Origin of the sequence: Chitinimonas taiwanensis DSM 18899, assembly GCF_900119825.1 — a bacterium.
GTDB classification, from domain to species: domain Bacteria; phylum Pseudomonadota; class Gammaproteobacteria; order Burkholderiales; family Chitinimonadaceae; genus Chitinimonas; species Chitinimonas taiwanensis.
Map to the genome: position 1 here is coordinate 1 of NZ_FPKR01000006.1, position 56730 is coordinate 56730.

At 63.7% G+C, this 56730-nt stretch carries 56 protein-coding genes and 1 tRNA gene; 22 read left to right on the top strand and 35 right to left on the bottom strand.

Going from position 1 to position 56730, the window contains the following annotated elements; translation table 11 throughout:
* From BT173_RS08255 to BT173_RS08265, 3 genes are all read right to left on the bottom strand, one after another.
* Nucleotides 1–755, bottom strand: a 755-nt coding sequence (locus BT173_RS08255; RefSeq protein WP_139256102.1) for a tyrosine-type recombinase/integrase, incomplete at its 3' end; no start/stop codon positions are given.
* Nucleotides 756–933: 178 nt separating this feature from the next.
* Nucleotides 934–1009, bottom strand: a tRNA-Thr gene (locus tag BT173_RS08260).
* Nucleotides 1010–1031: 22 nt separating this feature from the next.
* Nucleotides 1032–2060, bottom strand: a complete 1029-nt coding sequence (locus BT173_RS08265; RefSeq protein ID WP_072428180.1) for a CDP-6-deoxy-delta-3,4-glucoseen reductase — start codon at nt 2058–2060, stop codon at nt 1032–1034.
* On the opposite strand from BT173_RS08265, the gene BT173_RS08270 reads away from it, so the two are divergent.
* On the top strand, nt 2059–2982 hold the full coding sequence (locus BT173_RS08270; protein ID WP_245794151.1) for an SDR family oxidoreductase: 924 nt from the start codon (nt 2059–2061) through the stop codon (nt 2980–2982). The genes BT173_RS08265 and BT173_RS08270 overlap by 2 nt on opposite strands.
* On the opposite strand, the gene BT173_RS08275 is transcribed toward BT173_RS08270, so the two are convergent.
* From BT173_RS08275 to BT173_RS08300, 6 genes are all read right to left on the bottom strand, one after another.
* Complete coding sequence (locus tag BT173_RS08275) at nt 2964–3716, bottom strand: flagellar brake protein (protein WP_072428181.1); 753 nt, start codon at nt 3714–3716, stop codon at nt 2964–2966. The two genes, BT173_RS08270 and BT173_RS08275, sit on opposite strands and share 19 nt — an antisense overlap.
* A gap of 138 nt (nt 3717–3854) precedes the next feature.
* Nucleotides 3855–4442 carry an SCO family protein gene (locus BT173_RS08280; RefSeq protein ID WP_072428182.1) on the bottom strand — a complete coding sequence of 196 codons (588 nt, stop codon included), beginning with the start codon at nt 4440–4442 and terminating at the stop codon, nt 3855–3857.
* 4 nt (nt 4443–4446) lie between these two features.
* Nucleotides 4447–5361, bottom strand: coding sequence for a heme o synthase (gene cyoE, locus BT173_RS08285; RefSeq protein WP_072428183.1), 915 nt, complete (start codon nt 5359–5361; stop codon nt 4447–4449).
* A gap of 13 nt (nt 5362–5374) precedes the next feature.
* A complete protein-coding gene (locus tag BT173_RS08290) occupies nt 5375–6349 on the bottom strand; it encodes a COX15/CtaA family protein (RefSeq protein ID WP_072428184.1) in 975 nt (324 codons plus the stop codon).
* A 184-nt stretch (nt 6350–6533) separates the two neighbouring features.
* Entirely contained in the window at nt 6534–7109 is a 576-nt protein-coding gene (locus BT173_RS08295; RefSeq protein WP_072428185.1) for an SCO family protein, read from the bottom strand.
* Entirely contained in the window at nt 7106–7816 is a 711-nt protein-coding gene (locus BT173_RS08300; protein WP_084658350.1) for an SURF1 family protein, read from the bottom strand. Before BT173_RS08300 ends, BT173_RS08295 begins: the two co-directional genes overlap by 4 nt.
* Nucleotides 7817–7859: 43 nt before the next feature.
* Here BT173_RS08300 and BT173_RS08305 point away from each other — a divergent pair, with 43 nt between their 5' ends.
* The gene (locus BT173_RS08305) at nt 7860–8060 is read left to right on the top strand and encodes a twin transmembrane helix small protein (RefSeq protein ID WP_072428186.1); all 201 of its coding nucleotides are present in this window, start codon (nt 7860–7862) and stop codon (nt 8058–8060) included.
* Nucleotides 8061–8134: 74 nt separating this feature from the next.
* Here BT173_RS08305 and BT173_RS08310 read toward each other — a convergent pair whose 3' ends face one another.
* The 15 genes from BT173_RS08310 to queA form a co-directional block, all read right to left on the bottom strand.
* Nucleotides 8135–8986 carry a cytochrome c oxidase subunit 3 gene (locus tag BT173_RS08310; protein ID WP_072428187.1) on the bottom strand — a complete coding sequence of 284 codons (852 nt, stop codon included), beginning with the start codon at nt 8984–8986 and terminating at the stop codon, nt 8135–8137.
* 74 nt (nt 8987–9060) lie between these two features.
* Nucleotides 9061–9270: a DUF2970 domain-containing protein gene (locus BT173_RS08315; RefSeq protein ID WP_072428188.1), complete on the bottom strand. Its 210-nt coding sequence runs from the start codon at nt 9268–9270 to the stop codon at nt 9061–9063.
* A 7-nt stretch (nt 9271–9277) separates the two neighbouring features.
* The gene (locus BT173_RS08320; protein ID WP_072428189.1) at nt 9278–9847 is read right to left on the bottom strand and encodes a cytochrome c oxidase assembly protein; all 570 of its coding nucleotides are present in this window, start codon (nt 9845–9847) and stop codon (nt 9278–9280) included.
* A gap of 1 nt (nt 9848) precedes the next feature.
* Complete coding sequence (locus tag BT173_RS19750; RefSeq protein ID WP_217651430.1) at nt 9849–9947, bottom strand: cytochrome oxidase small assembly protein; 99 nt, start codon at nt 9945–9947, stop codon at nt 9849–9851.
* Nucleotides 9948–9956: 9 nt separating this feature from the next.
* Nucleotides 9957–11585, bottom strand: coding sequence for a cytochrome c oxidase subunit I (gene ctaD, locus BT173_RS08325; RefSeq protein ID WP_072428190.1), 1629 nt, complete (start codon nt 11583–11585; stop codon nt 9957–9959).
* Between the two features lie 24 nt (nt 11586–11609).
* The gene (coxB, locus tag BT173_RS08330) at nt 11610–12728 is read right to left on the bottom strand and encodes a cytochrome c oxidase subunit II (RefSeq protein ID WP_072428191.1); all 1119 of its coding nucleotides are present in this window, start codon (nt 12726–12728) and stop codon (nt 11610–11612) included.
* Nucleotides 12729–12904: 176 nt separating this feature from the next.
* The gene (bioD, locus tag BT173_RS08335; RefSeq protein ID WP_072428192.1) at nt 12905–13597 is read right to left on the bottom strand and encodes a dethiobiotin synthase; all 693 of its coding nucleotides are present in this window, start codon (nt 13595–13597) and stop codon (nt 12905–12907) included.
* The gene (bioC, locus tag BT173_RS08340; protein WP_072428193.1) at nt 13594–14469 is read right to left on the bottom strand and encodes a malonyl-ACP O-methyltransferase BioC; all 876 of its coding nucleotides are present in this window, start codon (nt 14467–14469) and stop codon (nt 13594–13596) included. Before bioC ends, bioD begins: the two co-directional genes overlap by 4 nt.
* A 7-nt stretch (nt 14470–14476) precedes the next feature.
* The gene (locus BT173_RS08345) at nt 14477–15121 is read right to left on the bottom strand and encodes a DedA family protein (protein ID WP_072428194.1); all 645 of its coding nucleotides are present in this window, start codon (nt 15119–15121) and stop codon (nt 14477–14479) included.
* 142 nt (nt 15122–15263) lie between these two features.
* Nucleotides 15264–16211 carry a protein translocase subunit SecF gene (gene secF, locus BT173_RS08350; RefSeq protein WP_072428415.1) on the bottom strand — a complete coding sequence of 316 codons (948 nt, stop codon included), beginning with the start codon at nt 16209–16211 and terminating at the stop codon, nt 15264–15266.
* An 18-nt stretch (nt 16212–16229) separates the two neighbouring features.
* The gene (gene secD, locus BT173_RS08355) at nt 16230–18053 is read right to left on the bottom strand and encodes a protein translocase subunit SecD (protein ID WP_072428195.1); all 1824 of its coding nucleotides are present in this window, start codon (nt 18051–18053) and stop codon (nt 16230–16232) included.
* 71 nt (nt 18054–18124) lie between these two features.
* Entirely contained in the window at nt 18125–18451 is a 327-nt protein-coding gene (yajC, locus tag BT173_RS08360) for a preprotein translocase subunit YajC (protein WP_072428196.1), read from the bottom strand.
* A gap of 237 nt (nt 18452–18688) precedes the next feature.
* Nucleotides 18689–19816, bottom strand: a complete 1128-nt coding sequence (tgt, locus tag BT173_RS08365; protein ID WP_072428197.1) for a tRNA guanosine(34) transglycosylase Tgt — start codon at nt 19814–19816, stop codon at nt 18689–18691.
* Between the two features lie 61 nt (nt 19817–19877).
* Nucleotides 19878–20684 carry a metallophosphoesterase gene (locus BT173_RS08370; RefSeq protein ID WP_072428198.1) on the bottom strand — a complete coding sequence of 269 codons (807 nt, stop codon included), beginning with the start codon at nt 20682–20684 and terminating at the stop codon, nt 19878–19880.
* 35 nt (nt 20685–20719) lie between these two features.
* Nucleotides 20720–21733: a tRNA preQ1(34) S-adenosylmethionine ribosyltransferase-isomerase QueA gene (gene queA, locus BT173_RS08375; RefSeq protein ID WP_072428199.1), complete on the bottom strand. Its 1014-nt coding sequence runs from the start codon at nt 21731–21733 to the stop codon at nt 20720–20722.
* A gap of 212 nt (nt 21734–21945) precedes the next feature.
* On the opposite strand from queA, the gene aroQ reads away from it, so the two are divergent.
* The 7 genes from aroQ to tpx (BT173_RS08410) all read left to right on the top strand — a co-directional run bounded on the left by aroQ (nt 21946) and on the right by tpx (BT173_RS08410) (nt 27865).
* Complete coding sequence (gene aroQ / locus BT173_RS08380; RefSeq protein ID WP_072428200.1) at nt 21946–22434, top strand: type II 3-dehydroquinate dehydratase; 489 nt, start codon at nt 21946–21948, stop codon at nt 22432–22434.
* Nucleotides 22435–22487: 53 nt separating this feature from the next.
* Nucleotides 22488–22949, top strand: a complete 462-nt coding sequence (gene accB, locus BT173_RS08385; RefSeq protein ID WP_072428201.1) for an acetyl-CoA carboxylase biotin carboxyl carrier protein — start codon at nt 22488–22490, stop codon at nt 22947–22949.
* 84 nt (nt 22950–23033) lie between these two features.
* Complete coding sequence (gene accC, locus BT173_RS08390; protein WP_072428202.1) at nt 23034–24383, top strand: acetyl-CoA carboxylase biotin carboxylase subunit; 1350 nt, start codon at nt 23034–23036, stop codon at nt 24381–24383.
* Between the two features lie 99 nt (nt 24384–24482).
* Entirely contained in the window at nt 24483–25367 is an 885-nt protein-coding gene (gene prmA / locus BT173_RS08395) for a 50S ribosomal protein L11 methyltransferase (protein WP_072428203.1), read from the top strand.
* A gap of 39 nt (nt 25368–25406) precedes the next feature.
* On the top strand, nt 25407–26684 hold the full coding sequence (locus BT173_RS08400) for a DUF3426 domain-containing protein (RefSeq protein ID WP_072428204.1): 1278 nt from the start codon (nt 25407–25409) through the stop codon (nt 26682–26684).
* Between the two features lie 74 nt (nt 26685–26758).
* Nucleotides 26759–27271: a thiol peroxidase gene (gene tpx / locus BT173_RS08405; RefSeq protein WP_072428205.1), complete on the top strand. Its 513-nt coding sequence runs from the start codon at nt 26759–26761 to the stop codon at nt 27269–27271.
* Nucleotides 27272–27364: 93 nt separating this feature from the next.
* Complete coding sequence (gene tpx / locus BT173_RS08410) at nt 27365–27865, top strand: thiol peroxidase (protein ID WP_072428206.1); 501 nt, start codon at nt 27365–27367, stop codon at nt 27863–27865.
* Nucleotides 27866–27907: 42 nt separating this feature from the next.
* Here tpx (BT173_RS08410) and BT173_RS08415 read toward each other — a convergent pair whose 3' ends face one another.
* Nucleotides 27908–28855: a LysR family transcriptional regulator gene (locus BT173_RS08415; RefSeq protein WP_072428207.1), complete on the bottom strand. Its 948-nt coding sequence runs from the start codon at nt 28853–28855 to the stop codon at nt 27908–27910.
* Nucleotides 28856–28940: 85 nt separating this feature from the next.
* Here BT173_RS08415 and BT173_RS08420 point away from each other — a divergent pair, with 85 nt between their 5' ends.
* The 4 genes from BT173_RS08420 to BT173_RS08435 all read left to right on the top strand — a co-directional run bounded on the left by BT173_RS08420 (nt 28941) and on the right by BT173_RS08435 (nt 32895).
* The gene (locus tag BT173_RS08420; RefSeq protein WP_072428208.1) at nt 28941–29951 is read left to right on the top strand and encodes a zinc-binding alcohol dehydrogenase family protein; all 1011 of its coding nucleotides are present in this window, start codon (nt 28941–28943) and stop codon (nt 29949–29951) included.
* A 64-nt stretch (nt 29952–30015) separates the two neighbouring features.
* Complete coding sequence (locus BT173_RS08425) at nt 30016–30816, top strand: DUF3025 domain-containing protein (protein WP_072428209.1); 801 nt, start codon at nt 30016–30018, stop codon at nt 30814–30816.
* A 252-nt stretch (nt 30817–31068) separates the two neighbouring features.
* Entirely contained in the window at nt 31069–32130 is a 1062-nt protein-coding gene (locus tag BT173_RS08430; protein ID WP_072428210.1) for a sensor histidine kinase, read from the top strand.
* Entirely contained in the window at nt 32131–32895 is a 765-nt protein-coding gene (locus BT173_RS08435; RefSeq protein WP_072428211.1) for a LytR/AlgR family response regulator transcription factor, read from the top strand.
* Between the two features lie 65 nt (nt 32896–32960).
* Here the strand turns inward: BT173_RS08435 and yihG are convergent, their stop codons facing one another.
* On the bottom strand, nt 32961–33866 hold the full coding sequence (gene yihG / locus BT173_RS08440; RefSeq protein ID WP_072428212.1) for a 1-acylglycerol-3-phosphate O-acyltransferase, YihG family: 906 nt from the start codon (nt 33864–33866) through the stop codon (nt 32961–32963).
* Between the two features lie 84 nt (nt 33867–33950).
* Nucleotides 33951–34490 carry a gamma carbonic anhydrase family protein gene (locus BT173_RS08445; protein ID WP_072428213.1) on the bottom strand — a complete coding sequence of 180 codons (540 nt, stop codon included), beginning with the start codon at nt 34488–34490 and terminating at the stop codon, nt 33951–33953.
* A gap of 144 nt (nt 34491–34634) precedes the next feature.
* Here BT173_RS08445 and BT173_RS08450 point away from each other — a divergent pair, with 144 nt between their 5' ends.
* A complete protein-coding gene (locus BT173_RS08450) occupies nt 34635–36659 on the top strand; it encodes a M3 family metallopeptidase (protein WP_072428214.1) in 2025 nt (674 codons plus the stop codon).
* Between the two features lie 118 nt (nt 36660–36777).
* Here the strand turns inward: BT173_RS08450 and BT173_RS08455 are convergent, their stop codons facing one another.
* Nucleotides 36778–39486, bottom strand: a complete 2709-nt coding sequence (locus BT173_RS08455; protein ID WP_175545583.1) for an autotransporter domain-containing protein — start codon at nt 39484–39486, stop codon at nt 36778–36780.
* Between the two features lie 226 nt (nt 39487–39712).
* Between BT173_RS08455 and BT173_RS08460 the strand changes: the two genes are divergently transcribed.
* On the top strand, nt 39713–40888 hold the full coding sequence (locus BT173_RS08460) for a BaiN/RdsA family NAD(P)/FAD-dependent oxidoreductase (protein WP_072428216.1): 1176 nt from the start codon (nt 39713–39715) through the stop codon (nt 40886–40888).
* Nucleotides 40889–40895: 7 nt separating this feature from the next.
* On the opposite strand, the gene BT173_RS08465 is transcribed toward BT173_RS08460, so the two are convergent.
* The 5 genes from BT173_RS08465 to BT173_RS08485 all read right to left on the bottom strand — a co-directional run bounded on the left by BT173_RS08465 (nt 40896) and on the right by BT173_RS08485 (nt 47065).
* Nucleotides 40896–42503, bottom strand: coding sequence for a response regulator (locus BT173_RS08465; protein ID WP_072428217.1), 1608 nt, complete (start codon nt 42501–42503; stop codon nt 40896–40898).
* A gap of 99 nt (nt 42504–42602) precedes the next feature.
* Nucleotides 42603–45263 (bottom strand): IPT/TIG domain-containing protein, encoded by a 2661-nt coding sequence (locus BT173_RS08470; protein ID WP_084658355.1) that lies wholly within the window; start codon nt 45261–45263, stop codon nt 42603–42605.
* A 33-nt stretch (nt 45264–45296) separates the two neighbouring features.
* Nucleotides 45297–45776, bottom strand: coding sequence for a ribonuclease E activity regulator RraA (gene rraA, locus BT173_RS08475; protein WP_072428416.1), 480 nt, complete (start codon nt 45774–45776; stop codon nt 45297–45299).
* Nucleotides 45777–45893: 117 nt separating this feature from the next.
* Nucleotides 45894–46703, bottom strand: a complete 810-nt coding sequence (gene dapB / locus BT173_RS08480; protein ID WP_072428219.1) for a 4-hydroxy-tetrahydrodipicolinate reductase — start codon at nt 46701–46703, stop codon at nt 45894–45896.
* Nucleotides 46700–47065, bottom strand: coding sequence for an outer membrane protein assembly factor BamE (locus BT173_RS08485; protein WP_072428220.1), 366 nt, complete (start codon nt 47063–47065; stop codon nt 46700–46702). The genes dapB and BT173_RS08485 overlap by 4 nt, the downstream gene beginning before the upstream one ends.
* Before the next feature lie 145 nt (nt 47066–47210).
* On the opposite strand from BT173_RS08485, the gene fur reads away from it, so the two are divergent.
* The 3 genes from fur to BT173_RS08500 are packed head-to-tail and all read left to right on the top strand — an operon-like array spanning nt 47211 to nt 49087.
* Nucleotides 47211–47651: a ferric iron uptake transcriptional regulator gene (gene fur / locus BT173_RS08490; RefSeq protein WP_072428221.1), complete on the top strand. Its 441-nt coding sequence runs from the start codon at nt 47211–47213 to the stop codon at nt 47649–47651.
* A complete protein-coding gene (gene aat / locus BT173_RS08495) occupies nt 47648–48355 on the top strand; it encodes a leucyl/phenylalanyl-tRNA--protein transferase (protein WP_072428222.1) in 708 nt (235 codons plus the stop codon). The genes fur and aat overlap by 4 nt, the downstream gene beginning before the upstream one ends.
* Nucleotides 48356–49087 carry an arginyltransferase gene (locus tag BT173_RS08500; RefSeq protein ID WP_072428223.1) on the top strand — a complete coding sequence of 244 codons (732 nt, stop codon included), beginning with the start codon at nt 48356–48358 and terminating at the stop codon, nt 49085–49087.
* Between the two features lie 46 nt (nt 49088–49133).
* Here BT173_RS08500 and BT173_RS08505 read toward each other — a convergent pair whose 3' ends face one another.
* Together BT173_RS08505 and BT173_RS08510 are read right to left on the bottom strand one after the other, a co-directional pair.
* Nucleotides 49134–50012, bottom strand: a complete 879-nt coding sequence (locus BT173_RS08505; RefSeq protein WP_217651432.1) for a DUF4394 domain-containing protein — start codon at nt 50010–50012, stop codon at nt 49134–49136.
* A 40-nt stretch (nt 50013–50052) separates the two neighbouring features.
* Nucleotides 50053–51687 carry a methyl-accepting chemotaxis protein gene (locus BT173_RS08510; RefSeq protein WP_072428225.1) on the bottom strand — a complete coding sequence of 545 codons (1635 nt, stop codon included), beginning with the start codon at nt 51685–51687 and terminating at the stop codon, nt 50053–50055.
* 107 nt (nt 51688–51794) lie between these two features.
* Here BT173_RS08510 and BT173_RS08515 point away from each other — a divergent pair, with 107 nt between their 5' ends.
* The 4 genes from BT173_RS08515 to BT173_RS08530 all read left to right on the top strand — a co-directional run bounded on the left by BT173_RS08515 (nt 51795) and on the right by BT173_RS08530 (nt 56715).
* Nucleotides 51795–52640, top strand: a complete 846-nt coding sequence (locus tag BT173_RS08515) for a hypothetical protein (protein ID WP_072428226.1) — start codon at nt 51795–51797, stop codon at nt 52638–52640.
* 102 nt (nt 52641–52742) lie between these two features.
* Entirely contained in the window at nt 52743–53885 is a 1143-nt protein-coding gene (locus BT173_RS08520; RefSeq protein ID WP_072428227.1) for an imelysin family protein, read from the top strand.
* Nucleotides 53886–53996: 111 nt separating this feature from the next.
* Nucleotides 53997–55391: a di-heme oxidoreductase family protein gene (locus BT173_RS08525; protein WP_072428228.1), complete on the top strand. Its 1395-nt coding sequence runs from the start codon at nt 53997–53999 to the stop codon at nt 55389–55391.
* A 166-nt stretch (nt 55392–55557) separates the two neighbouring features.
* On the top strand, nt 55558–56715 hold the full coding sequence (locus tag BT173_RS08530) for an imelysin family protein (protein ID WP_072428229.1): 1158 nt from the start codon (nt 55558–55560) through the stop codon (nt 56713–56715).
* The last annotated feature ends 15 nt before the right edge of the window (nt 56716–56730 follow it).

A 56730-nucleotide genomic window follows, 5' to 3' on the forward strand; every position in this document is an offset into this window, starting at 1 on the left:
TCCTCCCAAAGCGCTCCACGCAGCTCACCTGGGCGCACAAAGGTCAGCGCCAGCAGTTTGAAAGCTATTTTGGTGGCTCGGCGTAGTGGCTCAGCTTCCAGGCGCCGATAGAACTCAGGCAACTCGTTACGCTGCAATGCCGGCCTGTGCTGCACCTTGGTGGCGCGAATCACGCCCAGCAAGTCGGTAGCAGGGTTGTAGCTGGCCCGGCCGGTCTGGATGGCATAGCGCATCACGGCGCTTATTCGTTGCAGCACCCGGCCGGCAGTCTCTGACACACCACGCGCCTCGATCTTACGCAACACATCCAGAACGATGGGTGCCTTGATCTCAGTGACCGGCAAATGCCCCAAGCGAGGAAAGGCGTCTGCCTCAAGCGAGTTGAGCACCTTCTCCGCGTGCTTAGGCGTCCAGCGTGGCAGCTCCTTGGTGTGCCATTCCCTTGCAACCAGCTCAAACGAATTGGTTGCATCGATGGCTTGAGCGGCTTTGGCCTCACGCTTGGCTATCGAAGGGTTCTTCCCCTCTTCGAGCTGCCGGTGAGCCTCTAGGGCCTTTTCTCGGGCCTCGGCGAGCGACACGACCGGATAGGCACCTAGCGTGAACTTCACCTGCTTGCCTTCGAAGCGACACCGAAAGAGCCAGCGTTTACCACCGGCAATCGTCACTTCGAGGAATAAGGCCCCACCATCGGAAAGCTGGTAGGGCTTGTCTTTGGGCTTAGCCTGGCGAACCGCCAGATCGGATAACGGCATGCTTGTGTACCAAGGTGTGTACCAAATTTTGGACCCATTCTAATTTGGTACACATTTTGGTACACAGAAACCGTGGATTGAGGCACACAAACCGGGATGTGCATGGACAAGAAAAAACCCGCAAAGCTAGTAGCTATGCGGGTTTTTAGACTTTCTTGGACTTGCCAAGACTATGTATTGGTGCCGACTGCCGGAATCGAACTGGCGACCTGCTGATTACAAGGCAGCTGCTCTACCAACTGAGCTAAGTCGGCACAGGCGGCGGATTATACCGATCTATTTGCTCTTGCCCAGATCTTTGGAAAGAAAAAATGCGTCCGAGAAGAATTCGTCGGCGGGCAGGCCGCGGCCGGTGAAGCTGCCGTGGGCGGCTTCCACCATGACCGGGGCGCCGCAGGCATAGACCTGGAAGCCCGATAGGTCGGCGAAGTCGTGCAGCACGGCCTCGTGCACGAAGCCGGTACGGCCTTGCCAGGCGTCTTCGGTCAGCGGTTCGGACAGCACCGGGATGAAGGTGAAGTTGGGCAGGTCCATCTGCCACTGGCTGGCCAGCTCGGGCATATACAGGTCGGCCAGCGTGCGCGCGCCCCAGTAGAGAATCATCTCGCGCTGGATGCCCTTCTTGATCGCGTATTCGACGATGCTCTTGATTGGGGCGAAGCCGGTGCCGCTGGCCAGGAAGATAATGGGCTTGTCGGAGTCTTCGCGCAGGAAGAAGGAGCCCAGCGGGCCGGTGAAGCGCAGAATTTCGCGCTCGCGCATCGAGTTGTGCACGTATTCGGAGAATTCGCCGCCCGGCACCAGGCGCACATGCAGCTGCAGGTAGTCGTCGTTATGCGGTGGGTTGGCCAGCGAGAAGCTGCGCTTCTTGCCGTCCTTGGTGTGGATGTCGATGTACTGGCCGGCCAAAAACTGCAGGCGTTCCTTGGTGGGCAGCTTGAGCGAGAGGACGGCCACATCGTGCGAGGCGCGCTCGATGTGCTCGACCCGGCACGGCAGGGTGCGGATCTGGATGTCCTTGGTGGCGAGAATTTCGCGGCATTCGATGCTGACGTCGCCCACGGGTTCGGCGCAGCAGAACAGCGCCAGGCCCTGGCTTTGTTCGGTTTGGTTGAGCGCCGAGGTGGAATGGTCGCGGTGGCGTACCTCGCCCGACAGCACCTGACCCTTACAGGCGCCACAGGCGCCGTTGCGGCAGCCATAGGGCATATTGAAGCCAGCGCGCATGGCGGCATCCAGAATGGTGTCGCCGTCTTCAACGGTGATCTGCTGCTTGCTCGGTTCAATGGTGAGCTGACTGGCCATGAGATTCCTGGATGTTGGCTTGCGTGTCGGCCATTACAATGGCGCCATGCAAAGAAGACTATTGATCGTAGGCTGCGGCGACGTGGTCGAGCGCGCCCTGCCCTGGCTGACCCGGCGCTTCCGGGTCTATGCAATCTGTCGCAGCGCTGAGCGGGCCACGCAGTTACGTGCGCTGGGGGTGCTGCCGGTACGGGCCGACCTGGACCAGCCGACCAGCCTGCAAAGACTGGCGGGCTTGGCCGATGTGGTGCTGCATTCGGCGCCGCCAGCCACCGACCAGGCCGGCGACCCGCGCACACACCGGCTGCTGGCCGCCCTCGCGCGAGGCGCGATTCTACCACGCAGCCTGGTCTACATCAGTACCACCGGGGTGTATGGGGACTGCGCGGGCGCCTATCTGGACGAGACCCGACCCTGCCGGCCCGAATCGGATCGCGCGCAGCGGCGCGTGGCGGCCGAGGTCGATTTGCGTGCTTTTGGCCGGCGTAGCCAGTGCAGCGTAAGCGTGCTGCGCGCGCCGGGCATTTATGCAGCCAATCGCCTGCCACTGGAGCGAGTGCGCAAGGCCACCCCGGCGCTGGAGGCGGACAGCGATGGCTATAGCAACCATATCCATGCCGACGATCTGGCCATGGCCTGCTGCCTGGCGCTGTTCCGCGGCAAGCCGGGGCGCGTGTACCACGCCTGCGACGATAGCGAATGGAAGATGGGGGAGTGGTTCGACAAGGTGGCCGATGCGCATGGCCTCGCGCGCCCGCCACGCCTGCCCTATGCGCAGATGCAGGCGCAGGCATCGCCCGCGCTGTGGTCCTTCATGCGCGAATCGCGCCGGCTGAGCAATACCCGCCTGAAGCGCGAACTGGGCTTGCGGCTACGCTACCCGACACCCGATACCTTGCTGGATCAGTTACGCAGCAGCTGATGGCGCTCGCGTTCGAGCTGGGCGATATAGCGCTGCAAGAGGCTTTCGGTCTGGCGCGGCAGGTTCACGAAGCGGGTGCCGAGCATAGTCTGCACGGTGCCGTCGCGGCGGGTGACCTGGCGCTTGCTGCGGATTTCCAGGCTCACCTCGATCATGCCGAACGTGCCCAGGTCGATGCGGCAGCCATGAAAGACATCCAGCTGCTCGACATCGGCCACGCCGCTCATCCATAGGCCCACGCCACCCACCGAGATATCGTGCAGCGGCAGCTCGTAGACCTTGCCATTGCTGTGCGGCAGCTTGCAGATCAGCGGCCGGCCAACCGGAGTATCAAGGCGGAAGTACTCGCGCCGCTGCAGCTTGATCAGATCATCGGGAAAGCGCGAGACAAAGGCCGGCTTGTCGTCGTAATCCTGCAGCGACACGCCGCCTTCCAATACGAACTGCACCTTCACGCCCTCGGGCGCCGCGGCGAACACGATATGGTCGGCACGCTGCAGCGCGCGGTTCAGTGCTTCCACGCCACTGATATCGAACCAGAACTGCTGCTGTTTGACGTCCACGCCGAGGATGGCGGTCAGGAAGGAATGCTGGCCGTGGTCGAAATGCAGGGTGATCAGGTCGCCCTTCTGCGCCAGCGAGCGCAAGACGAAGCCGATTTCCATCGGCGTGCGCAGCAGAAAGCCGCTCACATCGGTCCCTTCCGGGATCAGCGCGACGTTCTCGCCCTGCACAGAGTTTGGTTCCTGTTCCGCCACGGTGTTTACGGCCTATTTATTGTGTTGGTATGCGTGCGCCAGACGGGCAGTGCCGTCTTAGATTCTCATTATATGGATTCACACCCGAGCTTGCTTGTCCGTCGCCGCCCACGCCTACAGCAGCAGGGCCAGATCGTGCGCGAATACCTTGCTGCCCGCCCCGTAGTTGACGAACAGGCGCAGCTGGCCGTCCTTGTCGAGGATATAGCTGCCGGCGCTATGGTCCACCGTGTAATTGGCCGGGTTGCTGCTGCCGGCCACGGCCGACTTCTGGTAGACGATCTTGTACTTGTCGGCCACGGCGCGGATCTCGGCCGGGCTGCCGGTCAGGCCCAGGAAGGTGGGGTTGAAGGCCGGCACATATTTGCCCAGCAATTGCGGCGTATCGCGCTCGGGGTCGACCGACACGAACAGCACCTGCACGTCCTTGGCCTTGTCGCCCAGCTGCTTGAGCGCCTCGGACAGCTCATACATGGTGGTCGGGCACACGTCCGGGCAGTGGGTAAAGCCAAAGAACAGCACCACCACCTTGCCCTTGAAGTCGGCCAGGCTGCGCGGCTTGCCATCGTGGCCGGTCAGGCGGAATTCACCGCCGATGGGCGCACCGGTTACATCGGTGGACTGAAAAGCGGGCTTGGCCTGCTGGCCGCAGCCAGCCAGGCTCAGCATGCCCAAGATGGCCAGCAGGATCAGGTTACGCATCGGCTTAGCTCAGCGGGAAACGCAGGTAATGGTCCACCAGCAGCGCAGCAAACAGCAGCGAGAGATAGAGGATCGAGTAACGGAAGGCGCTGCGCGCCAGCGCATCGGAATACTTGCGCCAGATCTGCCAGGCGTAGCCGAGGAAGAGCAGATCGAGCACGAGGGCGGAGACCAGATAGATCCAGCCGGCCATGCCGGTAGCCACCGGCAGCAGGGTGACCGCGGTCAGGATCAGCGTATAGAGCAGCACATGCAGGCGGGTGAAGGCCTCGCCATGGGTGACCGGCAGCATGGGCAGGCCGGCACGCGCGTATTCCTCGCGCCGGTATAGGGCCAGCGCCCAGAAGTGCGGCGGGGTCCAGGCAAAGATGATCAGGAACAGGATCAGCGCATCGTGGCTGACCGAGCCGGTGACGGCGGCCCAGCCCAGGATGGGCGGCATGGCGCCCGAGGCACCGCCAATCACGATGTTCTGCGGGGTATTGGGCTTGAGCAGCAGCGTGTAGATGATCGCGTAGCCGACAAAGGTCGCCAGGGTCAGCCACATGGTGAGCGGATTGACCAGCGCATACAGCAGCCACAGACCAAGGCCGCCAACCAGGCTGGCGAAGATCAGCGTCTGCCGACTGGTGACCTGGCCGCGCGGCAAGGGGCGCGCGCGCGTGCGCGCCATCAGCGCATCAATCTTCTGTTCAACCAGGCAGTTGACGGCCGCCGCGGCACCCGCCACCAGGGCGATGCCCAGCGTGGCCGCCAGCACCGGCAGCAGCGGCGGCAGACCCGGGGTGGCCAGGAACATGCCGATCACTGCGCAGAACACGATCAGCGCCACCACGCGTGGCTTGGTCAGCGCCAGGAATTCGCGCAGGCTGGCACGCAGCGACGGCGAGGCTTTATGGGGCAGCGTAGCAGTGCTCATCGGGGCTCCTATCTCAGCGGCGGTGCGCCAGGCGGAAATTCAGGGTAACCAGCAAGACCAGCAGCAGGGCAGCGCCTGCGTTATGCAGCACGGCCACAGTCAGCGGCAGATGCGCGAGCACATTGGCAATGCCCAGCGAGACCTGCAGCAGCAGCGCCAGGCCAATGGCGAGGGCAAGGCTACGCAAAACACCCTGGGCATACAAGCGCCAGCTCAGCCAGGCCAGGTAGGCAAAAGTCAGCAGCGCGCCCAGGCGGTGCAGCCAGTGGATGGCGGTCAGATTCGCCATGCTGAGCATTTCACCATCGGGCGTTTGACCCAGTTCGCGCAGCACATGGAAGGCGTCGCGGAAGTCCATCTGCGGCAGCAGACTGCCCTGGCAGGTGGGGAAGTCGGTGCAGGCCAGCGCGGCGTAATTGGTGCTGACCCAACCACCAAGGATGATCTGGGCGGCCACGATCACGAGGCCCAGCAGGGCCAGGCCGCGAAACTGCGGTGCGCCACGCTCGGCGCGCGGCCAATCGCGCTGGCGCAGATGCAGCCAGACCAACATGGCCAAGAGGGTCATGCCGCCGATCAGATGCGAGGTGACAATGGCCGGCTTGAGCAGCATGGTCACCGTCCAGGCGCCCAGCGCGCCCTGGAAGCACACCACCAGAAAGGTGAGGATGGGCAGCAGCGGGGACTGGCGTAGGCGCGCACGGTCACGCACTGCCAGCACAGCAATCGCCAGAATCAGCAGGCCGAGCGCGCTGGCGAAATAGCGGTGCACCATCTCCTTCCAAGCCTTGGCCAGGCTGACCGGCCCATGCGGCTGTTCGGCATGGGCGGCGCTGATTTCCTCGGCCGCGTGGTGGGGCGAGAGCTGGCCATAGCAGCCCGGCCAGTCGGGGCAACCCAGGCCCGCATCGGACAGGCGTACATAGGCGCCGAGTACGATCAGGCAGAAGGTCCACAGCAAGGCCAACAGAACGAGTTTCTTGTACATGAGCGCAATAAGAGAGGTGAAGCGTGAAGCCAGGCGGCGTCGGCAGACTACACAGATTTAGCCGGCCTGCCGAATCCGGCCGGCCCAGCCGTGCAAGTCGCAGGGCATTTGCAACACTGCGGCGGCCTTGGCCGCCCATCCGGGCGTGGGCTAGGCCACGCCAGCTAGCGGTGCAGGGCGGCGCTTAGCCGATGTTTTCATTGTTCTTCAGCAGGCGGGTTAGCTCCTTGATCACCTTGCCCGGCTCGGCCGAGCGCGGGTAGCGCATGACCTGGTTACCGAGCGGGTCGATCAGGTAGAAGCTATCGGCCTGACTGGCCGGCAGGGGAATCGCCTCCTGCGCGCGCAAGAGCTTGGCGCCATCGGCCTGCTGCAGGGCGGCAGCGCTGGGCTGGGTGGCATCGGTCAGCAACCACAGGCGCTCGACCCGGTCCATTTCCTTGCCCTGCGCCACGCGGAACTGGCGCAGCGCATGCAGGGTGTCGAGGCAGGACTGGGCGCAGGCGCCCGAATCGCTCATCACCAGCAGCCACTTGCCCTTCAGCTCGGCAAGACTGGCCGGCTGGCCATCCAGCGTGGCCAGCTTGAAGGCCGGCACCGGCTGCACGGCCAGCAGCTCGCCATAGGTCTTGCCACCACTGGGCTTCCAGACGTAATAGGCCAGATAGGAAGCCAGCACCGGGGCAATGGTGACGGCGATCAGGGCAAACAGGGTCCAGCGGCCCTGGCGCGCTTTTTTCTGGGTAGGGGCTTCAGTCATGTGGGACGACGTTTCCAGTGCAAGATAATCAACAGTGCCACGGCCAGCGCGGCGAACAGAAACCATTGGCCAGCGTAGCTGTAATGCTTTTCCACCCCGAGGTCAGGCGCCGGCCAGTCGCGCTTGAGCGCATCCTGCCCGTCCAGCTGCAGGGCAAGCGCCGCCACCTGCGCGAGCGGGAACTGGCGCTGATAACGCGCCCAGTCGAGGTTCTGCCAGACCGGTCCGGCATCAGCCTGCCGGCTCAGCTCCACATAGTGCTGCTGCGGCGCCTGCAGGCGTACCAGCAACTGCACCGGCCCGGTCGGTGGCGCAGCCTGCGGCAGCTGGCCCGGCCGCTTGGGCAGCCAGCCACGGTTAACCAGCAGCCAGCGCCCATCGGCCAGTTGTAGCGGCGTGAGCACATGAAAGCCGGCCTGGCGCTGGTATACGCGGTTATCCAGATAGATTTGCCCCTGCGGCTGCCACACGCCCTGCACGCGGAAGCGCCGCTGCCAGTAGGGCTCGCCCAGCTCGCCGCGCCAGTCCTGTACCGCCAGCCGTTCGCGCTCGGCCAGCTGGGCAGCCTGGGCAGCCTTGTGCTGGCCACGCCCCAGCTGCCAGTAGCCAAGGCGCACGGTCAGGGCCACAAACAGGGCAGTAGCCAGCAGGACGATCCAGGAGGGGCGGCGCAGGGGCCAGGTGAAGCGATGGCGGGAATGAGACAAGGGCGACTACACTCAGCTTTGGCTTGATTACTGACCGACCATCATGAAAATCATCATCGTACTGCTGATCATCGGCATCCTCGCCGCGCTGGGCTCCGCGCTGTTTGCGCTGATCAAACACAAGGGCAGCTCGGAAAAAACCGTCAAGGCACTGACCCTGCGCGTGGCGCTGTCACTGGGCCTGTTTCTGTTGCTGATGCTGGCCGCCAAGCTCGGCTACATCCGCCCGCACGGCGTTTACTGAAGCCTGGGCCGGGGGAAATCAAACCGGTGCGGTGTGACACACACCGCACCGTTTCTGGCAGCGATTCGCTGCGCTTACAGCCAGTAGACGAACACGAACAGGATCAGCCACACCACGTCCACGAAGTGCCAATACCAGGCGGCCGCTTCGAAGGCGAAATGGTGCTCGGCGGTGAAGTGGCCCTTCAGCGAGCGCGCATACATGACGGCCAGCATCAGCGCGCCGATGAACACATGCATGCCGTGGAAGCCGGTCATCATATAGAAGGTGGCACCGTACACGCCCGAGGACAGGGTCAGGCCCAGATCACCCCAGGCATGCGCGTATTCATACATCTGCAGACCGAGGAACAGCGCGCCCAGCAGCACGGTAACCAGCAGGCCGAGCTTGAGCTGGCTGCGATTGTTCTTCATCAACCCCCAGTGTGCCCAGGTCAGTGTCACGCCCGAGGTCAGCAGGATCAGGGTGTTCCAGGCCGGCAGGCCGAAGGCGCCCATCACCTGATAGGGCTCGGTGCCGTTCGGTGCCACCGAGTTCGGCCACATGGCACGGAAGTCGGGCCAGAGCAGCTTGTGCTCCATATTGCCCAGCTCGGGCACCGAAATGGTACGCACATAGAACAGGGTGCCGAAGAAAGCGGCGAAGAACATCACTTCCGAGAAGATGAACCAGCCCATGCCCCAGCGGAAGGAGATATCCACGCGCTTGGAATACACGCCACCTTCCGATTCACGGATCACATCGCCGAACCAGCCGAACAGCATATAGATGAGGATGGCCACGCCCACGGCCAGCGCCCCCCAGCCGGCACTGACCGCATTCACGGCCAGCGAGGCGCCCAGGCCGATGAAGAACAGGGCAAAGGCGCCCACCAGCGGCCATTTGGACGGCTGCGGCACAAAGTAGTCAGGTTGATGCGTTGCCATAGTGTCTGCTCCCAGATGGGTTCTCGTTTATGTGCCGGTTGGCCCGGCCCTCTTATTTCTTCTGCCGGCTGCAACTAGTCCGGCACGATATTGCGCACCAGCAACAAGAGGCTGGCGATAAACACGGCGGCACAGATCAGGGCAGCCAGGATGATCTGCACCGGCGACAGCTTCTGCAGATCGCCCTTCGAATCCTTGCCACGCCGTATGCCGCTAAACGCCGCCAGCACGGCACCGATGGCCTTGAAGGGATTCAGACTGGGCTTGCGCTCGTTATCACTCATGCCGGCCTCAGGACTGCGGTTTTGCCGCGGCGGCCGTGCCGGCCACCTCGAAAAAGCTGTACGACAGGGTGATGGTGTGGATATCGGCCGGCAGGGCCGGATCGATCACGAACACCACCGGCATGCGGCGCTTTTCACCACTCTGGAAGGTCTGCTGCGCGAAGCAAAAACATTCCAGCTTGCTAAAGAACTCAGCGGCGCGGGTCGGCCCGTAACTGGGGATGGCCTGGCCGACGATGGGGCGGCTGCCGGTGTTCTCGATGTCGTACACCACCTGCACCAGCTGGCCCGGATGCACCTGCATCACGCGCTGCTCGGGCGCAAAGCGCCAGGGCAGCTCGCTGCGCAGATTGGCGTCGAACTGCACGGTAACCAGGCGTTGCTGGTCGACCTGCGTGTTCACCACCGTATCCGGGCGGAACAGATTATTGATACCGGTGACCTGGCAGATCTTTTCGTAGAACGGCACCAGCGCGAAGCCGAAGCCGAACATGCCGACCGCCACCACCAAGAGCTTGGCCAGCAGGCGGCGGTTATCGGCACGAACCTCGCTGGCCGCATCCACTTGCTGAGTCAACTCAGTGCCCCAGCAGATAGTAGCGGGCCATGAAGCCGACCCCGATCGCAATCGCGATGCTGGCGAGGATCAGGCCGGTGCGCAGGTTCTTGTTCTGCATGGTCTGGCCTCAGTGCAGCTTCTGCTCGGCCGACAGCTTGTCGACCAGCGCCACCGGTGGCGGGGTTTCCCAGGTATGGAAAGGCGCCGGCGACGGCACTTCCCATTCCAGCGTATGGGCGCCTTCCCATGGCTTTTGCGGGGCTGGACCCACGCCGCCGCGGATGGTGCGGATCACGTTGTAGAGCAGGATCAGCTGGCCGAAGCCGAACATGGCCGCGCCAATCGAGGCAATCGTGTTGAACTCGGTGAACTGGGTCGCGTAATCCGGAATACGGCGCGGCATGCCGGCCAGACCCAGGAAGTGCATGGGGAAGAAGGTCACGTTGAACCAGATCATCGACCACCAGAAGTGGAACTTGCCCATCTTCTCGTCGTACATATAGCCGGTCCACTTGGGCAGCCAGTAGTAGACGGCGGCGAACAGCGAGAACAGCGCGCCGGCCACCAGCACATAGTGGAAGTGAGCCACCACGTAATAGGTGTCGTGCAGCTGGATATCGACTGCGGCGATGGACAGCACCACGCCGGATAGACCGCCGAGCGTGAACAGGCAGACAAAGCCGATGGCGAACAGCATCGGGGTCTCGAAGCTCATCTCTCCCTTCCACATGGTGGCGATCCAGTTGAACACCTTCACCCCGGTGGGCACGGCAATCAGCGTGGTTGCGTACATGAAGAACAGCTGGGCGGTAACCGGCATGCCGACCGAATACATATGGTGAGCCCAGACCATGAAGCTGAGGATGGCGATCGAGGAGGTCGCGTACACCATCGAGTGGTAGCCGAACAGCGGCTTGCGCGCGAAGGTCGGGATCACCTGACTGACGATGCCGAAGGCGGGCAGCGCCATGATGTACACCTCGGGGTGACCAAAGAACCAGAAGATATGCTGGTACAGCACCGGGTCACCACCACCGGCGGCATTGAAGAAGTTGGTACCGAAGTGACGGTCGGTCAGCACCATGGTCACCGCACCGGCCAGCACTGGCATCACGGCGATCAGCAGATAAGCGGTGATCAGCGAGGTCCACACGAACATCGGCATCTTCATCATGGTCATGCCGGGTGCGCGCATGTTCAGGATGGTGGTGACGATATTGATCGCGCCCATGATGGACGAGATACCCATGATGTGGATGGCGAAAATGGTCAGGTCCATGCCCATGCCCATCTGGGTGGACAGCGGCGCATACAGCGTCCAGCCCGCCGCAGCTGCACCACCAGGCACCACAAAGCTGATCATCAGCAGCAACGCGGCCGGTGGCAAGAGCCAGAATGACCAGTTGTTCATGCGCGCAAACGCCATATCGGGCGCGCCGATCATGAGCGGAATCTGCCAGTTCGCCAGGCCCGTGAAGGCCGGCATGATGGCGCCGAACACCATGATCAGGCCGTGCAGGGTGGTGAACTGGTTGAACAGTTCAGGGCGGAAGAACTGCAGGCCTGGGCTGAACAGCTCGAGGCGGATGCACAGGGCCAGCACGCCCCCCGAGATGAACATGATGAAGGCGAACCACATATACAAGGTACCGATGTCCTTGTGATTGGTTGCCGTCACCCAGCGCGCCAGGCCAGTGGGGTGATGATCGTGATGATCATCGTGAGCGTGATCGTGATCGTGCGTTGCGGTGGTCATTTTCTTGTCCTCTTTATCCGGCCATCACTTGCGGGCAGTCTTGATATCGACCGGCTGCAGCACTTCGCCAGTCTTATTGCCCCAGCTATTGCGCGTGTAGGTCATCACGGCCGCGATCTCGGTATCCGACAGGGTCTTGCCCCAGGCCGGCATGGCGTTCTTGCCGTTCAGCAGGATGTCGATCTGGCCAGCCTTGTCACCGGTCACCACCTTGGAGCCATCCAGAGCCGGGAAGGCGCCCTGCCCCTTGCCGTCCGGCTTGTGGCAGACCGCGCAATTTGCCTCGTAGACCTTCTGGCCACGGGCAACCGAATCAGCCTGCGTCCACACCTTGTTCGGATCGTCCTGGCTCGCGGCAGCCAGCTTTTTCTGCTCGACCACCCAGGCAGCGTATTTCTCCTGGCTGACCACATGCACGACGATGGGCATAAAGCCATGGTCCTTGCCGCACAGTTCCACGCACTGACCACGGTAGACGCCTTCCTTGTCGGCTTGGAACCAGGTATCGCGGATAAAGCCGGGGATGGCGTCCTGCTTGACGCTGAAGGCTGGCACCCACCAGGAGTGAATCACATCATTGGCGGTCAGCAGCACGCGTACGCGCTTGCCCACCGGCACCACCACCGGGTTATCCACTTCCAGCAGGTAGTCGGCATTGCGCACCGGCTTCTCGCCGCCGAAGTTCTCGTACTGTTCCTGCGGGGTCTTCAGGCGGCTATGGAAGGCAAAACCCTCATCCAGGTAGTCGTAGCCCCACTTCCACTGGTAGCCGGTGACCTTGATGGTCATGTCCACGCCACGCGTGTCCTTCTGGGCAATGATCACCTTGGTGGCCGGCCAGGCCATGGCGACCAGGATAAGCACCGGGATGATGGTCCAGATGATTTCGACCGTGGTGCTTTCGTGGAAGTTGGCCGCCTTGTGGCCGCGGCTCTTACGGTGCTTGAAGATGGAGTAGAACATCACCCCGAACACCACCACGAAGATGACCGTGCAGATCACCAGGAGGAAGGTGTGCAGACCATAGACCTCGCGGGCCAGGTCATTGACGGGTGTTTGCAGATTGAGCTTGTAGTCGGCAAAAGCTGGGTGGCTGACGGCGAGCAGCAGTGAAGCGATCAGGCCGGATGCGCGGTTCTTCATATTGTCCCCATGACGGCACGCCCGCGGGCGCGGACGTCGTTTCCCTCTGCGCCGGTGTTCCGGCGTCGTTTCGCTTTGTCGCTCTGCCTTGACCAGCGTCAAAGCTGCGGCAAAAAGTCGCATGCATGCTAGCAGAGGAAAATGGGGTACTCAACGAAGAAAAATCGCAGAAGTCCTTATTTGGTAAGCATTTCCGCCACAAAGCCGAGCATTTGCTCTTGATTCGACTCGGGTTTTTGCTCTAGAGAAAAATACGGGATCACCCCAAGACGGGGCGCGGGAATGTGGGAATCCAGATACGCGAGGTTGGCTTCACGTGCACGCATGGCCGGATCGACGCAGTTCGCCACCCAGCCGGCCAGTGGCAGACCGCTGGCCATGATGGCGCGCGCCGTCAGGAGTGCGTGGTTCAGGCAGCCCAGGCGCATCCCCACCACCAGGATCACCGGCAAGCCCAGCCTGGCAGCCAGATCAGCCATGCTGTGCTGCTCGTCCAGCGGTGCGAGCCAGCCGCCCGCCCCTTCCACCAGCACGATATCGGCCGTGGCGGCCAGCGCGTGGTAGCGCGTGGCCAGCAGATCGAGGTCCAGCCGGACGCCCGCCTCGGCCGCCGCCAGATGCGGCGAGATCGGCGGCTCGAAAGCATAGGGATTGGTCAGCGCACGGGCGGCATGCACATTGCTGGCCGCGGCATGCGCGAGCACATCCTCGTTATCCAGCTCGCCCTGCGCATTGCGCACGCAGCCCGATGCCACCGGCTTCATGCCCACCACGCGCTGGCCGCTGCGCGCCAGCGCCCTCAGCAAGGCGCAGGTAGCCACAGTCTTGCCGACCTCGGTATCGGTGCCGGTAATGAAATAGCCACTCATGCCTGCGGACGCGGACGGAATTCGATGACCTGGCGGCCATCGGCAAAGCCGGGCTTGGGGGTCGGCTTCCAGGCGTGGCCGTACACCACCTCATAGGTAGCCGGCAGGCGGCCTTCACGGCGCAGCTTTTCGTAAGCAGCCTCGGCACGCTGAAAGGCGGCCTTGCCCATCAGACCGCGCTCACGCCCCACCGCCACATTGTGCGCACCGATGGCTTTCAGATCGCGCATCACCGCTTTCATATCGGCATAGGTGAGCACGATCTTTTCCATATCCATGACAGGCGCCGAGAAGCCGGCGTGCGAAAGCGCGTCGCCCAGGTCATGCATATCGATGAAGCGGTTCACATGCGGTTTGCCATCCACGCTGGCAAACGCGCCGCGCAGCTCCATCAGCGTATCCGGCCCGAAGGTGCTGAACATCAGCAGGCCCTCGGGCTTGAGCACGCGGTGGAATTCACGGAACACGGTATCGGGCTCGTTCAGCCACTGGATGGCCAGGCTGGACCAGACCAGGTCGAGCGAATTGCTGGCCAGCGGCATGGCCTCGAGGTCGGCGCACAGCTGCATTGGGCGCTTCTGGAACACGCGTTCAAGCAGGCCGAGCTTGCCGGCCGCTACCTGCAGCATGGATAGCGCCAGATCGAGCTCCACCAAGCGCGCATCCTTATAACGCGCACGCAGGCCCGGGCCGGCATAGCCGGTACCGCAGCCGGCATCCAGCATCAGCGCCGGGGCTAGCTTGACCAGCTCGAGGCGCTCGAACATGCGATCGGCCACCTCGCGCTGCAGCACAGCGGCGCCATCGTAAGTCTGGGCCGCCTTCTCAAATGAGCGGCGCACCTGCGCTTTGTCGGTATAGAAACTTTCCATAGCGGACTCAGGCAGCGCGGCGCGCAGCCAGGCGGCTCAGCAGGAGCTTGATGATCATGGGCAGGAAGGACAGCGCCACCACGAACACCACCATCACAGACAGATTGTTCTTAATAAACGGCACATTGCCGAACTGATAGCCGAGGGTGACCAGCGAGCCCACCCAGGCCAGCGTGCCGGCCACGCTGAAGAACAGGAACTTGCCATAGGGCATATGGGCCATGCCGGCCACAAAGGGCGCAAAGGTGCGCACGATGGGCAGGAAGCGCGCCAGCGCCACCGTCTTGCCGCCATGCCGTCCATAGAAGTCCTTGGTCCTGTCCAGATAGTCGCGCCGGAACAGCTTGGAGTCCGGATTGGCAAACAGCCGCTCACCCGCGCGCCTGCCGATCACGTAGTTGGTCGAATCGCCGAGGATGGCCGCCACGATCAGGCAGGCCGCCAGGCCATACGGGTCCATGCCGCCGGTCGCCGCCACTGCACCGGCCACAAACAGCAGCGAATCACCCGGCAGGAAGGGCATGATCACCAGACCGGTCTCGCAGAAGATGACCAGGAACAGGATCACGTAAATCCACGGGCCGTACAGGCGCACCATCTCGGCCAGGAAAACGTCGAGGTGCAGGATGATGTCGATCAGATTGAAGTCCATCGCAAGCTTCTTGTGCTGAATAAGTGAAATCGGGGCGCGCGCAGTGGCGCAGCCGGGATGAGAAACTGCCCAAGGTCGGTGCAGGCGGCAAGGGCCGCAGCAACACCAAGCTTGGGCAGACTAACAGACCGATATTGCGGAATCAGACGACCGCTTCTTCCTTGACCTTAACCGGCTTGATCATGTTTTCCCGCGTCACCCCAAAGGCGAGCAGCAGCGGCGACGCCACCAGTACCGAGGAGTAGATACCGAACACGATGCCGATGGTCAGCGCCATGGCAAAGCCGTGCAGGGCGGCGCCGCCGAAAAACAGCATGGCCAGTACCATCATTTCGGTCGAGCCGTGGGTGATCACGGTGCGGCTCATGGTGGCGGTGATCGCATTGTCGATTACCTCGGGCACGCTCTTGCCGCGCAGGCTGGCCTTGCGGAAGTTTTCGCGGATACGGTCGAACACCACCACCGACTCGTTCACCGAGTAGCCGAGCACGGCCAGGATGGCGGCCAGCACGGTCAGCGAAAATTCCCATTGGAAGAAGGCAAACACACCGAGGATGATCACCACATCGTGCAGGTTGGCCAGGATGGCCGACACCGCAAAGCGCCATTCGAAGCGGATGGCCAAGTAGGCGATGATGCCGAGACAAACGATGGTCAAGGCAGTCAGGCCGTGGGTGACCAGCTCCTGGCCCACCGAGGGGCCGACGAACTCGACCTTGCGCTGCTCAACCTGTGGGTCGGTCTTGCGCAGCTCGTCCATGACCTTGGTGGACAGCGCGGCGCTGCTAATACCGCTGACATTGGGCAGACGGATCATCACATCGCGCGTGGTGCCCAACGCCTGCACCACGATCTCGGTGTGCTTGCCGCTCAGGTTCAGCGCCTCAACCTGGCTGCGCACCTTGGCCAGCTCGGTGGGCTGGCTGTAACGCACCTCCAGCACCGTGCCGCCGGTGAATTCGATGCTCAGGTTCAGGCCCTTGTAGCCGAGGAAGAACACGGCCAGCAGGAAGGTGACCAGCGAAATCGCCGTGGTCAGCTTCCCGTAGCTCATGAACGGGATGTCTTTCTTGAAATGGAACATTTCCAGCATGGCGATTCTTCCTACTCAGACTGCAAGCTTGCCGACCTTGCGGCGATAGCCGTAGATCAGGTTGACGAGGCCACGCGATACCACCACGGCCGAGAACATCGAGGTCAGGATGCCGAGGCAGTGCACTACGGCAAAGCCACGCACCGCGCCCGAACCGAAGATCAGCAGGGCAACGCCAGCGATCAGCGTGGTGATGTTCGAGTCGAGAATCGTCGCCCAGGCGTGTTCATAGCCAGCCTTGATGGCGGTCTGCGGCGGTGCGCCATTGCGCACTTCCTCGCGGATACGCTCATTGATCAGCACGTTCGAGTCGATGGCCATACCCAGGGTCAGCGCGATGGCCGCGATACCAGGCAGGGTCAGCGTGGCCTGCAGCATCGATAGCAGCGCGATCAGGAACAGCACATTGGCGGCCAGCGCGATCGAGGCGGTCACGCCGAACACACGGTAGTAGATCACCATGAAGATCACGATGGCGGCAAAGCCGTACAGCGTGGAGTTGAAGCCCTTCTCGATGTTTTCCTTGCCCAGGCTAGGTCCGATCGTGCGCTCTTCCACGATGTCCATCGGCGCGGCCAGCGAACCGGCCCGCAGCAGCAGCGCGGTGTCATTGGCATCGGCAGCAGTCATGGCACCGGAAATCTGCACGCGACCGCCACCGATCTCGGCGCGAATCACCGGCGCCGTCACCACCTGACCCTTGCCCTTCTCGACCAGAATCATGGCCATGCGCTTGCCGATATTCTCAGCCGTCAGCTGGCGGAAGATGTTCGCGCCGCTGCCGTCCAGATTGATGTGCACGGCCGGCTGGTTCTGATCATCGAAGCCGGCTTGCGCGTCATTGATGTTCTCGCCGGTCAGTTCGACATCCTTCTTCACCAGAATCTGGCGATTGCCGCGCGGATCAAGCTCTTCCATCAGCTCGAAGCCGGCCGGCACATTGCCATTAAGGGCCTCGGCGAGCTTAGCCTGGTCATCTTCCACCATGCGCACTTCCAGCGTGGCGGTACGGCCGAGGATGTCCTTGGCGCGCGCGGTGTCCTGCACGCCGGGCAGTTGCACCACGATGCGGTCGGCACCCTGTTGTTGAATGATGGGCTCAGTGGTGCCGAGCTCATTCACGCGGTTGTGCAGGGTGGCGATATTCTGTTTGACCGCGTCGGACTTGATACGGAACAGCTCGGCCTCAGTCAGCGTCAGCTTCAGGCTGTAGTTGCCGGTTTCCGAAGTCTGCACGATCTGCACCACAGGCAGCGCGTTCTCGATGGCTTTGCGTGCAGCGCGCAGCGTCTCTTCATCGCGCAGCTGCACTTCCACGCCCGTGCTGCTGCGCTTGATGGCGCCCGCGCGGATCTTCTTATCCTTCAGTTCGCGGCGCACATCACCGGCGATACGCTCAAAGGCCTTGTCCACCGCAGCCTTCATATCGATTTCGAGCAGGAAGTGCACACCACCACGCAGATCGAGACCCAAGAACATCGGATGCGCACCCAGTGCGGTCAGCCAATGCGGGGTATTCGACAAGAGGTTGAGCGCCACCACATAGTTGTCGCCCATGCCCTCCTGGATCAAGGTCTTGGCCTTGAGCTGGGTGTCGACATCCTTGAAGCGCACCTTGAGGCTATTGCCCTCCAGGATCAGGCCGGCCAGTGGCAGTTTGGCATCGGTCAACAATTGCTCGACGCGGGCCTGCACGGTGTTGTCCACCGTGATGCTGGAACGGGCGCCGGAGATTTGCACCGCCGGGCTTTCACCATACAGATTGGGCACGGAATAGATCAGACCTACCGCAAGGGCGATCAGAATGATCAGGTATTTCCAGACGGGATATCGATTCATGGGCGGGGGCAGACTGTGCGGCGCAAAGGCCGGAGAAGAAACGGGCAGCCCTGGGGCTGCCCGCGCAGAACTTAGCGTTGTGCCTTGATGGTGCCTTTTTCCAGCTTGGCAGCCACGGCGGCGCGTTGCACCACCAGCTCCACACCATCGGCCACTTCCAGGGTCAGGTACTGCTCGCCAGCCTTGGCCACCTTGCCTAGTACGCCACCATTGGTGATCACTTCATCACCCTTGGTAATCGCATCGATCATGGCCTTCTGTTCCTTCATGCGCTTTTGCTGCGGACGGATCAGCAGGAAGTAGAACAGCACGAAGATCACGATCATCGGCAGGAAGGACATCAGCTCGAAGCCAGCCGGTTGAGCGGGAGCGGCGGCGTAAGCAGGGGTGATCAGCATTGGATTGAATCCCGGTAAACAGTAAGGGTTAAGCGTTGAAAAATCAGGCGGGGCATTCTAGCCGTGCGCTTGGGCAAAATCCACCAAGCAGGCCGGCGCTGCTTGCAGATGGTGCCGGGCTGGGCAATCTGCAAGCGGCCCAGCGCGAAGCCGCAAGCGCATTTCGAGTCTGCCGTGTCCAGAAAGTTCGCCGCCTGTGCAATAGGCGCAGCAGACGGACGGTTGCCTGTGAATGGTTTAATCCACGCCGCGTGCACGCTCGGCATGGAAGGTGGTCACGAAGTCGGCGAAGCGATCAGCCTCGATGGCTGCGCGCATCTGTGCCATCAACCACTGATAGTAATAAAGGTTGTGGATGGTATTCAGGCGCGCACCGAGGATTTCGCCGGCGCGGAACAGATGATGCAGATAGGCGCGGCTGAAGTTCTGGCAGGCATAGCAGGCGCAGCTTTCATCCAGCGGCCGCGCGTCGTTCTTGAAGCGGGCATTCTTGATCTTCGCATCGCCAAAGCGGGTGAACAGCCAGCCGTTGCGGGCATTGCGGGTCGGCATTACGCAGTCAAACATATCCACGCCCTGACTAACGCCGAACACCAGATCCTCCGGCGTGCCTACGCCCATCAGATAGCGCGGCTTGTCCGAGGGCAGCTTGGGCGCCGTATAGGCGAGGATGCGGGTGAACTCATCCTTGGGCTCACCCACGCTGAGACCACCAATCGCGTAACCATGAAAGCCGATTTCCTGCAGACCAGCCAGGCTCTCATCGCGCAGGCGCTCATGCATGCCGCCCTGCACGATGCCGAATAGCGCATTCGGATTATTCAGGCGCTCAAACTCATCCTTGGAGCGACGCGCCCAGCGGGCCGACATGCGCATCGAAGCGGCGGCGGTCTTCTCATCGGCCGGGTAAGGCGTGCACTCATCGAAAATCATCACCACGTCGGAATTGAGCGTGGTCTGGATCTGCATGGAGATTTCCGGAGTCAGGAACAGCTTGTCGCCATTCACCGGCGAGGAGAACTTCACCCCCTCCTCGGTGATCTTGCGCAAGGCACCCAGGCTGAACACCTGAAAGCCACCCGAATCGGTGAGGATGGGCTTGTCCCAGCCCATGAAGCGATGCAGGCCCTGGTGAGCGGCAATCACATCGAGACCAGGACGCAGCCACAGGTGGAAGGTATTGCCGAGCACGATCTGGGCGCCAATCTCGTTCAGCTCGTTCGGTGCCATGGCCTTGACCGTGCCATAGGTGCCGACCGGCATGAAGACCGGCGTTTCCACCACGCCATGATTGAGTTCCACACTGCCGCGCCGTGCGCCGCCACTGGTGGTCTTGAGGGTGAATTTGAGGCCGTTATCGGGCATGGCAATACTCCTGACGCCACCGGAAACACAGTCCAGCGCGATGGTTGGTGAAGCAGAAAGATCAGCGGGTATAGAAAATCGGATCGCCGCCGTGATGCTCGGCCAGGGTCAGGCGCATCGGCGCGCCGCTGTCCTGGCGATTGACATCCACATTGCCCTCGTAACCGGCACCGGTATCGATATGGCAATGCGAATTGAAGATGATGGGATAGGGCACCGGATTATGCCCGCAGTAGGTGATCGACAGGCCCTCGGTCCAGCTGGGCACCGGATGGCGCAGCGCCGCTTCGGCCGCTTCGTCAGCCAAGGTGCGGTTCCAGATCAGTCGCTCGACCACCTTATCGTCCGCGTTCGCCAGGCGCGCATCCAAGTCGGCATCGCGATACAGCTGCTTGCCGGCCGGCGCCTGCAGCAGGGCCGCGTGCACGAGATTGAAGCGTTCGGGCGTACCCGGCCCCACCACCAGCACATGCGGCAGTCGGGCCAAGACCTGGGCGGCCGCCTGCAAGGCTGGGTCGCGCTTCAGGATGCGCCCAAGCGCCCACTCGCCACCATTGGCCACCGACAGCGCAATCGCGGCATCGTCGCCGCCCATCGCATCCAGCAGCATCTGCTCGTGATTGCCGAGTACCGAGTAGAACCAGGGCTGGCGCAGCAGGTTCAGACAACCCATCGCATCCGGGCCGCGGTCAACCAGATCACCGGTGGCGAACAGTCTATCGCCGCGACGCGGGTCGAAACCCGCCGCCACCAGCAGCACTTCCAGGTCGCGCCGACAGCCGTGCAGATCGCCGACCACGAAGTCACGACCTTTTTCATTGCGCGGCAGAAAGGCGATGCGCGGACGCACCGAACTGGATTCGGACATGCGCGAATTATGGCAGGCGCGGCATGGATGTCACCTCAGCGCCGCTCAAGCAGCATGGCATCGCCATAGCTAAAGAAGCGGTACTCAGCGGCCACCGCATGTGCATAGGCAGCCTGCATGCGCTCGTAACCCATCAGTGCCGACACCAACATCAGCAGGGTGGACTTGGGCAGGTGGAAATTGGTGATCAGCGCATCCACGGCGCGGAAGGAGTAGCCGGGAGTGATAAAGATATCGGTATCGCCCTCGGGCGCGGCGAAATCACCGGTCTGGCAGGCGGCTTCCAATGCGCGCAAGCTGGTCGTACCTACCGCCACGATGCGGCCGCCGGCGGCACGCGTGGCGGCAATCGCCGCCAGGGTCTCGGGCGGAATGCGGTAACGCTCGTGGTGCATGCGGTGCTCGGCCAGGTTCTCGACCCGCACTGGCTGAAAGGTACCCGCCCCCACATGCAGGGTCAGCCGTGCATGGGCAATGCCCTGCTCGGCGAGGGTGGCCAGCATGGCCTCGGTAAAGTGCAGGCCAGCAGTCGGCGCGGCCACTGCGCCAGGTTCGCGCGCGAACACGGTCTGGTAGCGCTCGGCATCCTCGCCATCGGGCCGATGTTCTATATAAGGCGGCAAAGGCAGCTGACCGGCCGCCTCCAGCACATCCAGCACCGGCGCCGCAAAGCGCAGATGGAAAAACTCGCCCTCGCGCGCGAGCATCTGGGCGCGATGTTCGCCGAACTGCAGCCAGCTATCGGGCTTGGGCGACTTGCTGGCGCGCACCATGGCCAAGGCCTCGTACTCGCTCAACACGCGCTCGATCATCACCTCGACCTGCCCGCCACTGTCCTTCTGGCCGAACAGGCGCGCCTTGATCACGCGTGTGTCATTGAGCACTAGAAGATCACCGCGGCGCAGCAGGCTGGGCAGATCGGCGAATTGCCGGTCGTGCAGCCCGCCGCCGGCTGGCAAATGCAGCAAACGGCTGCCCCCGCGCACCGCGGGGGGAAACTGCGCGATCAGATGTTCGGGCAGGTGATAATCGAAGTCGGAAAGCTGCATGGCGGAGAAAAAGCGTGAACTGCGCGGAAAAGCGGGCATTATAGCAGCGCCCCGGCGCGCGCCCTTGGCGCTGGAAAAATGACAAGCCGCGCCTGAAAGCCGCGCTGCGCTTGCAGATTCGCCACAGTGACGAAAATATTTCAAGCAAATGCTTGACCTAATTTTCGGCGAACAATAGACAATCTGCAGACATCTGCGGCAAACTCGCCGCCATGACACAGCCCAACCTGCACAATTTGGCTGGACAGCAAGGCAAGGTATTGGTTCTGCATGGCCCGAATCTGAATATGCTCGGGCGACGCGAACCGCAATACTACGGCGCCGATACGCTGGACAGCATCAACAGCCGCTTGCAACAGCGCGCTGCCGCAGCGGGTCGGGTCTGCGATACCTTCCAAAGCAATAGCGAGGCCGCGCTCATCGAGCGTGTGCACGCAGCCTTTGACGATGGCACCGGTTTCATCATCATCAATCCGGCCGCTTTCACCCACACCAGCGTTGCCCTGCGCGATGCCCTGGCTACCGTGAAGCTGCCCTTCGTCGAAGTCCACCTCTCCAACGTCCACGCCCGCGAGTCCTTTAGGCATCACTCCTATTTCTCGGACCTCGCCGTGGGCGTGATCTGCGGCCTGGGCGCAGCTGGCTACAGCTATGCGCTCGAGCACGCTATCGACCATCTGAACCGCCAAGCATCGGCCTGACGCACACTGCGCACCGAACGACGCGACCACTACCATATATAAAGGGAACGGGCATGGATCTACGCAAGCTCAAGAAGCTGATCGACCTCGTGGAAGAATCCGGCATCGCCGAAATCGAAGTGACCGAGGGTGAAGAGAAAGTACGCATCACCCGCGTGAATCAGAACGCACAAATCATGTATGCGCAGGCACCGGCCCAGCACTACGCCGCCCCGGCTGCGCCTGCAGCCAGCGCCGCCCCAGCTGCAGCCGCCGCACCGGCCGCCAACGCCCTGCCGGAAGGCACGGTACTCAAGTCCCCCATGGTGGGCACCTTCTACCGAGCATCCAGCCCGGGCGCCAAGGCTTTTGCCGAAGTCGGCCAGCAGGTCAATGTCGGCGACACGCTGTGCATCATCGAAGCGATGAAGCTGCTGAACGAGATCGAAGCCGAAACCTCGGGCGTGATCAAGGCCATCCTGGTCGAAAACGGCTCGCCGGTTGAATACGGCGAACCGCTGTTTGTGATTGGCTGAATTCTGTGAGACGTGAGGGGTGAGCTGTGAGGTGCCAAGCACCTCCCCTCACCCCTGACTCCTCACCCCTCACGGAGTGAATCCATGTTTGAAAAAGTCCTGATCGCCAATCGCGGTGAAATTGCCCTGCGCATCCAGCGCGCCTGCCGCGAAATGGGTATCAAAACCGTGGTCGTGCATTCCGAGGTCGACCGCGAAGCCAAGTATGTGAAGCTGGCCGATGAGTCGGTCTGTATCGGCCCCGCGCCCAGCCCGCTGTCCTATCTGAATATCCCCGCCATCATCGCTGCCGCGGAAGTGACCGATGCCCAGGCCATCCACCCCGGCTACGGCTTTCTGAGTGAGAACGCCGACTTTGCCGAGCGCGTTGAACAGAGCGGCTTCGTGTTCATTGGCCCGCGCCCGGAGTCGATCCGTCTGATGGGCGACAAGGTGTCGGCCAAGGACGCCATGAAGGCGGCCGGCGTGCCCTGCGTGCCGGGTTCGGACGGCGCGATGCCCGATGATCCGGAAGAAATGCTCAAGATCGGCCGCAAGGTCGGCTATCCGGTCATCATCAAGGCAGCCGGTGGCGGCGGCGGTCGCGGCATGCGCGTAGTGCGCAGCGAGGAAGAACTGATCAAGTCGGTGGAAATGACCCGTAGCGAAGCCGGCGCCGCCTTCGGCAACCCGACCGTGTATATGGAGAAATTCCTCGAGAACCCGCGCCATATCGAAATCCAGGTGCTGGCCGACGAATATGGCAATGCCGTTTACCTGGGCGAGCGCGATTGTTCGATGCAGCGCCGTCACCAGAAGGTGATCGAAGAAGCACCCGCGCCCGGCATCACCGACAAACAGCGCAAGAAGGTCGGCGAAGCCTGTGCCGAAGCCTGCCGCCGCATCGGCTACCGAGGCGCCGGTACCTTCGAGTTCCTGTTCGAGAACGGCGAGTTCTATTTCATTGAAATGAACACCCGTGTACAGGTCGAGCATCCGGTTACCGAACAGATCACCGGCATCGATATCGTGCAGGAACAGCTACGTATCGCCGCGGGTGAAAAGCTGCGCTTTGCCCAGAAGGACATCGTCCTCAAGGGCCATGCGATGGAATGCCGGATCAATGCCGAAGATCCGTTCAAGTTCATCCCCAGCCCGGGCAAGATCATTACCTACCACCCACCGGGCGGCCCTGGCATCCGCGTCGATTCGCATATCTACCAGGGCTATACCGTGCCGCCGAATTACGATTCGATGGTCGGTAAGGTGATTGCGTTTGGCGACACGCGTGAACAGGCCATGGCGCGTATGCGCATTGCCCTGTCGGAAATGGCGGTGGAGGGGATCAAGACCAATATCCCGCTGCACCAGAAGCTGTTCACCGATAAGGGCTTTATCAAGGGCGCCACCTCGATCCATTATCTGGAACACCTGTTGGCGGCAGAGAAAAGCTAAGCCCCACAGCAAGTGGTAAACTGCGCAGCGGCCGGGTTGTCATGCAACCCGGCCGCTGTGTTTTCATCGGCCGCCGCCATCTCTCATTCGGAGCCCGCCATGCCCTGGCAAGAACTGCGTATCCACGCCAACTCCACCCATGCTGAAGCGTTGTCCGACGCGCTATTCGATCTGGGCGCACTCAGCGTCAGCATCGAAGACGCCGCCGCCGGCACCGAGATGGAAAAGCCCATCTTCGGCGAGCCGGGCATGCCGCTCGAGCAGCTATGGGACGAAAGCGTGGTGGTGGTGCTGCTGGAAGAAGACAGCGATGCCGAGCTGATGGTGACGGCCGCCGCCAATGTAGTCGGCATTGCCCCGCCACGACATAGCGTGAGCCGCGTGGAAGAGCAGGACTGGGTGCGCCTGACCCAATCGCAGTTCGATCCTATCCAGGTGTCTGAGCGACTGTGGATCACCCCGACCTGGCATGCGGCCACCCCGAATGCGATCAATATCGCGCTCGACCCCGGCCTTGCCTTTGGCACCGGCAGCCACCCAACCACCTGGCTGTGCCTGCAGTGGCTGGATGCTGAGGTGAGGGCTGGTGAAAGCGTGCTCGATTACGGCTGTGGCTCGGGCATTCTGGCCATTTCCGCCAAATTGCTGGGTGCCGGTGAAGTGCACGGCGTGGATATCGATGCCCAGGCGATGACCGCCAGCGCGCAGAACGCCGAGCAGAATCATGTGGCGGCGCAGTTCTTCCTGCCCGATGCGGCGCCTGAGCGCAGCTATGACCTCGTGGTGGCGAACATCCTCACCAATCCGCTCAAGATGCTGATGCCGCTCCTGGCCAGCCGCTGCCGCAGCGGTGGTCGCCTCGTGCTGTCGGGCATCCTGGCCGAGCAGGCCGAGGACATCATCGGCATTTATGCCCCGATGTTCAGCCTGGCGGTGTCGGCAGAACGCGAAGGCTGGGTCAGAATCGCCGGAACACGCAAGTAAGCGCTTGCGCCGCTATGACGGCCGGTTAGAATCCCCGCCATGTTCCATGTCACGCGCTGCCCCAACTGCCGCACCAGTTTCCGCGTTACCGACGCGCACCTGACCGCCTTCGATGGCAAGGTGCGCTGTGGCCGCTGTGCTTTTGTCTTCGATGCCCGCAGCCACTTTGTCGGCGATGCGGCACCGGAAACCGACAAGCCCGCCAGCCCCGCCACCCCAAGTCGCCCGCCGCAAGCTGCGCACAGCGCCGCCGTGGTCAGTGCCATGCCACGGGCAACTGAGCGCGAAGACGATGCCTATGGCCTGGACAGCATGGCCAGCCAGCTGGAAGCGGCGGCCGAAGTGGAAGACGCTGACCTCGACCATTCCCTGGCCAGTCAAAGCCTACAGCAGCTAGCCAGTGCACTGGCCGCCCATCCGACGCCAGCACCAGCGCCCAAGCTGCATGCGCACGTGAACCAGGGCGGCATGCTGGAACTGGACCTGAATTTCCCGCCGCTCGGCGATGAGCCTCTGCCGAAGCCCACGCCGGCCGTCTCCCCCGCCCCCTCTACCCCGCTAGCCGAGCCGGAAGAGGAGGTCATCCATATCACCGCGCCCAGCGTACAGGAAGACCTGTCGCCCGAAGCCTTCGAACACTGGGCTCAGCAGTTGAACGCGCAGAGCGAAGCGCAGCTGGCCGCCACCCTGGCACCGACTTTGGAAGAGGCACCGCCACCTGCGCTCGAGCCGGCCGCCCTGGAGGGCACCGGCACCTACCGCCCCATCCTGACCAAGGAAGACGAGGAACTGCTGCGTGTGCCGCAGGCACCGTCGCCGTGGCGCTGGCTCTGGAGCCTGCCCGCCCTGCTGGCTGCCGTGCTGCTGCTCGGTCAGCTCACGCTGCGCTACCGCACCGAGCTAGCCATCCAGCTGCCCGGCATGCAGCCACGTCTGGAGCGACTATGCGAGCTGGCCGGCTGCACCATGGAGCTGCCGGCGCGTGCCGAGCTGCTGCGCACCGAATGGAATGAGCTGATCTATGTGCCCGAGCAGAAAAGCCTGATCCAGCTGAATGCCACGCTGCGTAACCAGGCCCGCTTCGATCAGGCACTGCCGCTGCTCGAACTGACCCTGACCGACGATAGCGAGCGCATCGTAGCGCGCAAGGTGTTCGGCCCGGACGAATACCTTGCGCCGCAGGCCGATGGCAAACCTACGCCGCTGCCGGCTGCGCTGGCGGCAGGCGCTGATTTGCGCGTGTTCCTGCAGCTGGATCTGGGCGAAATGAAGTCGAGCGGTTACTCGCTGTACTGGTTCTACCCCGAGGCTAATTAGCCGGGCCGACCTGGCTTGCTTTCAGTCCGCCGGCTGCCAATACTGAGTAAGTCATCAACCGGAGGACACAAGACATGGCCACAGTGCTACTTAACGGCGAACCCTTGGGCGTGGGCGGTCGTTTTCCGCGTGTGGGCGATACCGCTCACAGCTTTATGCTGGTCGACACCAATCTGGCCGATGTACCGCTGTCCAAGTTCATGGGCAAGCGCAAGATCATCGCCGTGGTGCCGAGCGTGGATGCCGAGATCGGCCTGAAGATTGCCCGCCGGCTGGAGAGCATTGCGGACGGTTTCCCGAACAGCAAATGCTTCGTCGTCTCGGTGGATACGCCGTATGCGCTGGCCCGGGTGGCCAATAGTGAAGGCATGCGCAAGGTGCAGCTGCTATCCACGCTGCGCGGGCGCGATTTCCACAAGGACTACGGGGTGATGATCACCGATGTGCCGCTGTCCGGCATGATGGCCACCGCCCTGTTCGGCCTGGATGAAGACGATAACGTGCTCTACTCCGAGCTTGTGCAGGAAGTGAACGCGGAACCGAATTATCAGAAGCTGGCCGAAGCGATGTTGCCTGCGGCTGGCTAAGACCGGCCCTAAACGGCTGGCGTAGCAAACCCTGACACCCATCCCGCTTCGGCGGGATGGGTGTTTTAACCCCACCCTTTTCTGGAGCATTCCATGTCTACCGTGACCCTTGGCGGCAATCCGATTCCCGTGAATGGCAACTTCCCCGCCCCTGGCAGCATTGCCCCGGCTTTCTCGCTGGTCGGCGCCGATCTGGCCGATGTGACGCTGGAGAGCTATGCCGGCAAGCGCAAGGTGCTGAATATCTTCCCGAGCATCGACACCCCAACCTGCGCGATGTCGACCCGCAAGTTCAATGCCGAAGCCGACAAGCTGGCCAATACCGTGGTGCTGTGCATCTCGGCCGACCTGCCCTTCGCCCAGAAGCGCTTCTGCGGTGCCGAAGGCCTCGCCAATGTGGTCACCCTGTCCACCATGCGTGGGCGTGAGTTCCTGCACAACTACGGCGTGGAAATCGCTGCTGGTCCGCTGGCTGGTGTGACCGCCCGTGCCGTGGTGGTACTGGACGAGTCGAACAAGGTGCTCCACGCCGAGCTGGTTGGCGAAATCAAGGATGAGCCGAACTACGACGCCGCGATTGCCGCGCTGAAGTAAGCCGCACGCGCTGCCGACAAAGCCGCCCACGGGCGGCTTTTTCTATGCTGGCGCGCGCCAGTCGTCCCAATAAGGCGCGGCCAGGCCGGCACCGAAGCGCTCACGCAGGAAGTCGACGCAGGCGCGCACCTTGGGCGACAGATAACGATTGGGCAGAAACACCGCCGCAGCGGTCTGCGGCGGGGCAGCGAATTCGTCCAGCACAGCAATCAGCTCGCCTTGGGCCAGTTGCTCGCCGCAGCAGAAGCTGGGCAGGCGCGCCAGGCCGAGCCCGCCACTGCAGGCTGCCTGCAGCGCATAGCTGCTGTTCACCCGCAAAGGTCCTTGCACAGCGATATCCACACGCCGCCCCGCCTCGTAGCACGGCCAGGTGCCACCCGGGGTCAACATCGGGTAGGTCAGGCAGGCGTGCTCGGCCAACTGCGCCGGATGCTGCGGCCGGCCATGCGCGGCCAGATAGGCGGGGCTGGCGCAGATTACCCAGTGGATGGGTGCCAAGGTACGCGCCACCAGCAACTCGGCCGGCTGATCGCTAATGCGCACCGCCAGATCGAAGCCCTCTTCGGCCAGGTCGACCAGACGGTCGTTCAGCGCAAGTTCGATCTGCAAGCCGGGGTGACGGGCCAGCAGTGCCGGCAGATGCGGGGCGATGTGCAGATTGCCAAAGCTGATCGGCGCCGACACGCGCAACACCCCGACCGGCTCGGCATGCAGACGATCCACCGCCCGCTGCGCTTCGCCCGCCTCGGCCATCACGCGTCGGCAATGCTCGAAATAGGCTTGGCCAACCTCGGTCAGCGACTGGCGCCGGGTGGTGCGCTGCAAGAGCCGCGCCGCCAGACGCGCCTCCAGCTCGGCCAGGCTCTTGCTGACCGCAGACTTGGACAGCTGCAGGCGCTCCGCTGCGGCAGTCAGGCTACCGGCCTCGACCACGGCAGCAAAGATGGCCATGGCGGCCAGATCGGCAGGGGAAATTGGATTGTTCTTCATAGAGGACAATCTTATTCCTTAAGTTATATTTATCACCACACACACTTAATACACACTGCGGCCACTCACCCAAACGGAGAAAGCCATGCGTGCTGTTGCCCTGACCCAGTATTTACCGATCAACCATCCGGAAGCCCTGTTCGATATCGAGCTGCCCAAACCGGCCGCCCCGCAAGGACGCGATCTGCTAGTGCGCATCAGCGCGATTGCCGTCAACCCGGTCGACTACAAGGTACGCGCCCCAAAGGACAAGGTGGAAAGCAGTCCACGCATCCTGGGCTGGGATGCGGTCGGCATCGTCGAAGCAGTCGGCAGCGACTGCCGCCTATTCCAGCCTGGCGATCGCGTCTATTACGCCGGCGATATCACCCGGCCCGGCTGCAATGCCGAGTACCAGCTGGTAGACGAACGCATTGTCGGCCGGGCGCCCGCTAGCCTAGACGACGCCCAGGCCGCTGCTCTGCCGCTGACCGCCATTACCGCCTGGGAAGCGCTGTTCGACCGCCTGGCGATTCATCGCGACGGCAGCGCAGCTGGCAAGACACTGCTGATCATTGGGGGGGCGGGCGGCGTGGGCTCGATCGCAATCCAGCTCGCCAAGCTGGCCGGCCTGCGCGTGGTGGCCACCGCCTCGCGGCCCGAGTCGGCCGACTGGTGCCGCGCGCTGGGTGCCGATGTCGTGATTGAGCACGGTGCAGCGCTGCTAGCCGCCGCCAAGGCCCACGGTCCCTACCCGTACATCTTCTGCACTAGCGATACCGATAGCTACTTTGCTGCCATGAGCGAGCTGGTGGCGCCGCAGGGGAAGATTGTCACCATCGTAGAGGCCAGCCAGCCTCACCCGATCGAGCTGCTCAAGGCCAAGAGCGCCAGCTTGCACTGGGAGATGATGTTCACCCGCAGCATGTTCCAGACCGAAGATATGCAGGCCCAGCACGCGCTGCTGAACGAGGTGGCCGCGCTGATCGACGCTGGCCAACTGCGCACCACGCTGGGCGAGGTGCTCGGTACGATCAATGCGGCCAATCTGCGCCGCGCCCACGCCCAGCTGGAGGCTGGGCGCACCATAGGCAAGCTGGTACTGGCCGGCTTCTAAGCCCGCTTCGCGCGGCTCGGGCAGGCGCAGTACACTGCGCGCCTGTCCGAGCGAAGCCCATCCCATGCCGCCCTGGCCGCACACTCTCTTCTCTACCTCACCGTGGTTCCTGCCGCTGCGTCCCTGCCTGCAGGAGCTCGGCTGGCACAGCTTTCCCGATGCAGCCAGCTGGCAGGCATTGCCCGATACCTTGCGCCCGCGCACGCGCTCCGGCCTGCCCGTGCAGTTCATCGCCCCGGCCCTGCTGGATGCGCAGGCTTATGAGCTGCGCATCGCGACACGTGGCGAGGTGGCCACCCGCCCGGCCAACTGGCACGATGCCTTCAATGCCTTGAGCTGGCTGGTCTGGCCACAGAGCAAGGCGGCGCTGAATGCGCTGCACCTGCGCGAGATGGCCAGGGAAAGCCAGGGCCAGCGCGGCCGCAGCCGCGATGCAGCGACGCTGTTCGATGAATCCGGCCTGGTGCTGGCCTGTGCCGATGCCCGCCTGCAGGCGGCTCTGTTCGACCATGACTGGACCACCCTGTTCCAGACGCGCGCCGCCAGCTGGGGCGAGCAGATTGCCGCCTTCAGCTTTGGCCATGCGCTGCAGGAGAAAGGCCTGGCGCCCTTTATCGGCATCGTCGGCAAGGTCATGCTGGTCGAGGTGGCGCCCGACTGGTTTCAGCTGCCACTCGAGGCGCAGCTGCACGATCTCGATCAGCAGCTTGCCGCACGTCTGGACCAGGCGGAGGCACTCGACCCTCGCAGCCTGCCGCCGCTGCCGGTACTGGGCATACCGGGCTGGTGGCCGCAGCAGGATGCGGCTTTCTACGCCGATACCCGGCATTTCCGCCCACGCCGCCCCGTCGTTCATCCGGGCTAGACGCGCCCTGCCCGATGCTGCTGCATTTCGTCGCAAGTCGCTCTGCAGCGCGGCGCGCGCGCATTACCTTTCATCCTGCCAACCGGTGATCCCGGTGCTAAGGGGAGAGAGATAATGTTTAGTCCAATGACCTTGGCGCGCCGCCAAGCTGCCGCGCCCGCCACCAATCAAAGCAAGGTTGTACCGCTGCGTACGCCGCAACCCGCCCCGCTGGCACGTGACCAGGCCAGTCGAATCGCCTAAGCTCGGGCCATGTCGACCATTGCCCTTACTCCGATTTCCGCCGGGCAGATCCGCCGTGCGCTATGGCGCAATCTGCTGATTACCCTGCTGGTGAACACCTTGGCCGGGGTGTTCTTCTCGCTGACCAGCGATTCGCCGCTCTGGCGCGTGATGCTGACCACCCACACGGTGGGGGTGTCGGTATTCGTAGCGATCACGCTGACCTTTACCGTCATCAAGCCCTCGCCCGCGCGCGAGCCGCTCTACTTCATGGGGGCGATTACCGTGGGCGCCGTGCTCGGCCTGGCAATCAACTGGCTGGTGCGCCTGGACGAAGTAGCCTGGATGGTGACCGAGTACCCGAGCTATCTGCTGGCCAGCCTAATCGTGATGATGCTATCGGCCGCCGTGGTGGCCAGCGTGCTGTGGGGGCGGGAAAAGACCGGCCGCCTGGAAGCTGCCTACCATGCCGAGCAGGCCAAGCGTGGCGAGCAGGATAAGGCGCTGATGCAGGCCCAGCTGCGCATGTTGCAGGCTCAGATCGAGCCACACTTCCTGTTCAATACCCTGGCCAATGTGCAAAGCCTGATCGATATTTCGCCCGCCATGGCCAAGCAGATGCTGGGCCTGTTCAACGACTATCTGCGCGCCTCGCTGGCCCGCACGCGCGATGCGCAGGCCACCGTGCGCCAGGAGCTGGACTTGCTGCGCGCCTATCTGGGTATCCTGCAAATCCGCATGGCCGACCGCCTGAGCTTCGACATCGATTGTCCGGATAGCCTACTTGAGCAAGCACTACCGCCCATGCTGCTGCAACCCTTGGTGGAGAACGCCGTACGCCATGGCCTGGAGCCCAAGGTGGAAGGCGGTACGGTCCGCATCCGCCTGGCTTTGCAGGATGGCCAGCTGATTGCCGAAGTCAGCGACGACGGCCTCGGTTTGCCGGCCCAGGTGAGTGGACAGGGCGTTGGCCTGGCCAATGTGCGGGCGCGGCTGGCCACCCTGTATGGTGGCCAGGCACGCCTGGCGCTGCATGCCCAGCCCACCGGCGGCACGCGCGCCCGTATCAGCCTGCCGCTGGAGACCCGATAAATGCAGCCCACCGCCCTGATTGCTGATGACGAGCCGCTGCTGGCCGAATACCTGAAACAGCAGCTGGCCAGCCTATGGCCCGAGCTGCAGATTGCCGCCGTGGCGCGCAATGGTCTGGAAGCCGTTGCCGCCTTGCATGAGCACGAGCCGGACGTGGCCTTCCTGGATATCAAGATGCCCGGCCTGAGCGGCCTGGAGGTCGCACGCAGTGCGAACGGCTGCCACTGCGTATTCGTGACCGCCTACGACCAGTACGCGGTGGAAGCCTTCGAGCGCGATGCGATCGACTATCTGCTCAAGCCCTATAGCAGCGAGCGCCTGCAGCGTGCGGTGCACAAGCTGCAGGACAAGCTGGCCAGCCAGAAGCCGGCCAATAACGGCGCCCTGCTCGAATCGCTGCGTCTGGCCCTCGGTGGCGTGACCCTGAATGGCGGCACACAGCGTCTAAGCTGGATACGGGCTGGCCAGGGCAACGAGGTCAAGCTGATCGCGGTGGACGATGTGTGCTACTTCCATGCTGCCGACAAGTACACGACCGTGGTTACCCGCGAGGGCGAGTACTTGATCCGCACCTCACTGAAGGAGTTGCTCGAGCAGCTTGATAACGAGCAGTTCTGGCAGGTACACCGCGCCACCCTCGTGAATGTGCGCGAAATCGCCGAAGCAAGCCGCGACTTCACCGGCAAGGTCACCCTGAGCCTGAAGTCGCGCCCGGAAAGCGTGGCGGTCAGCCGCGCCTACGCCCACCTATTCAAACAGATGTAAGTAGGCAAGGCATGAAAAAAGCCGCACCTTCCAAGTGCGGCTTTTTTGTCAGCCTACGGCACGCCTCAGCTGTGCGGATACTCGAGGCGCAGCTGCGCGAGCTGCGCATCCTTGGCCTGCCACAGGTTCTGCACCCAGGCCTGCATACGCGCGCGAAACGCATCGTCGCCGCTGTAATCACCGTTCACAAACTCGGCCGGAATCGGCAGCTCGTTCACGCGCACCACGATCTGGCGCACGCGGCCGGCCAGCAGGTCCCAGAAACTGGGCGGGCCGTCCGGGTAGAAGATGGTCACATCCAGCAGCGACTGGAATTTTTCGCCCATGGCATTGATGGCGAGAGCAATGCCACCGGCCTTGGGCTTGAGCAGATGCTGGAAGGGTGAGCCCTGCTGGTCATGCTTGGCCTGGGTGAAGCGGGTGCCCTCCAGGAAATTGATCACCGAGGTTGGCACCAGCGAGAACTTCTCACAGGCGCGCCGGGTGGTCGCCTGGTCCTCGCCGCGCTTTTTCGGGTGCTTCTTCAGGAAGGCTTCCGAGTGGCGCTTCATGAAGGGAAAGTCCATCGCCCACCAGACGAGGCCAATCACCGGCACGAAGATCAGCTGCTGCTTGAGGAAGAATTTGAGAAAGGGAATACGACCGAGGAAGACCTTCTGCAGCACCAGGATGTCGACCCAGCTCTGGTGATTGGAAGACACCAGATACCAGCCACGCGGCGACAGCTGCTCGGTACCCTGCACCTGCCACTGCGTGCGCTGCACCAGCCCCATCCACAGGCCGTTATTGCCCACCCAGATCTGCCCGAGAGCATTGATGATGCGATCGAGCGGCCCGCGCACGGCCTTGAAAGGCAGCAGGAACTTGAGCACAGCGAGGCTGAGGATGAGCGCGCCAAGCAGTAGCACATTCAACAGCAGCAGCAGCGAGGACAAGAGGCCGCGCAGGGCCGAGGGCAGGAAATTCAACATAAGGACAAGCGCTCGATTGATACGGTTCAGTGCCGGCATTGTAGTGCAGCCGGCCATTACCGAGTACAAGTGTTCACTGAATATTTATTCAGCCTGGCTGTCCTGATGTGCACGCATCAGCCGGATATAGTGCTGGGCCGAGTAGGCGAAATGCGCGATCTCCTCCTCGCTCAGCTTGCGCACTGCCTTGGCCGGCCGGCCCACATACAGATAGCCTGATTCCAGCACCTTGCCCGGCGGCACCAGGGAGCCCGCGCCTATCATCACCCGCGGCTCAATCACGGCGCGGTCGAGCACGATGGTGCCGATGCCGATCAGGCATTCATCACCAATGGTGCAGCCATGCAGGGTGACCTGATGGCCAATGGTGACGCGCTCGCCGATGATCAGCGGCGCACCGAGCGGATCTTCCGGGCGCTTGTGGCTGACATGCAGGCAGGCCAGGTCCTGCACATTCGAATCCTTGCCGATATGGATGTGGTTGACGTCGCCGCGCACGATGGCGCCCGGCCAGATCGAGGCGTTTTCGCCCAGCACCACCTCACCCACCACCACGGCGGATTCGTCCACATAGGCGGAGGCAGGGACCTGCGGGTAGACACCTTTGAAGGGGCGGACAGACATGACGAACTCCGGAAATTAGGCCGGCCGAGTATAGCCGAGGCGGGCACCTTCACCCCACCGGCGCTACACTAGCCGCCTTGCATTCGGCACCTTTGCCCCCATCAGGATCAGGTCGCCCCGCTTCCATCACTGAGACCTAGCACGATGAACAATCCGCTACTCGATTTCTCCGCCCTGCCCCGCTTTGCCGAGATCCAGCCCGAGCACATCACCCCGGCCATCGACCAGCTGCTCGCCGAAGCCCGTGCCGCCGTCAAGGCCGCCGAGACCGTCCAGCCAGTGAGCTGGGACAACTTCGTGCTGCCGCTCGACGATGCCACCGAAAAGCTCGGCCGCGCCTGGGGCCAGGTCGGCCATCTGCAGGCGGTCGTCAACACGCCGGCACTGCGCGAGGCCTATAACGCCAATCTGAGCAAGCTCAGTCAGTTCGGCGCTGAAGTCGGCCAGAACCTGGCCCTGTTCGCCCAGTACAAGCAGTTGGCCGCCAGCGCTGAATACGCGGGCTACAGTGTGGCGCGCAAACGCATTGTGGAGAATGCACTGCGCGACTTCCGCCTGGGGGGTGCCGAGCTGGCTGAAGCCGACAAGCCGCGCTTCTCGGCTATCAAGGAAGAGCTCGCCACCCTGTCGGCCAAGTTCGAGCAGAACCTGCTGGATGCCACTGACGGCTATGCGCACTATGTGGACGATGAAGCCGAACTGGCCGGCCTGCCGGACGATGTGATCGCCATGTGCCGCGCCGCGGCCGAGAAGGATGGCAAGCCCGGCTACAAGCTGACCCTGCACATGCCCTGCTATCTGCCCGTGCAGAGCTATGCCGATCATCGCGCGCTGCGCGAAACCCTGTACCGCGCCTATGCCACGCGTGCATCCGACCTGGGCCCGAGCGAGCTGGACAACTCGGCCGCTATCGACCGCATCCTGGTGCTGCGCCGCGAACTGGCCCAGATGCTGGGCTTCCAGAACTATGCCGAATACTCGGTCGCCACCAAGATGGCCGAGACCCCGGATGAAGTGCTGAGCTTCCTGCGCGACTTGACCCAGCGTGCCAAGCCCTATGCGCAACGCGACCGCGCCGAGCTGGAGGCATTTGCGCGCGAGGAACTTGGCATGGGCGAGCTGCAGATCTGGGATCTTGCCTATGTGAGCGAGAAGCTCAAGGAAGCGCGCTATAGCTTCTCCGAACAGGAAGTGAAACAGTACTTCACCGAACCGCGCGTGCTGTCCGGCCTGTTCAGCGTGATCCAGTCGCTGTTCGGCCTGAAGGCCGAGCTCGACAAGGCGCCGCTGTGGCATGAGGACGTGCGCTTCTACCGGCTGGTCAATGCCAGCGGGGAGCTGGTCGGGCAGTTCTACCTCGATCTGTATGCGCGTGAAGGCAAGCGCGGTGGCGCTTGGATGGACGATGCGCGTAATCGTCGCCACAAGGCCGGCGGCACCCAGACCCCGCTCGTTTACCTGACCTGCAACTTCGGCCGCGGCGTGGAGGGCAAGCCCGCCACCTTCAGCCACGACGAGGTGATCACCCTGTTCCACGAGATGGGCCACGGCCTGCACCAGCTGCTGACCGAAATCGGCGACCTGGGCGTAGCGGGCCTGAATGGTGTGGAATGGGATGCGGTCGAACTGCCCAGCCAGTTCATGGAGAACTTCTGCTGGGAGTGGGACCGCGTGGTCGGCATGACCGCGCACGCGGAAACCGGCAAGCCGCTGCCGCGCGCACTATTCGACAAGATGCTGGCCGCGAAGAACTTCCAGAGTGGCATGGCCACCGCGCGCCAGCTCGAATTCGGCCTGTTCGATATGGAGCTGCACAGCCGCTACGATGCCAGCCAGGAAAGTGCGCTGCAGCTGCTGGCCCGCGTGCGCGCCGAGGTTGCCGTCAATCACCCACCAGAGTGGAACCGCTTCCCGCATGCCTTCGGGCATATCTTCGCGGGTGGCTATGCGGCCGGCTACTACAGCTATAAATGGGCCGAGGTACTGAGCGCCGATGCCTACGCGGCCTTCGAGGAAGCACCAGAGCAGATCCAGCTGACCGGCGAGCGCTTCCGCCGTGAAGTACTGGCCGTGGGCGGCAGTCGCCCGGCTATGGAGAACTTCAAGGCCTTCCGCGGTCGCGCACCGCAGATCGATGCCTTGCTGCGGCATAGCGGCATGGCCGGCTAGCCGGCCTCGGTCGGGCGGCGGGGCGCACTACGTTGTGCTCAGGCTGCCTGACCGGCGAGCACGCAAAGAAAAACCCGGCCTAGGCCGGGTTTCTCTTTTGCAGCACCAGCGTGCTGGCTTAGAAGCTGCCCTGCAGGCCAAAGGCCACCGAGTTGCGCTTCTCGTTGTCCAGGCCGTAGGTGTGGCTGTAGCTGACATAGCCATTCAGTGCCTTGGTCACCTGAGCACGTGCACCCACACCCAGGGTGGCATAGCTGGAATCCGGCCCAGCCACCTCGGTCTTGAAGGTGGTGGTCTGGCTAACCAGGCCAGCGCCCACATTGCGTGCGTCGTCCTTGGTTTCCTTGTAAGCCATCACCGAGGCAAACGGCGTCAGCTTGCCCAGATTGATCTCGGCCTTGGCACCCAGACCGGCCAACAGCGAATCCACGCGTTGCTCGTCGAAGCGCATGGTGGTGCTGCAGGCGGCCGGCTTGGCTGCACTGCCGCACTGATTGGCTTCGGCATAGCCGCCCACCGTGCTCTCGCTGAAGGACAGATTGGCGGTCGGAATCAAGGACACATTGCCCAGTGCCAGCGTGTAACTACCCTGTACACGCAGGCCCACGGTGGTGCCGCTGGTATCCGCTTGTTCGGTACGGGTGGCAGCACCAAGCTGGATATGACGCTCAATGCTGTCGAAACGGGTCGAGCCAAAGAACACATCGGCGCCCAGCGACAGATTGCTCATATCGTAGCGACCGAACAGCGAGAGCAGGCGGCTGGTGGCGCGGAAGCTACCAACTTCGGCAGCAAACTCGGTGTGGTTGCGCACCTGGCTGACTGCGGCACCGACGACTGCATTCGCGCCCAGCTGGGTATCGACACCCAGGGTGACCGCAGTATTGGCGCCGCCGCTCTGCAGGGTTTCTGCATCACCCTGGTAGTCGTTATGCAGGCGATGCATACGCAGGAAGACGTCGGCACCGTTGACCGAGCGCGCACGTACACCGCGCTCATCCACGGCAGCCTGGGCCGATTGCGGCGCGGCGCTCTGTACATCGGCCAGTTGGGCGGCAAAGTAAGGCGCATCCAACACCGAGGCGATGTACTGGTAGACCACCTTGTGCGCTTCCGGCGTCGGGTGACGATCATCCGCGAACAGGAAGCCTGGCAAGGACTGGGCGCTGGTACAGGTCAGCGAGCTGGTTGCACCGCAAGCCTGGCCGGTCACATTGTCAAAGCCATACTTGGCCGGATCAGCAGCGATTTCCGACAGCAGGCGCTGGATATCGATCAGCACCACATCCTGGCCCGCCAGCGCGCTGCTCAAACCGCTGTTGAACAGACCGGAGAAGGTGTTGGCACCGCTGGTCACGCGCAGATAAGCGCCATTGGCATTGGTGGTCGATAGCTGATCGGTCAGCTGGGTGTTCACCGTGGCAGCCGAGCCAGAAACGGCCGAGAAGGCAGTGGCCAGTGTGGCTTGCAGCTGCGCGGCCACAGCCGGTCCGATCTGGTTCTGCAAGGTGGCCGGCAGACCAGCTGCCACCTGACCGACGATAGTCTGCAACTGTGCAGTGATAGCCGTACTCAGGGCCGCGGCCTGGCCGGCGGTGATCTGGTTGGCCGCCACCATCTGGCCCAGCGTGGTAGCCACTGCCGTGTTGACCGTGGCGCCGATGGCGCTGCTTACCGCGGTCGGCACGGTGCTGCCCAGACCGGTGCTGATTGCCCCTTGCATGGCCCCGCTGACATTGGTCTGCAGCGTAGCCAGCTGGCCGCTGATGGCCGTCACGATGCTGGCACGTGCGGCGTCCAGACCACTCTGCGTGGCACCGCCTTGCGCGACCACGGTCTGCGCTGCACCGGCAGCCTGCGCGGTGACCGTACCAATAGTGGTAGCCGAGTTCAGATTGCTGACCGTGGTATTGAGCGTGGTGCCCAGCGTGGTGGCCAGATCCAGATTGCTGGTGTTGTTCAGCGCGGTATTCAGATTGCCGGTTAGCTGGGTCGTCAGCGCGCCGGACCAGTTATTGTTGAAGGCGGTCTGGAAGGCGGCGGCCCCGGCAGCACCCAACGAAGGGGTCAGTGCGGCGGCAAGGCCGGCGCTGACATTGCTGGAGATGCCGCTACCCAGTGCACCGCCAACGCTATTGGCCACCGTGGTGGGCACCCCGCCGAGCAGGGTGGTGACCGGTGCGCTTGAGGCGAAGGCGGTCAGGTTGGCACCCACAGCCGGCAGCGTCTGCTGCACCACCGCGCCAATGGCCGAGCTGGTCGCAGCCGGCGTGGTGCCGAAATTGGGCAGATTATTGACGATGATGCGCTTGGCACCAGCTTTTTGGAGCTCTTTAACCTGGTTTACCGTCGAAGTCACCGCCGTGGAAATGACGGCCTGACCTGCCGCCGTACCGCCCGCACCGGCTGCCGCCGCCAGGGCCGCAGGGACATCGTTTCCGCCAATCCAGATCGAGTACAGCGCATTCGGGTCGGCTTTGCCACCATTGGCAGCCAGGAAATCGGTGATCTGCGTCGGCAGGTCACGAATTTCCACAGCACCAGGCCCGGCATTGGCGACTTCGGTGGCGCGTGCGCCGCCTTGCGCATAGCCGGTGCCACCGCCAGCCAGCGTGTTGTTGGAGACATTGGCAGCACCCAGCTTGATGCCGTACTTGGCAGCCAGCAAGGAGGCGTAGATGTCGGCGTTATCGATGGTCCAGCGCGCGCCTTGCGGCAGGCCGGCGATGCCGCCAAAGGCGCCCACATCGGTCAGGCTGTCGCCAAAGAAGACGGTGCTGTTGTAATTCCCGGCAGCGAACGCCAGCGGCGACAGGGCTGCACTCACGGCAAGCGCGGTTAAAGTCTTACGGGCCAGGCCAAAGCGTGTCATTTGTATCTCTCTCCGAGTCGTTGAACTTATAGAATCTGGATTTACCCTGCCCGGAAGCTCTACCGAGCGCTTGGCCGGCCTAGTGGGCGCAGCTGCCTATTCCGCCAGAACCCGCATAGGGACTGGCTTGGCGGGGATTCATTCGCCGCCACTATAACGACCAGAGAGTTTTTACACTAGTGTGAAACACCTAAATACAGACGTAGTTGTTATCGGTGCGGGGGCCGCTGGCATGATGGCCGCCGCCACTGCAAGCCAGCGTGGACGCGGCGTGACGCTGATTGACCATAGCGAGCGCTTGGCCGAGAAGATCCGAATTTCCGGCGGCGGGCGTTGCAATTTCACCAACACACAGACCACGGCCGAACGCTATCTGTCGCGAAATCCACACTTCTGCAAGTCGGCCCTCGCGCAGTACAGCGCGCAAGACTTCCTCGACCTGGTCAATCGCTACCAGATTCCCTGGCATGAGAAGAAGCTCGGCCAGCTGTTCTGCGACGAATCGGCACAGGACATCATCGATATGCTCAAGGCTGAGTGTGATCTGGTCGGCACCGAATGGCGCATGGGCACGGCCATCGCGACCATCCACAAGACCGAGTCGGGCTTCCGCGTCGACACCGCGCAGGAGAGTTGGCAGTGCGAAAGCCTGATCATCGCCACTGGCGGCCTGTCGATTCCCCCTATCGGCGCGACCGGCTTCGGCTATGAAGTCGCCAAGCAGTTCGGGCTGCCGATCACGCCACTGGCCGCAGCGCTGGTACCGCTGACCTTCGAGCCCAAGGATCTGTTCAACGAGCTGGCCGGTGTCTCGCTCGACTGCGATGCCTGGGGCGGCGAGGGGCCACATTTCCGCGAGAACGTGCTGTTCACCCATCGCGGCGTATCTGGGCCGGCCATTCTGCAGATCTCGTCCTACTGGCAGCCGGGGCGCGAGATTGCGCTTGATCTGCTGCCGGGGCGCGATGCGCATGCCCTGTTCGAGGACGCCAAGCGCTCGGATGCGCTGCTGCCGAATGTGCTCAGCGACTGGCTGCCCAAGCGTTTTGCCCAGGCCTTCTGCGAAGCCATCGTGCCGATCAAGCCCATCAAGCAATACACGCCGCGCGAGCTGGCCAGCGTGGCCGAGCGTCTGCACGACTGGCGCGTGGTACCCAGCGGCAGCCAGGGCTACAAGAAGGCGGAAGTGACACGCGGTGGCGTGGATACCGATGCGCTATCGAGCAAGACCCTGATGGCGCGCAAGGTGCCCGGCTTGTTCTTTGTGGGCGAGGTGGTGGATGTGACCGGCTGGTTGGGCGGCTACAACTTCCAATGGGCCTGGTCCTCGGGCTGGGTGGCTGGGCAGAACGCCTGAGCAAGGCTCAGGCGGCCTCGTCGGCCACCAGCATGGCCTGGATGCGCGCCGCGAGCGAGGGGTCGGGCGGCACCATGCTGGCGAGGCAGGCCTCGGCCTGCTGCTTGAACAGGGGCTCGTGCAAGGACTGGTAGCTCTTCGCGGCCGCATTGGCCGCCGCGGCCAGCAGGCGGTTATTGTGGGTGCGCTGACCTTCCTCGATCAGCTTATCGGCAGCAGCACGAAAATTCCCGTCCACCACCAACTGGGCAGCATCATTGGCCACCTGGGCAATATGCTCGCCCGCAGCCGCCAAGACCTGCAGGAGGCGCGGACGCTCGGCCAGACGCTGCATCAATAGCTCTTGGGCATGCCGGCCGGTATCGAAGCGCAGTGCCAGCGGCTTCACCCATTCGGCCAGCGTGGGGGCGATATCGTCGGCATACAGGCGGTCGACCACGGTCAGGTAATCGAGCGCGAATTCGAAATTGAAGTCGAGCGCGGCCACCTGGCCGGCCAAGCGACGCAGCACATCGATGGCGGCCAGCGGCTCGCGCTTGGCGATCGATTCGGTGGCCATGGCCAGCTCGCCATACCATTCGCCGCGCAGGCCATCCTGGCCGCTGATGTCGCTCTTCTGCTTGGCGCCCAGCTGCTTGACCAGGCTGGCCGCATCCGGCGCCTGGCCTTGGTCGAACTGCAGCAGGGCTAGGTGGAAGATGGTGCGGTAATCAAGATCGACCGCCTTGCCATTCAGACGCACCGCGCGGCCCAGATATTCACCAGCCTTGTCGGCCAGGCCCAGGCTGAAAGCCAGCTGGCCGGCCTTCTGCAAGCGCTTCAGGCTATGCGGGGTGATCTTGATCGCCTGCTCGGTAATCTCCAGCGCCTCGGCAAAGCGCTCTTCCGACAGATACAGCTCGCTGAGCTGGTTGTAGACCGGCAGATAGCGCAGATGTTGGTTGATGATGTCCAACATGGCCGCTTCGGCCGTCGGCTTATCGCCCTGGCGCAGCGCCACCCGGGCCAGCCCAAGTTTGGCCCATGCCGGGTTGCGGGTTTCCAGAATGCGTTTGTACATGGTGGCCGATTCCTCCAGCCGCCCCAGCCGCATCAGGATATTCGCCGCCAGCTTGGCGATATCGGCCAGATAGGGCGATTTGACCAGCATCATCTGCTGGGCCGCCTTCAGGGCCTGGTTGTAGTTCTTGCTGTTGAGCGCCTCGTAGATCTCCATCAGCGCCTGGCGACGCTTGAAGGCCTTTTCGATGCGCTCGGACAAGGCGCCGGCCTGCACCGGCTTGAGCATATAGTCATCCGGCGTTTCCTCGGCCACCCCGACCACGCGCGGGTAGCTCGCCTCACCGGTCACCATGATGAAGATGGTGAACAGTGGCAGCGCCTTCTTCTCGCGCAGCTCTTCCAGTAGGTCCTGGCCGCTTTCCTCGGCATCGAAATGGAATTCGCACAAGACGACGTCGTACTTGTTCTCCAGCAGCTTGCGGCGGGTTTCGCTGATGGTGCTCGAGGTATCGATACGCGCGATATCGAAGCTCTGCAGGATGGCGCGCAGCGATAGCCGTACCGTAGAGGACGGATCGGCAACCAGCGCGGTAAGGGAACGGGACGGCAGCATGGCGTCAGATCTTGAGGGAATGAATCATCTTAGCAAAGCCAGCCCGCGCGCCCGATGAAAAACGGGCCGCCGGGCGGCCCGCTGTACCGGACAAGGCGTTCAGCGCGGCGCTTGCAGGCGCTGCGCATCCAGCGCATGGGCGAGGACGAATTCGAAGCGCCCGCCTGCCGGCAGCTCATACAGCGCCAGGCTGGCCTGGCCGCCACTGAGCCCAAGGGCCAGTACGCGCCGCTCACTGCCCAGATGGAGTACGCTCAGGCGCGGAAAAGCCTGTGCATCCCAGCGCAGGCTGAGCACGCCCTGGCTCTCCTGCCAGTCAACCCGCGCAGTCGCCGTCGCGGCGCCGCTGCGCTTGGCCGCCGTGCTGGCCGGCTGGCTTAGCAGCTGCTCACCGCGCAGCATCTCCAGCTTGCGCAGCGGGCCGGGGTGCGGCAGACGCAGGCTGAAATGCTGCAGACCGGGGCGACCATCCGCCACGCGCTGGCTGCGCACCGGCTGCAGCAGCACGCTGCCATCGGCCAGGGTCAGGCGCAGCGTATAGGCGCCGCCCGCGTCGTAACGTGGCCGGCCAAAGGCTGCGCTTGGGGTGTGGAAGCGCACGTTGTCGCCGTCCAGCTCACCACGCAGCACCAGCAGCTCGGTATCGGCCGCCTGATTGATCAGCTTCGGGTAGGTATTGGTGAGCAGATGGCTCTGCACACCGTGGTAGTTGTAATCGGAGAACCAATCGGCATTGCTGCAATAACTCATGATGTCGTTCTTGCCGGCCGGGTCGATCAGGCTGCCCGGCGCGCCGCTCACGCTGTTCGGATAGCCCGCCTGGTAGACAGACTCGATGTTGTACAGCGGTACGCTGCCCAGCGCGCCATTCGCATACGGGTAGTTCGTGTCGAAATCTGCTCCCACGCTGCCACAGGGCGCATGTTCGCGACTCAGGTTATGGCCCATTTCGTGGATAAAGGTGTTTTCCCAGTCGAAATAGCTGGTATCGAGACCAATGCCGGTATCGCTGCGCGTGAAACCCGGCCCGTTCACATAGGCCAGGCCGGCCGTCTCGGTATTGCTGGCATTGGCCACGAAGCCGAAGTAGTGCCGATTCGGCGCCTCGACCTCGCGCAGATCGTCCAGTGCACCGAGTACCGCGCTCCAGTCCTCGCTGCTGACCGGCGCGCTGCTGACCACATTGGTGCTGAAGACACCACGCGTGCTCAGCTCGATTGCCGTATCGGCCAGGGGTAAGGTCCGCCGCAGCGCGCTGCGCACATCGCTGGTGGCCGGGGCGCTGCCCTGCTGGCTACCGGTGCGGATCGGCACCAGGGTCAGCTTCATATTGCTGGTGCCGGCCAGCTGCGGGGTTGCGCTCAGGCCCTGGCCGCCGCCCGATTGCTCGACCGAGACATTCAGACCATTGATCACCTGGGAGGCGATCAGGGTGGCACTGAAGGTCTGCGCCAGCGAATACGGCATCTCGCGGTCGGGCAGTACGCTGGGACCATTCATGGGCAGGCTGGCCAGCACCGTATTGCCATTGCGCACCACCAGGGTCACGCCCGGGCTGGGACTGCCGCCGCGCGCGCCCAGCACATAGGCACGTACCACGGCCGGCTTGCCGGCCACCAGACGCTGATACTGGGCGCCAGCGCTCTGCGAATAGGTCTGCACGAAGTCGATGCGGCTCACACAGCCCTGCGGTGCGGCGCCAACCCCAAAGCAGCCGGCGCTGACCGCGCTTTGGCTGCTAGCCTGCAGCTGGGTGTCGCCGCTGCTGCTGCCCGCCGCGAGGTTGAACTGCAGCTGGCTATCGCTACGTCCGGCCAGGATGGTCTGTGCGCTGCCGCCCACCGTGATGCCATCGACCTCATCCAGGCCGCTGCCCAGGAGCGTGACGGTCGTGCCGGCCAGGCCATAGCCGGGGCTCATGCTGGTCACGGTGATAGCAGGCGCGACGCGGAAGGTGGTGCTGGGCTGCAGCTGGCCGTCTGCGGCGATCAGGGTCAGTGCATAACTGCCCGGGGTCAGATTGGGCACCGTCAGCGCCAGCTGGTCGCTGCGCTGGCTGACGATGGTGGCCGCCGTCGCACCGAAACGCACGGTGCTGATGCGGTCGAGCCCGGTGCCACTCAGCAGCAGGCTGCTGCCTACCAGGCCCTCGTTCACGCTGAAAGCGCTGACCGTCAGCGGGGTCAGTACGGTCACGCTGAAGGCCGAGCTGCGGCTCAGTCCGCCTGCGGTACGCAGCAGCGGCGCGCCACTCAGCGCCTCCACCGGCACGGTCAACACCAGCTGGCTGGCGCTCTGGCTCACTATCGGCAGATTGACCGTGCCCAGGCTGACACTGCTCACCTGATCGAGGAAGCTGCCGTTCAGGGTGAGCTGCCCCCCCGGCACCACCGCGCTGGGGCTGAGGCTGCTGACCGTCGGCGCCTCCACCGTGATCAGGAAGCTGCTGGCCACGCTGCTGCCCGCGCCGCTCAGACGCAGGCTTCCCGTACTGGCGCTATTAGGCACCACCACGCTCAGGCTGGTATCGGAAATCCTGCTGAAGGCCGCATCCACCGCGCCGATCTGCGCCAGGGTCACGCCATTCAGGCCGCTGCCGCTTACCATCAAGGTCGCCCCAGGCGGGGCCGAGCGCGGGCTGACATCACTGATGCTGAGGCTGGCGACCGGTGCCGCCGTGCCCCCTCCGCCGCCGCCCCCGCAAGCCCACAAGCTCATGGCCAGCAAGGACAGCAATAAGTATTGGCAGACGGTAGGCATGGCGCACTCCCGGTCGGACTGCAAATGGAGGAATCAGAGCAGGGCTTGCGCGGCCACCACGATGCCGTCTTCGTCCGCATACAGCCAGTGGCCTGGCTCGAAGCGCACGCCGGCAAACTGCACGGCCAGCCCGCTGCTGCCCTCACCCTTTTTCACGCTCTTCTTCGGGTGGGTGTTCAGGGCGCGGATGCCGACTGCCTGGGCGTTCAGCTCCAACGCGTCCCTGACACAACCATAGACCACGATGCCGGCCCAGTGGTTATTCACCGCCAGCTCACCCAGCTGGCCGCCGACCAACGCGCAGCGCAGGCTGCCGCCACCGTCCACGACCAGCACGCGGCCCTCGCCCGGGGTTTCCAGCGTGCTGCGCACCAGGCTGTTGTCCTCGAATACCTTGAGCGTGGCGATAGGCCCGGCGAAACGGGCGTGCTGGCCAAAATGGCGGAACAAGGGCTCGGCAACCTGGACGGCATCGCCGTGCGCATCGCTCAGATCGGTGGTGTGAAAATGCATGATGGCTCCCGCAAGCAGTGAAAAACGCATTCTGGCGCTTGCCGGCGGCGCCAAGCAAAACGGGGAGCGCTCGGCTCCCCGTTTTGCTTGTTGAATGTTGCGGGCCAGCCGCGCGTTTCAGCGCAGTCCCAACACATCCTGCATATCGTATAGCCCGGCCGGCTGCTGGCGCAGCCAGAGCGCCGAACGCAGCGCGCCCTGGGCAAAGGTGGCGCGCGAGCTGGCCTTGTGGGTGATCTCGACCCGCTCGCCATCGGCCATGAACATCACCGTGTGGTCGCCGACCACATCGCCGCCACGCACGGTGGCAAAGCCGATGGTGCTCGGGTCACGCGCGCCGGTCACGCCTTCACGGCCATACACCGCGCAGTCCTTCAGATCGCGGCCCAGCGCCTCGGCCAACACCTCGCCCATGCGCAGCGCAGTGCCGGACGGCGCATCGACCTTGTGCCGGTGGTGGGCTTCGACCACTTCGATGTCGTAGCCGGTATTGAGCACCCGCGCGGCGATATCCAGCAGCTTGAAGCTCAGGTTCACACCCACGCTGAAATTGGCGGCAAACACGATGCCGATATCCTTGGCCGCCTCTTTCAGCGCGGCCTTGCCGGCCTCGTCGAAACCGGTGGTACCGACGATCAGATTCACCCCCAGCGCGCGGCAAGCAGCCAGATGGGCCAGCGTGCCCTCGGGGCGAGTGAAGTCGATCAGCACATCGGCATCGCGCAGCGCGCTGGCGTAGTCGCTGCAAATCGTCACGCCGCTTTGCTTGCCCAGCGGCAGGCCGGCGTCCTGACCAAGCGATTCGGCACCAGCGCGGTCCAGTGCCACGCTCAAGATCGCGTCGGGGTGCCCGAGTACGGTATCGATCAGCACCTTGCCCATGCGGCCCGAGGTGCCGGCAATGGCAACACGTAGTGGCTGGCTCATTTGGTGGCCTCGCGCGGGTTGACGGGCGCCTTGCCGCCCACGACGGTGCGGGCCGGCAGGGTGTCGCCACCCATGCCGGTCACCCGGTCGCCTTCAAACAGCACGTAGTAGCGCTTGTTCTCGCCCACCTTGCCGCCCTTGCTGTCGTAGTACAGATAATCCCAACGGTTCGGGTGGAAGGCATCGGTCAGCAGCGGCGTGCCCATCACAAAACGCACCTGGGCGCGGGTCATGCCCAGCTTGAGCTTTTCCACCTGATCGGCGGTCACGGCATTGCCTTGCGGCACATCGAGCTTATACGGGGTGAGATAACTGCAGGCAGACAGGCCGGCCAGCAGAGCGGCGATCAAGAGTGTGCGCATGAATGCTATTAAGACCGTGAAGATAAATGGCGGGCCGGCAGGCTTGGTTCGCATGCCACGGACGGGCATAGACTGCGGCAAGGTGCGGAAGTGCCGTATCATAGCCGCGAACCCCATTCCAGAACATATCTGCACGGACGCCATCATGAGCAAAGCGAGCGATCTCAAGGATGCCGGCCTGAAGGCCACTGGCCCCAGGCTGAAAATCCTCAATCTGTTTGAAACCAGCGACCAGCGCCATCTGACGGCCGAAGACGTATACCGCATGCTGCTCGATGAGCAGGACGATGTGGGCCTCGCCACCGTTTATCGCGTGCTGACCCAGTTCGAGCAGGCTGGCCTCCTGGTCCGCCATCACTTCGAATCGGGCAAGGCGGTGTTCGAGCTGAACCAGGGCGGCCACCACGACCACCTGGTGTGCGTGAAGTGCGGCAAGGTCGAGGAGTTCTACGACGCCGAGATCGAAAAGCGCCAGGACACCATCGCCAAGAAGCACAACTTCATGATCCAGGACCACGCCATGTACCTGTACGGGATCTGCGCCGAGTGCCAGACCCGTCTGGCCGGCAAACTGAAAGCGCAATGATCCCCTGGCTCAGTCGCGCGCTCGCCTTTCCGCCACTGGAATCGGCGCTGCGCGAACCGAACGGCCTGTTGGCCGCCGGCGGCGATCTGAGCCCGGAGCGCCTGCTGCTCGCCTACCGCCAGGGCATCTTCCCCTGGTATGCGCCGGGCGAGCCCATCCTTTGGTGGAGCCCCGATCCACGCATGGCGCTGCTGCCGAGCGAGCTGCATATCCCACGCTCGCTGAACAAGACCCTGCGCCACAAGCCGTATGAAATTCGCTTCGATACTGCCTTCCGCCGCGTGATGCAGGCCTGCGCCACGGCGGCGCGGCCGGGCCAGGATGGCACCTGGATCGTGGCCGATATCATCGATGCGTATTGCCGCCTGCATGAGCTGGGCTGGGCGCATTCGGCCGAATGCTGGATGGACGGCGAGCTGGTGGGTGGCCTGTACGGCGTGGCCATCGGCAAGATGTTCTATGGCGAATCGATGTTCGCCCAGCGCCCCGATGCGTCCAAGCTGGCGTTTGCCCACCTGGTGCGCTGGCTGGATGAGCAGGGCTTCGGCCTGATCGACTGCCAGATGCATACCGAGCATCTGAGCCGCTTTGGCGCGCGCGAGATAGACCGCGCCACCTTTTTGCGCGAACTGACTAGACTGAATCAGATGCCGGGCAGCGTCGGTCCCTGGCACTACCCGTCCGAGCGCAAGTGGGAGGATTGAGTGAGCCACCCCAATGACAGCCGCCTGATCCGGCTGCAGTTCTATGCCACGGCGCCCTATCCCTGCAGCTATCTGGATGGGCGCATGGCGCGCTCCCAGGTGGCGATTCCGGCCGAGCTGATCGATAGCGCAATCTACACCCAGTTGGTACGCAATGGCTTTCGGCGCAGCGGCCTGTTCACCTATCGCCCCTGGTGCGACCAATGCCGCGCCTGCGTGCCGGTGCGACTGCGCGCTGCCGAGTTCCAACCCGACCGCACCCAGCGCCGCACGCTCAAGCGCCATGCTGGGCTCAGCGTCAGCATCCTGCCGCTGCTGTTTTCCGATGAGCACTACGCGCTCTACCGCCTGTACCAGCAGCACCGGCATAGCGGTGGCGGCATGGATGAGGACAGCCGCGAGCAGTACGAGAATTTCATCCTGAAGAGCCAGGTGGACAGCTTCCTGGCCGAGTTCCGCCTCGATGGCGAGCTGAAGATGGTCAGCCTGATCGACCAGCTCGGCGATGGCCTGTCCTCGGTGTACACCTTCTTCGACCCGGCCGACAGCCAAGCCAGTTACGGCACCTACAACATCCTCTGGCAGGTGGAGCTGGCGCGCGCGCGCGGCCTGCCTTATGTCTATCTCGGTTACTGGATCGCCGAGTGCCGCAAGATGGCCTACAAGACGCGCTTCCACCCTATCGAAGGCTTGGTGGACGGCGCTTGGCGCATGCTGGCCGATACTGACTGAGCGGCGCCAGCCGCTACGCGACCGACGCCCCCCTTACCGAGGCGCGCTACCAGCTCGGTGCAATCGCCAGGCCCAACACCGGCTGAGCACCGGCAATCGCACCCAGGCTGCTGGCCCGCCCCGTGTTCAGATCCAGCAGATACAGCTCGGCACTCGGCCGCCCCTGCGCGCGCAGGCTGGCAAAGGCCGCATTGTCCTTCCAGCTGATGTCGAAGCCGACCGGGCCGATGGGCTGCACGCCCAGGCTGCCCACACTGAACAGCTGGCCCAGATTCGGCCCAACCACCGGGCTAGTGCCTTCGCGGCTGCCCTGGGTGAGCAGATTGCCGGCCGCATCGATGGCGTAATTGGTGGTGGCCGTTTTACTGACCTTGCTATAGGTGTAGGCCGCGGCAAGCACCGCGGGGGCCTTGCCGGCAGCCACATCACTGGCGGAGAATTGCAGGCTGCCATCGGGCTGCACACCCGCTTGCGTGGCATCGCCATCCACCTGCGCGCCGGTATCCGGGTGCAGGCGCAGATTATCGCCAGCCGCATTCACCACCCGCAGCCGGTCGGCCACCGGGTTGAAGTCAAAGCCATACTCGACCTCAGGCCGGAGCGCCACACTGGCGCTGCCAACCTGGCTGGCCAGCCCGTCCTCCAGACTGATCGTGTACAGGCGGCCACTGCGCCCCAAGGCGTACAGGCGCTCATTGCTGGAGCGGAAGTCGATGCCGATCAGTTGCTCGCCCTGCGCAAGGCCACTCACCTGCAGGCGCTGCAGCGCGGTGCCGGGTATGCCGGCGTTGGTGCGCAGCAGCTGGTTGTCGGCGAGCAGAAACCAGGCGGTCTCCGGACGCGGTACCGGCTTGGGGGTCGAGGCACAGGCGCCCAGAAGGCCAAGCAGGGAAAGGGTTGCGATACGGCGTGCCAATGGACTCACAGTGTTTGCTCCTCGGTAGATCGCTCTTCATCGCTACGCCCTAGCGGGACGCACCGACCTGGAAATGTTCGACATGGCGGCGCAGCTCGGCCACTACCTGGCGCAGCTGGTCGGCACCGGCATCAATCTCGCGCACAGCCGCCGCCGCGGTCACCACCCGCTCACCGATTTCGGCCATGCCCTGGGCGGCATCCTCGACCGCAGCCGCTTCGCCACGCGTCTGATCAGCCATCTCGCGCGCCAGTTCACGCATATCGCGCGTATCGCGCACGATGGCTTCCTGGCTGCGCATCGCGCCATCCAGATCGGCCACCCCCTGGGCCACGCCAGCGCTGACCCGCTGCATGGCCTGGGCCGCACCCTGGGTGGCCTGTTCAATCTGCTCGGTCATCTGGGCGATATCGATGGTCGAGTTGCTGGTGCGCTCGGCCAGCTTGCGCACCTCGTCCGCCACCACGGCAAAGCCGCGTCCGCTCTCACCCGCCCGCGCCGCCTCGATGGCCGCATTCAGGGCAAGCAGATTGGTCTGATCGGCAATCTCGCGGATCACACCGGCCATGCTGGCAATGCGTGCCGCCGCATGGCTGAGTTCGGCAATCATGGCCGAGGACTGCGCGCTCGATTCGCTCAGCCGCGTGCAGACCGCCTGGGTATTGGCGATGCTGGCCTGCGCGTGCTCGGCGGTCTGGGCCGCTTCGCCAGCACGGTCGGCCGTGTGCTGGATATTGCGGCCAACATCCTGCACGGCGACCGATAACTGTTCGGCTGCCGCGCCTACCCGCGCCGCGCGCTCGCTGGCCAGCTCGACCTCGGCACAGGTATCACCGGCACGCGCCTTCAGCTGGCCAGACACCTGTTCGACGATGCCGACCGTGCGCTGGATCAGCTCAATGGTGCGCGCCTGCTCATCGAGCAGGGCGTTGATCGAGCGCGCATTCTCGCCTACCTCATTGCGCCCCATATCGGGCAGGCGCTGGCCCAGATCCCCCCCCAGACCGGCGAGAAAGTCCCGGATGTGGCGCAGTGGACTGGTAATCGTGCCGGCAATCCACCATACGGCGGCAAACAGCAGCAGCGCGCCCAGCAGCAGCGAGATCAGGCTGAAGCGCTCCACCCGCTGCATCAGCTGCGCCTGCTGCAGATTGTGCTGACGGGAAGAGTGCTCGATCAGCTCGCTGAACTTGCCCATGCTGTCTTCCAGCGTGTCGAAGCTCTGCGCGAAAGCCGTATAGGCCAGGTCGGCATCGGCCGCGCGCTGGGCGAACTTGTCCAGCGCGCTTTGTGCCTGGCGCGCATAGGCAGCCAGATCGGGCTTGAGCGCCTCCAGCGCGGCACGCTCGGCCGGCGGCAGCGCCATGCCGTCATTCGCGGCGATCAGGCGCTGGAAATTGCCCAGGTGCTCGTCCAGGTCATCGCGCACGGCTTTCAGCTCCGCCGCATCTGGCGTGGCGGCCGACATCAGGCGGAACATATTCAAGACGTCCGAGCGGATCGCATCGTGCATCATGTCCGCCTCGGTCTGATTGCGCAGCAGGCTGACGATCTTGTCGCTATCGGCCACTGCGGCAACAATGACGCGACCGCTGAAGAAGCCGGCCAGCCCCACCAGCAGCATGATGAGCATCGCAATGGCCCCCAAGAGACGCAGGCGATACATGATCGAGATATTGCGCATCGGCTTCCCAGCGAAAGAGTCTGCCCGGCTTGGGCATGCAGCAGCGGCGCATGCACACCGCCCCAATCTGTGCCACCCCAGGTGGCAGCCTTCATGCTAGACCGCAAATGTTGAATATTCCTGCCAGCGACGCCCGTCACCTGCATCTCCTACTGGCCGATGCAGCGTCCGGCACGCCGCGCCAGTGGTGGCATCTGGAGATCGCGGCCCGCCTGCCCAAAGGCGCCTGCAGCCTGCGTGGCCGTCTGCTCGGCCGCCTGCTGTGCAGCTTCGGGCCGGGTTGGCTATTACCCTGGCTGACCATGCCCGGCCTGCTGCCCTATCGCTTTGACGCCATGGCGCCGCTGGCGCAGCGCGCCCGCTTCGGTGCGCTGCTGGCACTGTGCCTGATCGCCGGCCTGCTGGGCCTGGGCAGCCTGAATGCCAGCCGTCAGCTGGTGCTGATTCTGTGGGCCCTGCTCGGCGCGGCCTATTTTGGCGCACGCGCCAGCTGGCAGGCGCGCCAAGTGGTGGATGCGCTACGCGCGCAACATGCGGCCAAGGCGTCCGAGCTGGCGCCCAGCGAGGCGGCGTTGGGCCTGGCCAGCTTGCTGGTGGCGGCCGGGCGCGATTTCGCCCACGCCCAGGCGGAAGCGTCCGAGCTGGCGGCCGCGCCCGATAGCATCAGCGCCGAGCAGCTCGATGCACTCGGCCTGCGCGCACCACCGTATAGCCAGGCGCGCCGCCAGGGCTGGCGCTGTGCATTCGCCCATCTGGGCGCGGTGGCGGCGGTGGGCTGGGGCTGCTGGGCTATTAGCGGTTACGGGCAACTGCTGCCGGCCGTGCTGGGCCTGCTGCTGGTGCATTTCGTGCTAAGCGGCCACCAGCCGGGCTGGTGGCGCGCCACGCTGCGCCCGCTGCTGCAGGCGGCAGCCTGCCTGGGCTTGGCCTGGGTGCTGGCTTGGCTGTACTGAAAGCGGATGCGACAGCTCGGCCATATTGGCAATCATTTATTTGATAATTATTCGCATTAGCTTTAGCATTTCCTCCATCCGAACATACAGATGGGAAATCGCATGACCGCCTTTCGCCTGACCCTGATCGCTGCATTGATGGCCGGCAGCCTGGCCGCCCGCGCCGAGGTAAGCCCACAAGCCGTGGCCGAACACTATGCCAGCGTGGTGCACGCCAACTATGTGGACACCCTGGGTGCCGCCCGCACCCTGCAGGCCGCGGTGAATGCGCTGAATGCCAACCCGAGCGAGGAAACCCTGGCCAAGGCACGCGAGAGCTGGCTGGCTGCGCGCGAGTGGTACGGTCAGACGGAAGCCTTCCGCTTCTACAGCGGCCCCATCGATGGCGAAACCGGCCCGGAAGGCCAGATCAATGCCTGGCCAATGGACGAGGCCTATGTCGATTACGTGAAGGGCAAGAACAAGGCCGGCATCATCAACAACCCCAAGGCCAAGCTGACGCGTGAAGCCTTGATCGGCCTGAATGAGAAAGGCGGCGAAGAGAACATCAGCACCGGCTGGCATGCGATCGAGTTCGTGCTGTGGGGTCAGGATCTGAGCAAGACCGGCCCAGGCGCGCGCCCCGCCAGCGACTTCATCGATGGCAAGGGTCAGAACGCCGAGCGCCGTCGTACCTATCTGAAGCTCGTCACCGACCTGCTGGTGGACGATCTGGCCGGCCTCGCCCAAGCCTGGGCACCGAATGCCAAGAACTATCGCGCCGGCTTCGTGGCCGACAAGGAAGCCGTGCAGAAGATGCTGACCGGCATCGGCGTGCTGTCGCGCGGCGAGCTGGCCGGCGAGCGCATCGAAGTCGCACTGGCCTCGAAGTCGCAGGAAGACGAGCACAGCTGCTTCTCGGACAACACCCACCGCGATGTGGTGACCAATGCGAAGGGCATCCAGAACGTATGGGAAGGCAGCTACACCCGCGCTGATGGCAGTGTGCTCAAGGGTGCCTCGCTGCGCGAACTGGTAGCCGTCAAGGATGCCAAGCTGGCCGAGAAGACCAGCGCCGACATCGCCAACTCGGTCAAGCTGGCCGAGGAGATCAAGGCCCCGTTCGACCAGGAAATCGTCGGCAAGGACAGCGCGCCAGGTCGCAAGCGCGTACGCGCCGTGGTCGATGCGCTGAAGAAGCAGGCCACCGACCTCGTGAATGCCGCCAAGGCCCTGGGTATCAAGAACCTGAATACCAATGTGTAAGGCTTGAGCGCGCTTAAGTTTCGCTTAAGTCCGCCACGCTACACTCGGGGCATGACTGCGTGCAGTCGTGCCCCGGTGCTTTTTCGGCCCTCTCTCCTCCAAGTGTTGCGCATGAAAATCCTGCTTCCCCTGCTACTGATCTCAGCCGCCACGGCCACCACTGTGGCCCTGGTGCCCGCCTATGACGCCAGCGAAGCGCGCCCCGGCGGCCAGACCACGGTGTTCGACCATGGCCAAAATGCTTTCTCGCTCCCCCTGGCCAATCTGACCGACCGCCAGCGCACCGACTTCGTGGTCGGCAATTCCTTCTTCAAGAAGAACTGGGTGGAAGCGCCCGCCTCCACCACCGGGCGTGATGGCCTGGGTCCGCACTTCATCGCTCGCTCCTGCGGCGCCTGCCATGCGCTGGATGGCCGCGGCGCGCCACCGACCTTCACCAACGGCCTGCAAGACGAGCAGCCGATGGCGCTGTTGATCCGCCTGTCGATACCGGGCCAGGATGCGCATGGCGGCCCACGCGGCGAGCCGGTGTATGGCGGCCAGTTCAATAATGACGCGGTCAGTGATGTGAAGCCCGAGGGCAAGGTCAAGATCAGCTATAGCGAGATCAGCGGCCAGTTTGCCGATGGCGAACGCTACACGCTGCTCAAGCCCAAGTACGAACTGGTCGATCTTGGCTATGGCCCCATGCACCCGGACACCATGCTGTCGCCGCGCATTGCGCCGCAGATGATCGGCCTGGGCCTCTTGGAAGCGATCAAGCCTGAGGACATCCTCGCCAATGCCAAGGCACAGGCTGCGGCGGGCGGCGCGATCAAGGGTCGCCCAAACCGGGTCTGGGATGCCTATGCGGGCAAGATGCTGATCGGCCGCTATGGTTGGAAAGCCAATACCGCCAGCGTGGCGCACCAGAGCGCGGGCGCCTTCCTCGGTGATATCGGCATCACCTCCAAGCGCAATCCGCATGAGGAATGCACCCAGGCGCAGACCGATTGCCGCAAGGCGCCCAGCGGTGGCAAGCCGGAAATCAGCGAAGACCTGCTCGACAAGGTGATCTTCTACAGCCGCACGCTGGCCGTGCCGGCGGCGCGCAATCAGGACGACCCGGCGGTGCAGCGCGGCCGCGCGGTGTTCTACCAGGCCCAGTGCGCGACCTGCCACACACCCAAGTACACGACCGGCAACTTCAAGGCCTTGCCGCAGCTGAGCCAGCAGACCATCTACCCGTATACCGATCTGCTGCTGCACGATATGGGCGAAGGCCTGGCCGATGGCCGCCCCGACTTCCAGGCCAGCGGCCGTGACTGGAAGACGCCGCCGCTGTGGGGCCTGGGCCTCGTTCCGGCTGTGAACAAGCACAGCCGCTATCTGCATGATGGCCGCGCGCGCAATCTGATGGAGGCCGTGCTCTGGCACGGTGGCGAGGCGGAAGGTGCCAAGCAGCATGTGCTCAAGCTGAACAAGCAGGATCGTGAGAACCTTGTCGCCTTTCTACAGTCACTGTGAGTCGCGCCAGGGCGTACTCCGCGAGGGGTATGCCTAGTACCACGCAGCCGCCCCGCGCGTGGCACAGCGCCCGCATCGCGGCCGGCAAGCAGCTTGCCGGCCATCGTTCTATCTGCCAGCCCTCGGGTGGCCGCCCCGGGCGGCCCACCTGGCAAGGACCGACACTATGAAACCGCTTTACCTGACCCTGACCGCCAGCCTGCTGCTGGGCGCCTGCGCCACGCCGGCCCAGCAAGCCGCCCAGCCCAGTCCCACCCCGGCAGCGCAAGCGCCCACGACCACCACCGCTAGCGTTGCCGCAGCACCTGCGGTGAGCACACCGGCCGCACCCAGTGCCGCGCTCGGCCTGGATGCCGCCGCCACGGTGGCCAACTGGCAGGCCCAGCAGCTGCCGCGTATCCAGGCGCTGGCCGATCACAGCGCCCAGCTGCAGAGCGCCGTCACCGAGCTATGCCGCCGCCTGCGCCCCGAGCAGATCGAACAGGCGCGCCAGGCCTGGAAAGCCACTCATGCCGCCTGGCGCAGTGTGGAAGCCCTGCCCATGGGCCCTGTCCTGACCCGGCGTACCGCCTGGCAGATCGATGTCTGGCCGACCCGCCCACCCAAGGTGGAAGAAGCGATCCGCCTGGTGGAAAAGGACGCGCCGATTGCCGACAGCGTGGGCGCCGCCGCCCAGGGCCTGCCGGCGCTGGAATTCCTGCTCTGGGGCGAAGACCGCGCCAAGGCCCAGCTCGGCCGCCTGCACTTCCGCCAGCGCTGCCAGTACAGCGTGGCGCTGGCCAATGATGTGGCTGCCGAAAGCCGGGGTCTGCTGGCCGACTGGCAGGCCTATCAGCGCGAGCAGCACGACCATGAAACCGGCCGACAGGCGTTCGAGGAAGGCATCAATCTGATCGCCGGCAGCCTGCAGAATCTGCGCGACAAGAAGGTGGCCCGTCTGGGCGGCGCCAAGGCGCCCAAGAAGCCGGCCCGCCAGGACTTCGACGCCTGGCGCAGCCACCACACCAAGGCCAGCCTCGCCGCCACCCTCGGCAGCTTGGAAAGCCTGTTCCTGGCACGTGGACAGGACGGCAGCCCGAGCTTTGTCGAGCGTCTCGCGCGGGCCGAGAAGCCGCTGCTGGCCCAGCATCTGCAGGAGGAGCTGGTGCTGAGCCGCGCCGCGCTGGCCAAGCTGCCTGAGGATGTGGCGACGGCCGCCAGCCGCAACCCGGCCGTGCTCAAGCCGCTGCTCGATTCGCTAAAGCGCCTGCAAGGCCTGGTTGAATTGCAGGTGGCCGATGCGGTCGGCGTGACCATCGGCTTCAAGGACAGCGACGGCGATTAAGCCACGTCGTTTCTT

Bases quoted from the DNA above. Each gene is read 5' to 3' on its own strand.
- BT173_RS08270 (WP_245794151.1), top strand. From the start codon at position 2,059: ATGAGATTCCTGGATGTTGGCTTGCGTGTCGGCCATTACAATGGCGCC.
- BT173_RS08265 (WP_072428180.1), bottom strand. From the start codon at position 2,060: ATGGCCAGTCAGCTCACCATTGAACCGAGCAAGCAGCAGATCACCGTT.
- BT173_RS08280 (WP_072428182.1), bottom strand. From the start codon at position 4,442: ATGCGTAACCTGATCCTGCTGGCCATCTTGGGCATGCTGAGCCTGGCT.
- cyoE (WP_072428183.1), bottom strand. From the start codon at position 5,361: ATGAGCACTGCTACGCTGCCCCATAAAGCCTCGCCGTCGCTGCGTGCC.
- BT173_RS08290 (WP_072428184.1), bottom strand. From the start codon at position 6,349: ATGTACAAGAAACTCGTTCTGTTGGCCTTGCTGTGGACCTTCTGCCTG.
- BT173_RS08295 (WP_072428185.1), bottom strand. From the start codon at position 7,109: ATGACTGAAGCCCCTACCCAGAAAAAAGCGCGCCAGGGCCGCTGGACC.
- BT173_RS08305 (WP_072428186.1), top strand. From the start codon at position 7,860: ATGAAAATCATCATCGTACTGCTGATCATCGGCATCCTCGCCGCGCTG.
- BT173_RS08310 (WP_072428187.1), bottom strand. From the start codon at position 8,986: ATGGCAACGCATCAACCTGACTACTTTGTGCCGCAGCCGTCCAAATGG.
- BT173_RS08315 (WP_072428188.1), bottom strand. From the start codon at position 9,270: ATGAGTGATAACGAGCGCAAGCCCAGTCTGAATCCCTTCAAGGCCATC.
- BT173_RS19750 (WP_217651430.1), bottom strand. From the start codon at position 9,947: ATGCAGAACAAGAACCTGCGCACCGGCCTGATCCTCGCCAGCATCGCG.
- ctaD (WP_072428190.1), bottom strand. From the start codon at position 11,585: ATGACCACCGCAACGCACGATCACGATCACGCTCACGATGATCATCAC.
- coxB (WP_072428191.1), bottom strand. From the start codon at position 12,728: ATGAAGAACCGCGCATCCGGCCTGATCGCTTCACTGCTGCTCGCCGTC.
- bioD (WP_072428192.1), bottom strand. From the start codon at position 13,597: ATGAGTGGCTATTTCATTACCGGCACCGATACCGAGGTCGGCAAGACT.
- bioC (WP_072428193.1), bottom strand. From the start codon at position 14,469: ATGGAAAGTTTCTATACCGACAAAGCGCAGGTGCGCCGCTCATTTGAG.
- BT173_RS08345 (WP_072428194.1), bottom strand. From the start codon at position 15,121: ATGGACTTCAATCTGATCGACATCATCCTGCACCTCGACGTTTTCCTG.
- secD (WP_072428195.1), bottom strand. From the start codon at position 18,053: ATGAATCGATATCCCGTCTGGAAATACCTGATCATTCTGATCGCCCTT.
- yajC (WP_072428196.1), bottom strand. From the start codon at position 18,451: ATGCTGATCACCCCTGCTTACGCCGCCGCTCCCGCTCAACCGGCTGGC.
- tgt (WP_072428197.1), bottom strand. From the start codon at position 19,816: ATGCCCGATAACGGCCTCAAATTCACCCTCAAGACCACCAGTGGCGGC.
- BT173_RS08370 (WP_072428198.1), bottom strand. From the start codon at position 20,684: ATGTCCGAATCCAGTTCGGTGCGTCCGCGCATCGCCTTTCTGCCGCGC.
- queA (WP_072428199.1), bottom strand. From the start codon at position 21,733: ATGCAGCTTTCCGACTTCGATTATCACCTGCCCGAACATCTGATCGCG.
- aroQ (WP_072428200.1), top strand. From the start codon at position 21,946: ATGACACAGCCCAACCTGCACAATTTGGCTGGACAGCAAGGCAAGGTA.
- accB (WP_072428201.1), top strand. From the start codon at position 22,488: ATGGATCTACGCAAGCTCAAGAAGCTGATCGACCTCGTGGAAGAATCC.
- accC (WP_072428202.1), top strand. From the start codon at position 23,034: ATGTTTGAAAAAGTCCTGATCGCCAATCGCGGTGAAATTGCCCTGCGC.
- prmA (WP_072428203.1), top strand. From the start codon at position 24,483: ATGCCCTGGCAAGAACTGCGTATCCACGCCAACTCCACCCATGCTGAA.
- BT173_RS08400 (WP_072428204.1), top strand. From the start codon at position 25,407: ATGTTCCATGTCACGCGCTGCCCCAACTGCCGCACCAGTTTCCGCGTT.
- tpx (WP_072428205.1), top strand. From the start codon at position 26,759: ATGGCCACAGTGCTACTTAACGGCGAACCCTTGGGCGTGGGCGGTCGT.
- tpx (WP_072428206.1), top strand. From the start codon at position 27,365: ATGTCTACCGTGACCCTTGGCGGCAATCCGATTCCCGTGAATGGCAAC.
- BT173_RS08415 (WP_072428207.1), bottom strand. From the start codon at position 28,855: ATGAAGAACAATCCAATTTCCCCTGCCGATCTGGCCGCCATGGCCATC.
- BT173_RS08420 (WP_072428208.1), top strand. From the start codon at position 28,941: ATGCGTGCTGTTGCCCTGACCCAGTATTTACCGATCAACCATCCGGAA.
- BT173_RS08425 (WP_072428209.1), top strand. From the start codon at position 30,016: ATGCCGCCCTGGCCGCACACTCTCTTCTCTACCTCACCGTGGTTCCTG.
- BT173_RS08430 (WP_072428210.1), top strand. From the start codon at position 31,069: ATGTCGACCATTGCCCTTACTCCGATTTCCGCCGGGCAGATCCGCCGT.
- BT173_RS08435 (WP_072428211.1), top strand. From the start codon at position 32,131: ATGCAGCCCACCGCCCTGATTGCTGATGACGAGCCGCTGCTGGCCGAA.
- yihG (WP_072428212.1), bottom strand. From the start codon at position 33,866: ATGTTGAATTTCCTGCCCTCGGCCCTGCGCGGCCTCTTGTCCTCGCTG.
- BT173_RS08445 (WP_072428213.1), bottom strand. From the start codon at position 34,490: ATGTCTGTCCGCCCCTTCAAAGGTGTCTACCCGCAGGTCCCTGCCTCC.
- BT173_RS08450 (WP_072428214.1), top strand. From the start codon at position 34,635: ATGAACAATCCGCTACTCGATTTCTCCGCCCTGCCCCGCTTTGCCGAG.
- BT173_RS08465 (WP_072428217.1), bottom strand. From the start codon at position 42,503: ATGCTGCCGTCCCGTTCCCTTACCGCGCTGGTTGCCGATCCGTCCTCT.
- BT173_RS08470 (WP_084658355.1), bottom strand. From the start codon at position 45,263: ATGCCTACCGTCTGCCAATACTTATTGCTGTCCTTGCTGGCCATGAGC.
- rraA (WP_072428416.1), bottom strand. From the start codon at position 45,776: ATGCATTTTCACACCACCGATCTGAGCGATGCGCACGGCGATGCCGTC.
- dapB (WP_072428219.1), bottom strand. From the start codon at position 46,703: ATGAGCCAGCCACTACGTGTTGCCATTGCCGGCACCTCGGGCCGCATG.
- BT173_RS08485 (WP_072428220.1), bottom strand. From the start codon at position 47,065: ATGCGCACACTCTTGATCGCCGCTCTGCTGGCCGGCCTGTCTGCCTGC.
- fur (WP_072428221.1), top strand. From the start codon at position 47,211: ATGAGCAAAGCGAGCGATCTCAAGGATGCCGGCCTGAAGGCCACTGGC.
- aat (WP_072428222.1), top strand. From the start codon at position 47,648: ATGATCCCCTGGCTCAGTCGCGCGCTCGCCTTTCCGCCACTGGAATCG.
- BT173_RS08510 (WP_072428225.1), bottom strand. From the start codon at position 51,687: ATGCGCAATATCTCGATCATGTATCGCCTGCGTCTCTTGGGGGCCATT.
- BT173_RS08515 (WP_072428226.1), top strand. From the start codon at position 51,795: ATGTTGAATATTCCTGCCAGCGACGCCCGTCACCTGCATCTCCTACTG.
- BT173_RS08520 (WP_072428227.1), top strand. From the start codon at position 52,743: ATGACCGCCTTTCGCCTGACCCTGATCGCTGCATTGATGGCCGGCAGC.
- BT173_RS08525 (WP_072428228.1), top strand. From the start codon at position 53,997: ATGAAAATCCTGCTTCCCCTGCTACTGATCTCAGCCGCCACGGCCACC.
- BT173_RS08530 (WP_072428229.1), top strand. From the start codon at position 55,558: ATGAAACCGCTTTACCTGACCCTGACCGCCAGCCTGCTGCTGGGCGCC.